53 protein-coding genes (1 of these 53 only partly in view) are annotated in these 57671 nt (G+C 40.2%); 22 read left to right on the top strand and 31 right to left on the bottom strand.

The genetic code is table 11. The annotated features are described in order from the left end of the window. Positions 1–6 precede the first annotated feature (6 nt). Positions 7–1155 carry an acyl-CoA desaturase gene (locus tag R2Q78_RS15670; protein WP_316793494.1) on the top strand — a complete coding sequence of 383 codons (1149 nt, stop codon included), beginning with the start codon at positions 7–9 and terminating at the stop codon, positions 1153–1155. A 2-nt stretch (positions 1156–1157) separates the two neighbouring features. On the opposite strand, the gene R2Q78_RS15665 is transcribed toward R2Q78_RS15670, so the two are convergent. The 8 genes from R2Q78_RS15665 to R2Q78_RS15630 all read right to left on the bottom strand — a co-directional run bounded on the left by R2Q78_RS15665 (position 1158) and on the right by R2Q78_RS15630 (position 13908). Continuing rightward, a complete protein-coding gene (locus R2Q78_RS15665) occupies positions 1158–1847 on the bottom strand; it encodes a GDSL-type esterase/lipase family protein (RefSeq protein ID WP_316793493.1) in 690 nt (229 codons plus the stop codon). A gap of 13 nt (positions 1848–1860) precedes the next feature. Then, entirely contained in the window at positions 1861–3222 is a 1362-nt protein-coding gene (gene glpT, locus R2Q78_RS15660; RefSeq protein ID WP_316793492.1) for a glycerol-3-phosphate transporter, read from the bottom strand. 58 nt (positions 3223–3280) lie between these two features. Beyond that, positions 3281–4183, bottom strand: a complete 903-nt coding sequence (locus R2Q78_RS15655) for a glycerophosphodiester phosphodiesterase family protein (RefSeq protein ID WP_316793491.1) — start codon at positions 4181–4183, stop codon at positions 3281–3283. A gap of 79 nt (positions 4184–4262) precedes the next feature. Continuing rightward, positions 4263–5672 carry a calcineurin-like phosphoesterase family protein gene (locus tag R2Q78_RS15650; RefSeq protein WP_316793490.1) on the bottom strand — a complete coding sequence of 470 codons (1410 nt, stop codon included), beginning with the start codon at positions 5670–5672 and terminating at the stop codon, positions 4263–4265. A 76-nt stretch (positions 5673–5748) separates the two neighbouring features. Further along, positions 5749–7332: a DUF5689 domain-containing protein gene (locus tag R2Q78_RS15645; RefSeq protein ID WP_316793489.1), complete on the bottom strand. Its 1584-nt coding sequence runs from the start codon at positions 7330–7332 to the stop codon at positions 5749–5751. 19 nt (positions 7333–7351) lie between these two features. Further along, positions 7352–8923 (bottom strand): SusD/RagB family nutrient-binding outer membrane lipoprotein, encoded by a 1572-nt coding sequence (locus tag R2Q78_RS15640; protein WP_316793488.1) that lies wholly within the window; start codon positions 8921–8923, stop codon positions 7352–7354. Positions 8924–8934: 11 nt separating this feature from the next. Further along, positions 8935–12177: a SusC/RagA family TonB-linked outer membrane protein gene (locus R2Q78_RS15635; RefSeq protein ID WP_316793487.1), complete on the bottom strand. Its 3243-nt coding sequence runs from the start codon at positions 12175–12177 to the stop codon at positions 8935–8937. Between the two features lie 129 nt (positions 12178–12306). Then, positions 12307–13908, bottom strand: coding sequence for a glycerol-3-phosphate dehydrogenase/oxidase (locus tag R2Q78_RS15630; protein WP_316793568.1), 1602 nt, complete (start codon positions 13906–13908; stop codon positions 12307–12309). A gap of 199 nt (positions 13909–14107) precedes the next feature. Between R2Q78_RS15630 and R2Q78_RS15625 the strand changes: the two genes are divergently transcribed. The 4 genes from R2Q78_RS15625 to creD all read left to right on the top strand — a co-directional run bounded on the left by R2Q78_RS15625 (position 14108) and on the right by creD (position 17276). Next, positions 14108–14872: a DeoR/GlpR family DNA-binding transcription regulator gene (locus tag R2Q78_RS15625; protein WP_316793486.1), complete on the top strand. Its 765-nt coding sequence runs from the start codon at positions 14108–14110 to the stop codon at positions 14870–14872. 64 nt (positions 14873–14936) lie between these two features. Then, positions 14937–15557, top strand: coding sequence for a hypothetical protein (locus R2Q78_RS15620; protein WP_316793485.1), 621 nt, complete (start codon positions 14937–14939; stop codon positions 15555–15557). After that, positions 15554–15856, top strand: a complete 303-nt coding sequence (locus R2Q78_RS15615) for a transcriptional regulator (protein WP_316793484.1) — start codon at positions 15554–15556, stop codon at positions 15854–15856. Before R2Q78_RS15620 ends, R2Q78_RS15615 begins: the two co-directional genes overlap by 4 nt. 52 nt (positions 15857–15908) lie before the next feature. Then, positions 15909–17276, top strand: coding sequence for a cell envelope integrity protein CreD (gene creD / locus R2Q78_RS15610; protein ID WP_316793483.1), 1368 nt, complete (start codon positions 15909–15911; stop codon positions 17274–17276). A gap of 64 nt (positions 17277–17340) precedes the next feature. Here the strand turns inward: creD and R2Q78_RS15605 are convergent, their stop codons facing one another. Together R2Q78_RS15605 and R2Q78_RS15600 are read right to left on the bottom strand one after the other, a co-directional pair. Further along, positions 17341–18789, bottom strand: a complete 1449-nt coding sequence (locus R2Q78_RS15605) for a M28 family peptidase (RefSeq protein ID WP_316793482.1) — start codon at positions 18787–18789, stop codon at positions 17341–17343. Positions 18790–18852: 63 nt separating this feature from the next. Further along, on the bottom strand, positions 18853–19824 hold the full coding sequence (locus R2Q78_RS15600; RefSeq protein ID WP_316793481.1) for a polyprenyl synthetase family protein: 972 nt from the start codon (positions 19822–19824) through the stop codon (positions 18853–18855). A 72-nt stretch (positions 19825–19896) separates the two neighbouring features. Between R2Q78_RS15600 and R2Q78_RS15595 the strand changes: the two genes are divergently transcribed. Beyond that, complete coding sequence (locus R2Q78_RS15595) at positions 19897–20892, top strand: alpha/beta hydrolase (RefSeq protein WP_316793480.1); 996 nt, start codon at positions 19897–19899, stop codon at positions 20890–20892. Here R2Q78_RS15595 and R2Q78_RS15590 read toward each other — a convergent pair. The 5 genes from R2Q78_RS15590 to R2Q78_RS15570 all read right to left on the bottom strand — a co-directional run bounded on the left by R2Q78_RS15590 (position 20889) and on the right by R2Q78_RS15570 (position 26265). Then, positions 20889–22304, bottom strand: coding sequence for an MBL fold metallo-hydrolase (locus R2Q78_RS15590; protein WP_316793479.1), 1416 nt, complete (start codon positions 22302–22304; stop codon positions 20889–20891). The two genes, R2Q78_RS15595 and R2Q78_RS15590, sit on opposite strands and share 4 nt — an antisense overlap. A 74-nt stretch (positions 22305–22378) precedes the next feature. Further along, on the bottom strand, positions 22379–23395 hold the full coding sequence (locus R2Q78_RS15585; RefSeq protein ID WP_316793478.1) for a type I asparaginase: 1017 nt from the start codon (positions 23393–23395) through the stop codon (positions 22379–22381). 2 nt (positions 23396–23397) lie between these two features. Further along, a complete protein-coding gene (locus R2Q78_RS15580; protein ID WP_316793477.1) occupies positions 23398–24165 on the bottom strand; it encodes a TatD family hydrolase in 768 nt (255 codons plus the stop codon). A gap of 79 nt (positions 24166–24244) precedes the next feature. Continuing rightward, positions 24245–25249, bottom strand: coding sequence for an FKBP-type peptidyl-prolyl cis-trans isomerase (locus R2Q78_RS15575; protein WP_316793476.1), 1005 nt, complete (start codon positions 25247–25249; stop codon positions 24245–24247). Between the two features lie 5 nt (positions 25250–25254). Continuing rightward, positions 25255–26265 (bottom strand): DHH family phosphoesterase, encoded by a 1011-nt coding sequence (locus R2Q78_RS15570; protein ID WP_316793475.1) that lies wholly within the window; start codon positions 26263–26265, stop codon positions 25255–25257. 144 nt (positions 26266–26409) lie between these two features. On the opposite strand from R2Q78_RS15570, the gene R2Q78_RS15565 reads away from it, so the two are divergent. The 3 genes from R2Q78_RS15565 (at position 26410) to R2Q78_RS15555 (ending at position 27908) form a co-directional block, all read left to right on the top strand. Next, positions 26410–26829, top strand: a complete 420-nt coding sequence (locus tag R2Q78_RS15565; RefSeq protein WP_316793474.1) for a nucleoside-diphosphate kinase — start codon at positions 26410–26412, stop codon at positions 26827–26829. A gap of 93 nt (positions 26830–26922) precedes the next feature. Then, positions 26923–27669 (top strand): FKBP-type peptidyl-prolyl cis-trans isomerase, encoded by a 747-nt coding sequence (locus tag R2Q78_RS15560; RefSeq protein ID WP_316793473.1) that lies wholly within the window; start codon positions 26923–26925, stop codon positions 27667–27669. A 71-nt stretch (positions 27670–27740) separates the two neighbouring features. Then, complete coding sequence (locus tag R2Q78_RS15555) at positions 27741–27908, top strand: hypothetical protein (RefSeq protein WP_316793472.1); 168 nt, start codon at positions 27741–27743, stop codon at positions 27906–27908. A gap of 8 nt (positions 27909–27916) precedes the next feature. Here the strand turns inward: R2Q78_RS15555 and R2Q78_RS15550 are convergent, their stop codons facing one another. Both R2Q78_RS15550 and recF read right to left on the bottom strand, forming a co-directional pair. After that, positions 27917–28207: a DUF721 domain-containing protein gene (locus R2Q78_RS15550; RefSeq protein ID WP_316793471.1), complete on the bottom strand. Its 291-nt coding sequence runs from the start codon at positions 28205–28207 to the stop codon at positions 27917–27919. Further along, positions 28200–29303 carry a DNA replication/repair protein RecF gene (gene recF / locus R2Q78_RS15545; protein ID WP_316793470.1) on the bottom strand — a complete coding sequence of 368 codons (1104 nt, stop codon included), beginning with the start codon at positions 29301–29303 and terminating at the stop codon, positions 28200–28202. Before recF ends, R2Q78_RS15550 begins: the two co-directional genes overlap by 8 nt. Before the next feature lie 187 nt (positions 29304–29490). Between recF and R2Q78_RS15540 the strand changes: the two genes are divergently transcribed. From R2Q78_RS15540 to R2Q78_RS15525, 4 genes are all read left to right on the top strand, one after another. Beyond that, on the top strand, positions 29491–30159 hold the full coding sequence (locus R2Q78_RS15540) for a tetratricopeptide repeat protein (protein WP_316793469.1): 669 nt from the start codon (positions 29491–29493) through the stop codon (positions 30157–30159). Positions 30160–30224: 65 nt separating this feature from the next. Beyond that, positions 30225–30716 (top strand): 6,7-dimethyl-8-ribityllumazine synthase, encoded by a 492-nt coding sequence (ribH, locus tag R2Q78_RS15535; protein WP_316793468.1) that lies wholly within the window; start codon positions 30225–30227, stop codon positions 30714–30716. Between the two features lie 223 nt (positions 30717–30939). Further along, on the top strand, positions 30940–31272 hold the full coding sequence (ytxJ, locus tag R2Q78_RS15530; RefSeq protein WP_316793467.1) for a bacillithiol system redox-active protein YtxJ: 333 nt from the start codon (positions 30940–30942) through the stop codon (positions 31270–31272). An 81-nt stretch (positions 31273–31353) separates the two neighbouring features. After that, positions 31354–32262 carry an alpha/beta hydrolase gene (locus tag R2Q78_RS15525; protein WP_316793466.1) on the top strand — a complete coding sequence of 303 codons (909 nt, stop codon included), beginning with the start codon at positions 31354–31356 and terminating at the stop codon, positions 32260–32262. Here the strand turns inward: R2Q78_RS15525 and R2Q78_RS15520 are convergent. Next, complete coding sequence (locus R2Q78_RS15520; protein WP_316793465.1) at positions 32252–32656, bottom strand: OsmC family protein; 405 nt, start codon at positions 32654–32656, stop codon at positions 32252–32254. The two genes, R2Q78_RS15525 and R2Q78_RS15520, sit on opposite strands and share 11 nt — an antisense overlap. 124 nt (positions 32657–32780) lie before the next feature. Here R2Q78_RS15520 and lipA point away from each other — a divergent pair, with 124 nt between their 5' ends. The 3 genes from lipA (at position 32781) to R2Q78_RS15505 (ending at position 35286) form a co-directional block, all read left to right on the top strand. Next, complete coding sequence (gene lipA, locus R2Q78_RS15515) at positions 32781–33659, top strand: lipoyl synthase (RefSeq protein ID WP_316793464.1); 879 nt, start codon at positions 32781–32783, stop codon at positions 33657–33659. 192 nt (positions 33660–33851) lie between these two features. Then, positions 33852–34403, top strand: coding sequence for an RNA polymerase sigma factor (locus R2Q78_RS15510; RefSeq protein ID WP_316793463.1), 552 nt, complete (start codon positions 33852–33854; stop codon positions 34401–34403). Between the two features lies 1 nt (position 34404). After that, complete coding sequence (locus R2Q78_RS15505) at positions 34405–35286, top strand: anti-sigma factor (protein WP_316793462.1); 882 nt, start codon at positions 34405–34407, stop codon at positions 35284–35286. Here R2Q78_RS15505 and R2Q78_RS15500 read toward each other — a convergent pair. The 4 genes from R2Q78_RS15500 to R2Q78_RS15485 all read right to left on the bottom strand — a co-directional run bounded on the left by R2Q78_RS15500 (position 35249) and on the right by R2Q78_RS15485 (position 41209). Continuing rightward, positions 35249–36193 carry an NAD(P)H-hydrate dehydratase gene (locus R2Q78_RS15500; protein ID WP_316793461.1) on the bottom strand — a complete coding sequence of 315 codons (945 nt, stop codon included), beginning with the start codon at positions 36191–36193 and terminating at the stop codon, positions 35249–35251. The genes R2Q78_RS15505 and R2Q78_RS15500 overlap by 38 nt on opposite strands. Positions 36194–36210: 17 nt before the next feature. Next, entirely contained in the window at positions 36211–39054 is a 2844-nt protein-coding gene (uvrA, locus tag R2Q78_RS15495; RefSeq protein WP_316793460.1) for an excinuclease ABC subunit UvrA, read from the bottom strand. A 216-nt stretch (positions 39055–39270) separates the two neighbouring features. Continuing rightward, positions 39271–40323 (bottom strand): ferredoxin--NADP reductase, encoded by a 1053-nt coding sequence (locus tag R2Q78_RS15490; RefSeq protein WP_316793459.1) that lies wholly within the window; start codon positions 40321–40323, stop codon positions 39271–39273. Between the two features lie 94 nt (positions 40324–40417). Next, the gene (locus R2Q78_RS15485) at positions 40418–41209 is read right to left on the bottom strand and encodes a lytic transglycosylase domain-containing protein (RefSeq protein WP_316793458.1); all 792 of its coding nucleotides are present in this window, start codon (positions 41207–41209) and stop codon (positions 40418–40420) included. A gap of 296 nt (positions 41210–41505) precedes the next feature. On the opposite strand from R2Q78_RS15485, the gene R2Q78_RS15480 reads away from it, so the two are divergent. Beyond that, positions 41506–42975 carry a pseudouridine synthase gene (locus tag R2Q78_RS15480; RefSeq protein WP_316793457.1) on the top strand — a complete coding sequence of 490 codons (1470 nt, stop codon included), beginning with the start codon at positions 41506–41508 and terminating at the stop codon, positions 42973–42975. A 6-nt stretch (positions 42976–42981) separates the two neighbouring features. Beyond that, positions 42982–44091 (top strand): lactonase family protein, encoded by a 1110-nt coding sequence (locus tag R2Q78_RS15475; protein ID WP_316793456.1) that lies wholly within the window; start codon positions 42982–42984, stop codon positions 44089–44091. A 176-nt stretch (positions 44092–44267) separates the two neighbouring features. Here the strand turns inward: R2Q78_RS15475 and bshA are convergent, their stop codons facing one another. From bshA to tilS, 3 genes are all read right to left on the bottom strand, one after another. Next, positions 44268–45413, bottom strand: a complete 1146-nt coding sequence (bshA, locus tag R2Q78_RS15470; RefSeq protein WP_316793455.1) for an N-acetyl-alpha-D-glucosaminyl L-malate synthase BshA — start codon at positions 45411–45413, stop codon at positions 44268–44270. A gap of 80 nt (positions 45414–45493) precedes the next feature. Continuing rightward, positions 45494–45976 (bottom strand): hypothetical protein, encoded by a 483-nt coding sequence (locus R2Q78_RS15465; protein ID WP_316793454.1) that lies wholly within the window; start codon positions 45974–45976, stop codon positions 45494–45496. A gap of 88 nt (positions 45977–46064) precedes the next feature. Further along, a complete protein-coding gene (gene tilS, locus R2Q78_RS15460) occupies positions 46065–47390 on the bottom strand; it encodes a tRNA lysidine(34) synthetase TilS (RefSeq protein ID WP_316793453.1) in 1326 nt (441 codons plus the stop codon). A 29-nt stretch (positions 47391–47419) separates the two neighbouring features. Between tilS and R2Q78_RS15455 the strand changes: the two genes are divergently transcribed. Further along, entirely contained in the window at positions 47420–49747 is a 2328-nt protein-coding gene (locus tag R2Q78_RS15455) for an OstA-like protein (protein WP_316793452.1), read from the top strand. On the opposite strand, the gene rdgB is transcribed toward R2Q78_RS15455, so the two are convergent. Both rdgB and R2Q78_RS15445 read right to left on the bottom strand, forming a co-directional pair. After that, entirely contained in the window at positions 49725–50297 is a 573-nt protein-coding gene (rdgB, locus tag R2Q78_RS15450; RefSeq protein ID WP_316793567.1) for an RdgB/HAM1 family non-canonical purine NTP pyrophosphatase, read from the bottom strand. The two genes, R2Q78_RS15455 and rdgB, sit on opposite strands and share 23 nt — an antisense overlap. Next, positions 50297–50896, bottom strand: a complete 600-nt coding sequence (locus R2Q78_RS15445; RefSeq protein ID WP_316793451.1) for a hypothetical protein — start codon at positions 50894–50896, stop codon at positions 50297–50299. Before R2Q78_RS15445 ends, rdgB begins: the two co-directional genes overlap by 1 nt. A 111-nt stretch (positions 50897–51007) precedes the next feature. On the opposite strand from R2Q78_RS15445, the gene R2Q78_RS15440 reads away from it, so the two are divergent. The 3 genes from R2Q78_RS15440 to R2Q78_RS15430 all read left to right on the top strand — a co-directional run bounded on the left by R2Q78_RS15440 (position 51008) and on the right by R2Q78_RS15430 (position 53996). Further along, positions 51008–51598: a hypothetical protein gene (locus tag R2Q78_RS15440; RefSeq protein ID WP_316793450.1), complete on the top strand. Its 591-nt coding sequence runs from the start codon at positions 51008–51010 to the stop codon at positions 51596–51598. Positions 51599–51663: 65 nt separating this feature from the next. Then, positions 51664–53028, top strand: coding sequence for a peptidylprolyl isomerase (locus tag R2Q78_RS15435; RefSeq protein WP_316793449.1), 1365 nt, complete (start codon positions 51664–51666; stop codon positions 53026–53028). A gap of 5 nt (positions 53029–53033) precedes the next feature. Continuing rightward, entirely contained in the window at positions 53034–53996 is a 963-nt protein-coding gene (locus tag R2Q78_RS15430) for a MoxR family ATPase (protein WP_316793448.1), read from the top strand. Here R2Q78_RS15430 and R2Q78_RS15425 read toward each other — a convergent pair. The 4 genes from R2Q78_RS15425 to R2Q78_RS15410 all read right to left on the bottom strand — a co-directional run. Continuing rightward, entirely contained in the window at positions 53988–54875 is an 888-nt protein-coding gene (locus tag R2Q78_RS15425; RefSeq protein ID WP_316793447.1) for a glycerophosphodiester phosphodiesterase family protein, read from the bottom strand. The genes R2Q78_RS15430 and R2Q78_RS15425 overlap by 9 nt on opposite strands. A gap of 112 nt (positions 54876–54987) precedes the next feature. Next, the gene (locus R2Q78_RS15420; protein WP_316793446.1) at positions 54988–55845 is read right to left on the bottom strand and encodes a DUF4440 domain-containing protein; all 858 of its coding nucleotides are present in this window, start codon (positions 55843–55845) and stop codon (positions 54988–54990) included. Between the two features lie 76 nt (positions 55846–55921). Then, a complete protein-coding gene (gene cysS, locus R2Q78_RS15415) occupies positions 55922–57382 on the bottom strand; it encodes a cysteine--tRNA ligase (protein ID WP_316793445.1) in 1461 nt (486 codons plus the stop codon). An 18-nt stretch (positions 57383–57400) separates the two neighbouring features. Next, positions 57401–57671, bottom strand: the 3' portion of a protein-coding gene (locus R2Q78_RS15410) for an endonuclease/exonuclease/phosphatase family protein (RefSeq protein WP_316793444.1). It continues 842 nt past the right edge of the window; only the last 271 of its 1113 coding nucleotides appear in the window; its start codon lies beyond the right edge, outside the window — the gene reads right to left on this strand; it ends in the stop codon at positions 57401–57403.

The raw sequence follows: 57671 nt of genomic DNA, 5'->3' as shown, positions 1-57671 counted from the left end.
CAACAAATGGCAAAAAAAGTCACATTCATTAATGCCAGTAAATCTACTTTTTATGCCACTGTAAGGAAGCGTGTCGACGCCTATTTCATTGAAAACAATATTTCTGTAAACGCCAATGCCTCCATGTGGTTCAAAGCTGTGTTTTTCCTAACTGGACTAACCAGCTGCTATCTATTGATACTACTTGGAAACTTCAATGCTTATATCACACTAACATTAACAGTATTATTAGGCATGTTTGGTGCTTTTGTAGGATTTAACATTTGTCACGATGCCATTCATAAATCATTCTCGAGCAACGCACATGTAAACAAGGTTTTGAGTTTTGTATTTAATCTGATAGGAGCAAGTCCTTATGTATGGAATATCTGTCATAACATCGTTCACCATACGTATACTAACATTGCCGGGCATGATGAAGATATTGATGTAGCTCCTGGCCTGATTAGATTTTCTGAATCTGAGACCGTCAACAAGCTTCAGCGCTACCAGCACTTCTATGCTTTTGTACTTTATAGTTTTGCCATGTTATCATGGGTTTTTAGAAAAGACTTTAAGAAGTTCTTTCAAAAGAAAATAGGCGAACATGTATTGGTTCACCCCAGAATAGAATATTTTAAGCTGTTTATCTATAAGGGCATTTACTATTTCCTCTTCATAGTACTTCCCCTGGTTGTAATGAATATTACCTGGTGGCAGTTTTTAGTTGGCTTCCTGACCATGCAGTTTGCTCAGGGTCTGGTACTTGGCCTTGTATTTCAACTTGCCCATGTGGTAGAAGGGACGTCATTCCCTTCTCCGGATCAAAAAGGGAATATAGAAGAGGCCTGGGCTGAGCACCAGATGAGAACTACAGCAAATTTTTCAGTAAACAGCAAAATAACTGCATTTTTCTGCGGAGGATTAAACAGACAAATAGAACATCACCTATTTCCTAAAATATGTCATATTCATTATCCTCAAATAGGGAAAATTGTAAAAGAAACCGCACTGGAATTTAACTTGCCGTATATAGAAAGCACAACGTTTAGTGCTGCGCTCGTCTCCCATTATAAGACACTTCGCCGCCTGGGCAAAGAAGCATACAAAGAAAATAAATATGTAAATAAATCTTCCTGCATGCTTACACGAAAGGTTTCTGCGGTATACAGTTAACCCTATTTAAGGTACCCCCCATCATTCAGTATCTTAGACCATACCTGATAACCTTGCGGCTTAAGGTGTAATCCATCCATGGTCAGCTCCGCTTTTAAGTGATTATTTTCATCCAAAAAATGAGGATACAGATCTATAACCGTTACTTTTTTGTCGGCCAATTTCCTGATCTGATCATTTAACCAAAGAATATGTTCGTCTTTACCATAGTGATTTTTAAACTTCTCAAATGAACTGTTGACTGGCAACAAAGTATAAAAATAGATCCTGGTTTTCTTCGTCCCTTTTTTCAGCCGGTCGATCATCAGTTTGTAATTCCGAAGGATCAGACTATCAGGAATATTTCTTGAAACGTCATTGATGCCTATCAGCACAAAAACCTTTGCAGGTTTTCTGGAAATGACCTCGTCCAGACGCTCCAATACGCCAAAAGTAATATCACCGGAAATACCTCTGTTCTTTGCATTTGACAAGTTTAGTAATTTAGACCAATCTGTACCGGCGGTAATGCTATTACCCAGAAACACAAATTCTTTTCTTGACTTTTCTTCAGCTTCGAATTTAGTCACCAGCTCTTTGTATTTCGCAGGTCTGTACGTACTGTCCCATTTTGCAGTTTGGGCATTTGCATAACCAAGAGCTGATAGCTGCAGAACTAATATGAATAAAACCTGATTAAAAAGCACCTTCATAATTTCAATTATTCTAATGAGACAATGGTGTTAAATTACCTAAATTTTTCTTTTCTCTATTCCATGTAAAGGCAGTAAAGAAAATAGCCAGAAGGCATGAAATTGCAATTGCCATGAAGCAAGCATCCCATCCACTTTTATCTACTAAGCTACCTAATGCTGCATTGGCCAGCAAATCTCCAATAAAGTAACCGAACAAGCCCGTTAAGCCCGCTGCAGTTCCCGCAGCTTTTTTAGGAACAAGATCAATAGCTTGCACCCCTATCAGCATCACAGGTCCGTAAATAAAGAAACCGATTGCCCAAAGAGAAACATTTTGTATGAGATGGCTCTCTCCTGAATTTTTCCAATAAACCAACACCGCAAGCAAAGTCATCGCCATATAAATGATTGTTACCGGAGCTCTTCTGCCTTTAAATAACTTATCGCTGATCACGCCGCAAAGGATAGTTCCAGGTATAGCTGCAAGCTCGTAACCGCCAGATGACCATGCTGCTTCTGATTGTGTATAACCTTTCGCTTCTTGCAAAAAGGTAGGGGCCCAGTTTATGATCCCATTTCTAACCAGGTAGACAAAGGCATTTGCAACTGCGATGTACCATAGGAGCCTGTTGTTTAAAACATATTTTAAAAAGATTTCTTTAGCTGAGAACTCTTGTTCCTGGGTTTTTGCATCATAACTCTTCGGATAGTCATTGTTGTATTCTTCAATCGGTGGTAAACCGACAGACTGAGGCGTATCTCTTACCAAAAACAAGGCTACCAATGCAAATAAAATAGCTACCATACCTGGGAAATATAATTTGGCGTGCCAATTTGCAAAAAGCTCAAAGCCCAGTACGGTTAGCGGCCCTACAAGAAAGCCACCGAGGTTATGTGCCAGATTCCAGATCGACATGGCAGTTCCTCTCTCCCTAACAGAATACCAGTGCGCTACCACTCTACCGCAAGGGGGCCAGCCCATTCCCTGAAACCACCCATTTATGAACAGCAAAATAAACATGATGGTAATAGATGAGGTTGCAAAGGGAATTAGTCCCATAAAAATCATGGTAAATGCAGAAAGCACTAACCCTATTGAAAGGAAATACCTTGCGTTGCTCCTGTCTGATATATTACCCATCAAAAACTTGCTAAAGCCGTAGGCTATTGAAAGTGCAGAAGCAGCGAGACCAAGCTCACCTTTGCTAAATCCGAGCTTTTGAAGTTCAGGTATCGCAAATGAAAAGTTTTTACGTACAAAATAGTAAGCTGCATATCCTAAAAATATACCCAGAAATACTTTGATGCGCTGTGTTTTATATTGTTTATCTACTTGCTCTTTCGGCAATAATGGCTGATGTGCCGCTGGGGGCGGAAAAAGATTGAAACCCATATGTTTATTTCGGTTAGTTTTAGCGTTCAGGTATTAAAATAGGTTTTATGAATAGTCTTTAAAATAGATTTGGATAGTCCGAGATAATTCCATCTACTTTTAAAGATTTTAAACGATTAATGTCTTCTTTTGTATTAACAGTCCAGGGAACTATCTTAACGCCGTCTGCATGTGCTTTATCTATTAAATTGGCATCTACCAGCTTCCATTCGGGACTGTATATAAAAGGCTTATATCCTAAATCGGCAATATTTTCCTCATAGCTTTTCTTGTTGGAAATCAGGAATGAGGTTTTTACTTTAGGATATTTCTGATTGATGATTTGAATTGTTCTCTTATCAAAAGACTGTATCACTACGTAGGGAGTTATTTTCTTTTGCTCAATTACATCCATCAAAAGCTTCACAAATACTTCCGGTGAAGGATTGGCAATGCCATCCCCCTTTGCGTCACATTTGGTTTCTATATTATAGAAAAACTGCTTTTTGTTTTTTGATTTAATCTCCTGCTGAACACTGTCAATTAGATCGCCCAACAAAGGAATATAGGTCTTCACCTTTTTTTGTTGAAGAAAGCTAGAATTCACTTTCGAGCCGATATCAAAAGTTTTAAGCAAATCATAGTTCATTTGAAAGACAGCATATTTTTTAGCGTCGCTGGCAGGGATTTCTTTACCATCGGGAGTGAGCATAAACCCGGAACTCAAATAATCATCGTGGGTAACCACAACCCGATTATCTTTAGTGATGTGCGTATCCATTTCCAACGTGGTTATGTTTGGGTGTTTCATGGCGTCGAGCATTGCAATGATGGTGTTCTCAGGCATCAAACCTCTTCCACCGCGATGTGCTTCAGCACTGAAAGCTGGAAAACTTAATTGTATGTTTTTTTGCTGATAGGTTGACTTGCATCCCGAGATAGAAATTAAACCAAATAACCCTAAAAATATATAATTTTTCATCTTTATATTATTGTTTTTTCAATATTGCGTATAGTTTTAAACAGTTATCAAACGAAGCCCAAATCAATCATTTTTTGAATTATGACTCTGCTGTAAATTTCTGTCCAAAGCGATCTGTCGCAATAACCTTTACTTTTTTAACAGTAGGACCAAAATGTGCCATAAACAAATGGTCTGTTCTATGAGGTTCAGCAAAACTGCGGGTTATCGGAAGTTTTTCACCTTGATAAAGTTCCACGGAAAGCGGGTCATAACCGTCTATTTTTTCTGGTGCGCCCATAGGTTTTCCGTCCAATTCATATTCAACCTTCCATTCTGGATCCCAGTTCCAGACATTTGCAATCAGACGCTTTTGATTGGTTAGCGTTTCGACAAACACGCTAAGCTGGTAATCCTTTTTCTGCCCAGTAGCTTTATAATACCATTTTAAGTCATTGCCGTTAACTTCGTACACACCATATCCCCTAGGAGTACCATCACTGCAGATGGGGCCAGTCCACCAAGCCCCGCATACGGCGCCATGGTTATGTTCATATACTCCGTTTTGTATTTTATTAACGTTGTAATGCGTATGTCCGGACATGATATGAACATGTTGGTAGCCATCCAACAAGGCGTAAAATGCCTCTCTGTTTTTCACCCCATTGTGCACGGGTATGTGAAGACAAATGATTATCAACTGGTCTTTACCTACATGCTGCAGGTCTTTAGCCATCCAGGAAAGCTGCTCCTCACTGATGTATCCATCATAAGTACGTTCTATGCCCAGATAACGAACATCATCCAGCACTATATAATGTGCCTTACCACGATTAAAAGAATAATAAGTAGGCCCGTACATTTGTTTAAAGGTCTTGTCAGATGTTTCATCTCCCCCCATGCGGTAATCCATATCATGATTACCTAATGCCTGGAAAAACGGGATGCCCATCTGTGATACTGCCTTATTGTAATCCGGGAATAAAGCATGGTTGTCCCAAACCAAATCACCTACGCCGATGCCGTGAACAAGGGTTTCAGCTCCCATAGATTTCACCAATTGCTGAACATCAGGAACTGAGGTGTCCATCATCTGCTTTACATCCTTCTTAGTCTTTACCTGCGGATCTGCCCAAATGATGAAATTATGCTTATTGTCGTCTTTTTTGAGCTTCTTTAGTTTGAAGTTGATTTCATTACGTGCGCCCAGGCTTTCGTACTGTCGGTTTACACTTTCCGTATCGGTCTTAAAGTCGTAACCAGATGGTGTACTTAAAAACAGGAATTCAGATTTATCATTTAAATTGATGGTATAACGGCCGTTTGCATCGGTCTTTACTACCTCAAAACCATCGGATAACACCGCATTAGCAATGGGATTTTTTCCATCGGTTACAGTTCCGGTAATGGTACCGCCGTTTGTTAGTTGACCAAAAGCATTTGATTTCAGGCTGACTACCATTCCTGTGGCTAGCAATCCCAATCTCTCTAAGAAAATTCTGCGGTTCATGTGTCTATGAAAAATTAGATGAAAATAACCACAGCCAACCAAATTGCTGGCTGGCTGTGGTTGTCTGATTTAAAAATTAATCTTCTAAGGTTGTAATACCCGCTCCGGTTTCTATGTCCGACAATTGCGAATTGAGTGACATTGGTATATTTTTTAACGACCTGCCAACTTTCCATCGTCCTGTTAAAGAATTATATACACCTCCTAAACGTATAAAACCTCCGCCTGCATCCGCCGTTTGCTCAACTTGGAAACCAAGCCTGATAGTGTTGCTACCACCAGCATAAAATGGCTGTGCTTTCCTTGTAGAGGCATTAATGGTGCTGTAAAAATCTGTGTTAGTTATACGATATCCAACTTCTGGCGGACCGGCTGAATAAACCATGCCAGAATTAAAATTGGTGCCACCGTACATCATTACATCCAATGGGACGGAAGTCGCGGTTACCGTAGTTCCTTCAAAAACAGCTATTCCCGCCGGATTACCACTGTTTGCCAGTAAGTTAGTGGCTTTTGTACCAAAACCAGCACCATCAACAGCTGCATAATTGACTGAAGTAATCCATTTAGCGTTGGAGATATCGGTAGATTTTGCAGGATTAGTAGTACTAGGAACACCCCAAATGAGTTTAGTATTTCCTCCCACATAAAAGAAAGTTCCTTTTTTTACAGTACCGGAAGTAAGATTGAATTTGTATGTACGTGTTCCCCCTGTTGCCCATCCGTTTACAGGAAAGGCGGCAGCACCTGCGTTATTATTCGTTACTACTGAAAATGGCGTAGCAGCAAAGTCAATATCTCTGGTAGCTAAAAATTGCATGTATTCATGAGCCCCATTGGTAGCATGAGCGTCCGTACCGCCTGGATTGGTTAAGTATCCTGTGATAATCATAGGAGATGGCTTAATTAAGGGCAATTCAAAAGAATCATCTATATTTCTAATCCAAAGCTGAGGTTTGGCTTGATTATCATAATGAACAACGCCCGTAAAGTTTGCGCTTGGTGGCAGCTGCACATTAGCAAAATTGGCTGCAGATTCTGTATGTAGCGTAACCGTACCATAACTATCATTTATGGTCTTATTGCCAGTAAACGTATCACCCTGCACTGGTTCGGGTTCCAAAACAGTATTGCTCATGGTTATTAATGTATTTTCATAAGCGTAAGGAGATGCTATTAATTGTGCAGAACTAACAATTGGCACTTTTATAGCGCGCCCTGATGCCACTTTATTTATAGCAGCAGCGGGTACACCCGTTATCTGAAGTATGCCACTTATCCTTTTTAACACCCCACCTTCCACTTTGATATGCACCGAATCACCCGTTGTAAATTTAGTTGCATCCGCTCCAATATTGAAAACCATACCACGTATAGAATCTATGCCATTACCTACTATCCTTGAATTTTGAAGAACCAGTAGCCCGGCAGGTGTATTGCCTGATGTAAAATCGGATATAACAATGCCTTTTATTGAAGTGGCACCTTTCATGACCTCTGTAGTAAGCGTCAAATCCGTTCCTTTGTATGACTTCTTTAGGTCAAAATTGGAAATGAACGGGCTTATAGTACCCGAGATGTAGTCGCTATCTTTTTTACAGCCCAGCAGTGTACTTACAGTAACAGCGGCTAAGCATATATATTTTAATGTCTTTTTCATAATCATCACATATTAATAATTAAGGCTTTTGCCACCAAACCTGAGTACTTATTACATCCGAACCCTGAGCGGCCACAGCATTTTTATAATTAGTTGGGTTTGTTGACTGAGTGATTGTTGGATAAAATAATCTCGCTGGCATTATCCCTCCGTTAAGTAAACCAGGTCCTTTTGGTAAAAAAGGATAGGAAGTACGACGGTATTCAAACCATTGCTGAAAATCGACAAGGAACAAAGCATAATACTTTTGCTGATGTATCAGCAACATTTTGCTAATTGCATTGGCGCTTGCACTTTGTAAAGGGAGCGCATTATTCCACTCTATATCAGCAGCATCAGCGTAGGCTGCTACTGCCGGATCCGCTGCTCCACCTGTCATAACCGTAGGAAGCCAATAGTTAATCGCATCAGCTATACCCTTGTAATAGTAAGTTCCTGCATTTCCACTGATCCAGCCTTTAGCTGCCGCTTCAGCCAAAATGAAATCCACCTCTGCAGCATTCATGATGATACCTGTATATCTATCCGTTTGCAGATTGATAGCTGCATTCTCACTTGAAGAATAAAAACGGGATTCTTTAGCCGGTTCGTTGCCGGGGTTATAACCGCTAGGAACTCCCGCATAACCACTCGTTCCAGGTCTTATTCCAAATCTATTGATTCCCCCCTGACCGTATGAAGGAAGAATACGAGGATCTGCCCACCCGACCAGGTTATTGATGAAGAACTGGCCTATCGCCGGAACGTAAAAATCATTAGCACGTACACTAGCCATATATGGCGATGTGTATAGCGCTGTACTGACATTTGAGCCTGTCCACAACAACTTAGCCGTATGCTGGTTGTTTTCCATCACAGGATAATTACCCGGATTGGTATCAATCATTTCTTTTATTTTGGCGATAACCGTAGGCGACACCTCTGATTTTCCCGAAACACGAAGCAATAGCCTTAAGTATAATGAATTGCCCAACCGACGCCATTTAGCTACATCTCCGTTATATACAGGATCGCTTGTGGCGATAATCGCAGTACCGTCTTTAAGTAAATTGTTGGCCTGCTCCAGCTTATCGAACATTCCTAAGTAAATATCCTTTTGTTTATCAAAAACTGGCTGCAAATTACCCTCTTTGCCATTATTAGCTTCTGAGTATGGTACATCACCATAAGTATCCGTAAGCAATGAATATATCCATGACTGGAGGATAAGCGATATGCCCTGATAAGACTTATTTAATTTTTCAGGCTGACTGGCTATCTTCTGTATATCTGCAATGTTGGTTAGGTTCACATACCAGCTATTCCAGGTATTATCAGCCGCATTACGTCTGATGTCGTATCTGAAAACCTTTCCTTCAGCATCGCCAAGATCAACGGTTACCTGCATCAGTTCATTATTAAAGTTACGGTTACGCAGCATATTGGTTGACATTAGATTTACTAACGTAGGTGCCATCAACTGGTGCGCCTCAACTGTACTTTTGCCCAGAGGATCCGTATTTACTTCGTTAAAATCTTTTGTACAAGAGAAAGTTGATAAGCTTAATCCTGCCAGAAGTATATATATTATCGTGTTTTTATTCCTTTTCATCTCTATAATAATTAAATGCCCATCACTAAACGTACGCCATAAGTTCGGGTAGAAGGCAACTGCCCAGTCTCAAAACCCTGCTGAATATCAGATCCTGCCAAAGTGCCAAACTCAGGATCAAATGACGGCCATGGTGACCATATAAATAAATTACGCCCATAAACACCTAACGTTAATTTACTGATACCCATACGTTGTAACAAGCTCTTATTAAACGCATATGTAATATTAGCTTCTCTGAATTTTAGATAGTCGGTTCTGAAAATACTCCCTTCTGCCTGATTGTAGTATATGGAGTTATAATAACCCTCAACATCAGTAGCTATTACATCATTTGGACGATAGGTACCGTTACCATTATCTATCACACCGTTACCAATAATACCGTTGTACCTGCCTGGTAAGGTTACCGTTGATTTACCGAGTGACGCCATTCTGGCAAAAGTAAATGAATGACCTACCGCACCAAGCTGGGCATCAAACAAAACATTAGTGCTAAATTGCTTAAATGTCAAACCTGTACCAAAACTGAATCTGAATTTAGGCATGGTGTTCCCTAAGTACTGAACATCTGCATTAGGCTTGGCAAAGCCTGTACCACTGTCGAAGATGATCTGCCCATCAGGGGAACGTAAAAACCCAGTTCCATACAAATCGCCCATACTTCCACCTACCATAGCTACAATTTGTCCTGAGTTACCAAATCCACCGGTACGTAACGTTACAGAACTATCTGCAAGTTCCTTTATTTTATTACGATTGGCAGTAAATGTACCGTTCAATGTCCAGGTAAAGTTCTTTGATTTTACAGGAGTAGCATTCAGGGCTAATTCAATGCCCTTATTATCCACACGACCTACGTTAAAAATACCTCTGTCGTAGCCGGTCGATTTGTCGAGAACACGGCTAAGTATTTGGTTTTTAGTATTACCTGCATACACAGCCAGATCCAGATTTAAACGGTTTTTAAACATCTTTAGATCCAAGCCCAACTCAATAGTTGTAGTCATTAAAGGATTCAGGTTTGGATTTGGCAAAACAGTAGGATTAGTCATTGGATTATCTGGATATACGCCATTTGCAGCAATCAAATAATTATATGCCGTAAGGTAAGGGTCCTTACCACCGCTACCTACCTGTGCGATAGATGCTCTGAGTTTAGCAAAACTAATTGCACTTGGGAGTTTCCAAAAATCTGAGGCCACAAATGCCAGACTCGCTGATGGGTAGAAAAACCCAACACTATTGGTCCTATTTGGATTAGCCAGCGTACTGTTCCAATCCTGACGGGCAGTTAAATCCAGGAATAGATAATCTTTATAAGATAAAGATCCTATAGCGTAAAAACTGTTTAGCCTATACCGTGATGTATCTGGCACATAAACCAACTGACCAATGGCATTATCCAAGCTATAAACCGCAGGAACTTTAAGCCCGTCGGCACGTTTCTCCAGTCTGTTATATTCATTACGCATCTGACTACCACCAGCACTTAGCGTCATTCTAAAATCTTTATTAAACTTCTTATCATATTTCAGCATGAAGTCGGCGCTGATTTCATAAGATTTGATATCTGCCACACGATAAGTGCCCTGTGCAAAAGTTCCACCAGAAGAAGTATCCCAAGGACGTTTGGTTTCACGGACATCTTTATTTTGATCTGCAGATGCACGTACCATTAAACTTAATTCGTTGGTAAATTTATAGTCGGCCTGTATGTTACCTAACCAGCCATTACGTCTTTGCGCATTCAGATATTGCTCAGATATGGCGTACGGGCCCTCAGGAAAAGAGGTAGTCAGGTTAGAAAATTGACGATTTTCCATGCCTGGAGCCCAATAATCTCTGTACCAGTCGGTATTGATATTTGGTTGTGCAAATATAAACCAATACATCAAAGATTGATTGCCGTACCCGGTTGTCGGCAAGTTATCGCTATGCCTGTTACTATATTGTGCCTTTAAATTTATACTTAGCTTTTTGGTCAGATTGGTATTGGCATTTAATGAAACATTTGTTCTGTCTAAGCCTGTATTTGGCACAATCCACTCATTTTCACTATGATTTGCCGACAAACGTAATCCAACATTTTTATAGGTACCATCTAAAGCCACAGAATTAGTGGACTCGAACCCAGTGATAAAAAATGAATCTACCGGATCACCGTACCCTACCCATGGCGTTTTGTTGACGCCCCTTGCTTTGGTAGCAGGATCATACTGATAAAACATATAACCTTCTGAGAATGCCGGGCCATAAGCAGTACTAACAGCTCCTGTTCCGAACTGATAACTAGTAGTACCGTCTGCACCTAATCCATATTCATTCTGTCTTGCCGGACCGCGATTAACTTCTTCCCAGGCACTGTTTGATGTAAAAGTGATGCCCAAAGTTTTTCTATTTTTATTGGCCGACTTTGTGGTTATGACTATTGCCCCGTTAGCACCCCTTTGCCCGTAAAGAGCCGAAGCAGCCGGGCCTTTCAACACAGTAACACTCTCTATATCATCAGAATTTAAATCATTTAAACCACTCCCAAAATCTACCGGCATAATATCACCTGATGTCCCATAGACGCCGCCTCCGGTAGCAGCACTTCGTTTGGAACTACTGCTCGCCACTACTCCATCTATCACGATCAGGGCCTCATTATCACCCGTAAGGTTATTCTCTCCCCTTAAAATAATTTTATTCGAAGCGGCCGGCCCGCTATTACGTACCAAATTTAAACCCGCAACTTTTCCAGAAAGCGCATCTGTCCAGTTTGATGCAACGGCATTGGTAATCTGACTGCTGTCTACTTTGGTTACAGCATAACCCAAAGATTTTTCTTCTCTTTTAATACCTAAAGCAGTTACCACAACCTCGCTGAGTTGGTTTTCAGAAGCCACCAAACGAATTGCGAGATCCTGATTGCTGTTAATTACACGTTTTACAACATCATAACCAATCATATTAAAAGAGATTTCCGTACCCTTAACCACCTTAATATTAAAGGCACCGCTCTCATTCGTTACACCAATAACTTTACGTTGGTTATCCAGGATTGTCGCGCCAGGAAGTGCAAGACCATCTTTATCATCCTTCACCGTTCCCTTTAATGTTATGGTTTCCTGAAAGTACAATATGTGATTATCTGGATATGGCATTGCCATTAGTAATCCAGGTAAATGCACAAGTAACATGGCAAGCATACCTATAAGGTATTTCCACGATTTCTTGGGCTGCAGATAATGAGTAAAAGTTCTGTTCATACTAGTTATAATATTTGGTTCTTTTGTTTTGCTTTGCAACATTTCGTTTCATTTCGATTCATCTTAATTTGCTGCAAATATCTATTTTGCAATTTTAACTCTATGTTAAGTATGCATTAATTTAGGCCGCTATGCGGTAGCCTTCATATTACTTGTTCTTTCTTTCGGTGCGTGCAATAAATATTGTTCTACCAAATTTGAAAATTCATGGATTTGCAATGCAGACCATTGTTCATCTTTACCCAATTCAACCTCCATAATATAGGCAACCGTGGGAGCAAGAGACAAAGCCCCTCTTGCATCCAGAAACAACAACCGCATTCTACGCGATAAGACATCCTCAATTGTGCGCGCCATTTCATTCCTCACCATCCAAATCACCTCAGCTTTCTGATATTTAAAATCAGGATGTAATTTTTCAGCCAGGGCAGGATTTTCTTTAATTAACTTACTTATTTCTACGGCATCAGCTCCATATAGCCCCAAATCTCCATAGTCCATCTGAGGAGTATAACCATGAATCTTAACATTCTGTGTTGAGCATGCTTTATTTTGGAGCTTACCTAGTTCTATAGCTTTATTCACCACATCCATAGCCATTCTTCTATAAGTGGTCCACTTTCCACCGGTAATAGTGATCATACCGGAATCGCTGACAATCAACTTATGGCTCCTTGAGATCTCTTTTGTACTATTGGTATTTTTACCAGGAGCAGCTAAAGGTCTAAGTCCTGCAAAAGCAGCAAGAATGTCTGTTTTAGATGGCGTTCTCGTCAGGTATTTACCTGCTGTATTTAGTATAAAATCAATTTCTTCATCCAGAGGCCTGGGTTCCAAACTATGCTCATTTAAAGGTGTATCAGTAGTACCAACCAACACTTTTCCATGCCAGGGAACAGCAAATAACACTCTTCCATCAGAAGTTTTGGGGATCATTAATGCGCTATCCCCTTTTAAAAATGAACGATCAAGAACAACATGCGCACCCTGACTTGGTCTAACCATAGGATTGCCCGCTGGTTTATCCATTTTTAGGATGTCGTCGACAAATACACCAGTTGCATTAATCACAATTTTTGCGGTTAAAGCGTACCGTTTATCGGTTTCCTTATCGACAACCTCAACACCGCTAACCAAATTGCCATTTTTGATTAAACCGACAACCTTCATATAGTTTAATATTACTCCACCATATTCAGCAGATGTCTGCGCCAGGTTTAAAGCAAGACGCGCATCATCAAATTGACCGTCACTATAACTAATACCACCGATCAATCCATCTGGCTTAAGCCCCGGAATAGCTTCAAGAACCTTTGTCACAGACAAAAATGACGACTTCTTAAAGCCGCTGCGTCCCGCCAGCAAATCATAAAACTTCAAACCGATCAGGTATTTGAATTTAGAAAACATGGAATAACATGGAATAATAAACTCCTGATCTTTAACTAAATGAGAAGCATTTTTCAACAACAATCCCCGTTCATGTAAAGCCTCGTATACCAAAGCAATATCTCCTTGCGCCAAATACCTAACCCCTCCATGCACCAATTTAGTACTTCTGCTGGAAGTGCCTTTTGCAAAGTCGGACTGCTCTAACAAAAGCGTTTTATATCCTCTGGTCGCCGCATCCACAGCAGTACCCAAACCAGTGGCACCGCCACCAATAATAATTACATCCCAATCACTCTGCTCCTCTATACGTGCTATAAATGCCGATCTGCTAAAAACCATTTCGTTTATTTTTCTATTTCCATATTTAAGTTTCAAAAACTTTCATTTTTAAAACAAAAAACAACTAAACGAAACTAAACAAAAATATTTTATAATAAAAACAAAATATCAATTTATTTTTGACCGTTATTTTTGTTACACAATTAACTTTGCAATTGAAAAAATTACCTATATTAATGTCATCAAATATTTAAACTGAATGATCAACATAGCGGAAAGACACCAATATATTCTTAATAAAATCCAAATAAATGGCTCGTTGGATGTTCAAAGTTTATGTAAGGAATTAAATGTATCTTCAGTAACTATTCGAAAGGACTTGAAACTCCTCGAAGATAAAAATTTGTTATTTAGAACTCACGGTGGTGCCACACTTAACAATCCTTATACTGTAGATAAGCCGGTAAATGAAAAAGAGCATTTACAATCAGCGGAAAAAATGCGTATCGGGGCGCTTGGAGCTGAACTTGTGGAAGACAATGATTCAATAATCATTGCATCAGGTACTACGGTTCTTGCCCTAGCCAGGTGTATCAAACCCAAAGGCACGCTTACTGTAATTACCTCAGCTCTCAACGTAGCCCTGGAACTTGTACACAACTCGAATATAGAAGTTATACAGTTAGGTGGCTTGCTAAGAAAAACGTCTTCTTCTGTCGCGGGGCCATACTCAGACAATGTACTCAGCAATGTGTTCTGCAGTAAACTATTTCTGGGGGTTGATGGAATAGACCTGGAATTTGGTTTGACGACTACCAATGCCTCTGAAGCTTATTTAAATCGCCAGATGATTGACTCTTCACAGAAAATCATCGTTCTTGCTGATTCAACAAAATTCGGAAAGCGTGGTTTTGGAAGAATATGCGGTATAGAAGAGGTAGACCACATCATTACGGATAGTGGCATTTCCAATCATACCATAAATGCGCTCAAAGATTTAGGGATTAAAGTATCCATCATTTAAAATTTTTCTGATTTAATTGCATTTGTAAAGATTAATAAGTTACTTTGAATAACAAAGTACTTTTATGGAAGACAAAGAGATTTATACCGAGCTCAATTCTATCAGAAATCTGATGGAGCGCTCTGCCAAATTTATATCCTTAAGTGGGTTATCAGGAATTATGGCAGGAATTTATGCACTTATCGGTGCCGGCTTAGGGTATTACATTGTTTATGGATCCCATGGCGGCCTGCGATATCGTAATTACTATATTTCAGAACAGGAAATACTTTGGAAACTGCTTTTCATTGCAATGGGGGTACTGGCTTTATCCTTAATCACCGGAATTTGGCTTACGATAAAGAAAGCCAGTAAAAAAAATCAAAATGTATGGAATCCAGCAAGTAAGAATCTGCTGTATAATATGGCCGTACCGCTTTTCACAGGTGGCATTTTCATTCTAATTATATTATTCAGAGGGTATTATGGCATCATTGCTCCTGCCTGTTTGATATTCTATGGGTTATCACTGGTTTCAGCCAGTCACTATACCTATAATGATGTCAAATGGCTCGGGATACTCGAGATCGTATTAGGTCTTTTAGCAACCTTGTTACCTGGTTACGGCATTGTATTCTGGACCATTGGCTTTGGAATACTTCATATCATCTATGGTTCTATTATGCATTTTAAATACGACAGGTGAAATCAGTATTAGAACATTTCGATAAAGCTTTTGAAAACCGCATTCGCCTACAAATCATGAGCGTTTTGGTTGCCAATGACAGCTACGACTTTAATTCCTTAAAAGATTTACTCTCGGTAACTGATGGCAACCTCGCATCTCATTTGAAAGCTCTGGAAAAAGAAGAATACATTACTATTTATAAATCTTTTCTCGGGCGTAAGCCTAATACTACTTATTCTGCCTCTGAATTAGGAATAATGGCATTCAAAAAACACCTTCAGGCACTTGAAAATTTAATCAAAGAACAAAAACAATAATTTTTTTAACCAGTTACTTTGAAAATCAAAGTACTTTTAAAACAACAACAAAATGGACTCACTGCAAATACCGCAACAGAAATCATTCTTAAGTCAGCTACAAGATTCTGTAGCCGCAAAACTCTTTCTAATTGGAGCACTCACGCTTTTGCTCCTAATCCCTTCCTCCTGGATTCAGTCGCTCATTTCTGAACGGGAACAAAGACAAGAGGAGGCAATTAGCGAAATCTCTGAAAAATGGGGAGGCTCCCAATTAATCGAAAGCCCTATTATGCAACTTCCCTATAGAACTTCAGTAAGGGTTACGGATGCAGCAGGCAAAGTAAACTTCAAAGAAATAACATCCACCATTTACATTCTTCCGGAAAATCTAAACATTCAAACCCAGATTAATCCACAAGAACGAAAGAGAGGAATATTTACTGCGGTGGTATATAATACGCACATCAAAATAAAAGGAAACTTTAGTCAACTTGAATTAAAGAAATCGGGAATAAATCCTGATATGATTGATTGGAGTAAAGTAAAAATAACGGCTGGAATAAGTGACTTTAAGGGATTAAAAAGCAGTCCTGTGATCAAGCTCGGAGATTCTCTTTATACCGCAGAGCCAGACTATTCAAAAGAAAATCTATTCAGCAATAGCCTCGCCATACAAACCAATCTTACATCTACAAAAAATACATCTTTAGATTTCAATGTTGATATGGAATTAGGAGGCAGCGGAGAATTGAATTTTTTACACCTAGGGAAAAACACTATAGTAAATGTTTCAGGAAAATGGGACAATCCAAGCTTTACAGGCAGCTATCTTCCTGAAAAACGCGATACCGAATCGAAAGATTTTACCGGCGCCTGGAAGATGTCAAATTTCAGCCGTCCTTTTCCACAGCAATGGGAAGCAAGCAACAACGCCCTAACGGCTCAGAACAAAGAGAAAGCCACGTTTGGAATTAAGTTTTTATTGCCTGTAGATCATTATCAAAAAACCACACGCTCGGCTAAGTATGCGATACTGATTATACTTCTTAGTTTTATTTCCCTGTTTTTTATTGAATTGCTAAACAAGGTTAGGGTAAACCTTCTGCAATACGTACTCATAGGCGCAGCAATGATCATCTATTATAGCCTACTTTTATCTTTTACAGAACGGGTTGGGTTTGCTGTAGCTTATCTGATAGCATCAGTTTCCACAGTTGCCCTGGTAAGCACGTTTATAGGGGCTTTTCTCAACAACAAAAAAGCCGCTGCCGTATTTGCTGTAATCCTCAGCATTTTCTACATTTTCATCTATGTGATTATCCAGCTTCAAGATCTTGCATTACTATTTGGAAGTATCGGTCTGTTCATTACAGTTGCCTGTCTGATGTATTTTTCTGTGAAGATCAATCGGAACAAGCCTGAACTAATAACAACTTAGAATACAAGCTCTCATCAACAATAACCTGTGCGGATATTCCGCGCAGGTTTTAACATTTTAGACGTTACCATCGCCATTCGCCGGCAATCTTTAAAGGAACTTCGAGATTATTCTCTTTTAAAAATTCTCTGAGTATATGCTCTTCCTGTCTGGAAACGGGTACTTCCGAAACATTTGCCAATCCATAGATCAGCATCGTACTGTAACGGACAGTATTTTTAAGTTGCTGCTCATCTACAAGTTTGAATACATCTCCGTCGGAATGATAGTAAGGTGCTGAGTTATTAGGTAAACTTCCTCCTGTCCCCCCGCCTATCGGAATTCCCTGTAGCATAAAAGGCTGATGATCGCTATGCAGCCATGCGCCAGTATAAAAAAGGTTCTTAAACCCAGTATCAATTTTATTAATCTCAGCACCCCATGCGCCAAAAAGAGTTTTCATTTCTTTCCTGCTCGATGAAAAACCTTTTGGATCGTTAGTCATGTCATAATTGAGCATAAACCTGATCTGATCCAATCTATTTAGATGCCTGGCAACGTCTACGTAAGCCTTCGACCCCAACAAACCTTGCTCCTCACCCATGAACAATACAAATTCCACTGTGCGTTTAGACGGTAAATTCAGGACCATAAAGGTTCTCGCCATATCTATGAGTCCAAAAGCACCAATTCCATTGTCTATTGCGCCTGTTGCCAAATCCCAGCTGTCTAAATGCGCACCTACAACAATTTTTTCTTCAGGAGCCTCATTTCCTTTTAAAGTCGCGACGACATTCCGCGCCCTAATCTTTCCAGAGAAGTTTGTCATTTTTAAATTCGCAAATTGCTTTGCTGTTTTTAACTTCTCTTTAAGCCTCATGCCATTTTCCAGCCCAATACATACAGCAGGAATAGAAATTAGCTTTCCAGTTACAGATGCAGTTCCTGTGAGCAATACCCCACCTTTTACACCATTGATAATAATGATACCAGAAGCTCCATACTTTGCGGCAATAGCTGCTTTTTCTGATCGGTGCAGAGATTGTGTACCCGCTGGAGAACCTGGAAGAATCCCAAGATATACCAGTGCAATATTTCCTTTGACTTTCGCTGAATCAAGCCTGTAATCCTCTTCAAGACCATTACCCAGGTCTATGATTTCAGCCAATACATCAGCTTTTACGGGTGAATGGGCCAGCGTAACAGAAGTTATTTTATTTAGATGCTCACGGGCATCTCCCACTCTAGTCTCATTAGTCAATCGGTTCCAGCTTTCGACTTCAAAAGGCTGATATTTCACATCATATCCATAGGATGTCAAAAGCTTAAAAGCATGCTCCTCTGCCTTTCTCCCATTTTCAGATCCAGTCAGCCGGTGTCCTATCAACTCAATGGCTTCTTTTAAATTCCCGTAGGCCCTGGAATTGGTTTGAACTTCAGTATTTATTTTCTTAAATACCGGACCAAAATCATCTTGCGCCCTAACATGCAGAATTGCAATACAATTAATAATTAAAAAGAGGAATCTTTTCATATTGGATTTCCGGAAATTGATTTGTTAAAAAGATAGTGCAATCGATATGCACAAATAAATATATTACTTTTTACGCTCGGTCGTATACCTCACAAGTTGCTCCAAACCGGTTCTCGCATCTCCCGGTTCAAAACTATGTAGGATATCAAATGCTTCCTGTTGGTATTGAAGCATCTTCTGATTGGCATAATGAACGCCGTCCTTCGCATTTACGAAGTCTATGATCTCCTGAATTTTCTCAGGAATATCCTGATGGTTTTTTACGAGATTAATGATTTTTTTTTTCTCCGCCTTATCGCATCTGTTCAGGGCATAGATCAGAGGAAGCGTTACTTTCTTCTCCTTAATATCAATACCTAATGGCTTACCTACATCGTCTGTACCGAAGTCAAATGTATCGTCCTTAATCTGAAATGCAATTCCTACCTTCTCACCAAACAGTCTCATCTTTTCAACCGTCTCTTCATCAGCGCCCGCAGAAGCTGCACCACATGCACAACATGAAGCGATCAGAGAAGCTGTCTTCTGACGAATTACATCAAAATACAACTCTTCGCTAATGTCCATCTTCCTCACCTTCTCAATCTGCAGCAATTCTCCTTCACTCATTTGCTTTACAGCCTCAGAAACGATTTGCAGTAAGCGAAACTCACCATTATTTACTGACAGCAATAATCCTTTTGCCAATAAATAATCTCCTACAAGAACTGCTATTTTATTTTTCCATAAAGCATTTATAGAGAAAAAACCCCTGCGCTCATAAGCATTGTCAACCACGTCATCATGAACCAGCGTAGCAGTATGCAACAATTCAACTAATGCAGCTCCCCTATGGGTCGACTCAATAATCCCACCGCAAAGTTTTGCAGCGAAGAAAACAAACATGGGCCTGATCTGCTTACCCTTCCTTTTTACGATATAATGCGTAATCCGGTCTAATAAAGGGGCATCACTATGCATTGAGGATTTGAATTTTTCTTCAAATACAGCAATGTCTGCAGCTATCGGTTGTTTTATCTGATTTATTCCCGGCATTCAGGTAAAAAAATGTGTGTGCAAACATAAATTAAATTCCTTTAAAAGCATACTTTTAGTAAAAAGTTTAAGATGAAAACAGCATTAATTATCCTATCAGTCTTAATTGCGATAGCCATTATTGTTTATTTTCTCGGACCTACACCTGTTCATCCGCAGTATGCCGATGCCACACCGGCGGTCCCTGAGCTCAATCAGCTTGAGCGTTTTATAAAAGAAATAGAAAGCAAACATAAAATTAAACCTCAGAATGAGGCAGAAATAGTCTGGGCCGATTCGCTTAAACAGCAAACGGAATACGCTTTAGTTTACCTGCACGGATATTCAGCATCAAAGGAAGAAGGAAACCCTGTGCATACACACCTTGCAAAAAGATTAAAGGCCAATTTATACCTTTCCCGCTTAGCCGATCATGGGGTAGACACCACATCAGCAATGGAATACTCAACGGCAGACAGACTATGGGAAAGTGCAAAGCAAGCTGTAGAAATAGGGAGAAAACTGGGTAAAAAAGTAATTCTCATCGGCACATCAACAGGCGGCACACTGGCACTTAAGCTTGCTGCAACATATCCTGACAAAATAAACAGCCTTATACTCATTTCACCGAATATTGCTATAAATGACAAACTCGCGTTTTTGCTCAATCAACCCTGGGGATTGGAAATATCCAGAATGGTTATGGGAGGTAATGAAAGAATAGTTGACGACAAATCTGAAGAATATAAAAAATACTGGTATACCAAATACAGACTCGAATCTGTAGTCCAGCTCCAGGAACTTGTGGCCACCACCATGAATAAAGAAACCTTCAGTCAGGTTAAACAACCTACACTTCTGCTTTATTATTATAAAAATGAACTGGAGCAGGACCCGGTAGTAAGGGTCGATGCAATGATAAAAATGTTTGATGAACTGGGTACACCTCCAAAATTAAAATCAAAAGTAGCAATCCCAAATGGAGCCAATCATGTTTTAGGTTCTTACATTACCTCAAAAGACATTCCCGCGGTCGAAAAAGCCATAGACTCCTTCGTTTCCACTACTCTGAAGGCTAAGTTGTACTAAACCTTCATTGCTTTTGAAGGGCATGCAAAATCCGTACGTTTTAATCCCGTAGTTTTAATCGCTCCATATCCACCTGCAATATCTATCACATTGTCTACGCCTCTTGCCTTAAGTATGGAAGCTGCAATCATCGAACGATAACCACCTGCACAATGAATATAATAGGTTTCCTTAGGGTTCACCTCAGCGGTCCAGTCGTTAATATAATCCAAAGGTCTGGTTGCAGTCATTTCCAGATGCTCAGCTTCATATTCTCCGGGCTTTCTCACATCCAGAACATGAATATCAGGCTGTTCATTTACAATCCCTTCAAATTCAGCAGCAGATATAGACTTAACAGTATCTACGTCCTTACCAGCAGTTTTCCAGGCTTCGATGCCCCCTTCTAAATAACCAATTGTGTTGTCATAACCTACGCGTGCCAGTCTGGTTATCGCCTCCTCTTCCTTACCTTCTTCCACGATAAGCAGCAAGGGCTGTTTCAAATCGGTAATTAACGACCCTACCCAGGGCGCAAACTGCCCATTCAGTCCGATGTTTACCGAAGAGGGTATAAATCCCTTAGCAAACACCTGAGGATCTCTTGTATCGAGGATCAAAGCTCCGGTCTGATTTGCCATCAATTCGAAGTTTTCGGCAGATAAAGGATTAGATCCTTTTTCATAAACATCATCAAAGCTTTCATAGCCATGTTTATTCATTGCTGCATTTTTCGCAAAATATTGAGGCGGCGGTAGTATCCCGTCCGTTACTTCCATTACAAACTGCTCCTTCGTTTCTGCTTTAAGTGCATAATTCACTTCCTTTTGATGACCCAGGGTATCAAAGGTTTCCTTACTCATGTTTTTTCCGCAAGCTGAACCTGCACCATGAGCGGGATAAACCAGCACATCATCCGGAAGGGTTAATATTTTGGTTTGCAAAGAATCATATAATGTAGCAGCCATGTCCTCCATCGTCAATGAACCCTGCTGTGCCAAATCCGGCCTGCCCACATCTCCAATAAATAAAGTGTCGCCAGTGAAAATACAATAGGGCTTCCCATCTTTATCGGCAAGTAAATAGGTAGTAGATTCCGGGGTATGACCAGGAGTATGTAAAACCGTGATGGTTAAGTCGCCAACTTTAAATTGTTCCCCATCTTTAGAAATATGAGATTTGAAAGTTGTATTCGCAGTTGGTCCATACACGATTTCGGCGCCTGATTTCTCTGCCAGATCCACATGACCGGACACAAAATCAGCATGAAAATGAGTTTCAAAAATATACTTTATATGGGCATTATCTTTCAATGCTTTTTTAAGATAAGGCTCCACTTCTCTCAGCGGATCGATAATCGCAGCCTCCCCATTACTTTCAATATAATAGGCAGCTTCTGCCAAACATCCTGTATAAATTTGTTCAATATTCATCACCCTATTCGTTATTTAGACACAAAATTAATATTATAATCTCTCAGCAGAAAATCCATACTCCAACTTTTACTTTAAACAGTCAATTCCCCTCTCAAAGGTTTTTCAATCAATCTTGCAATTTCAGTTTTCTCCAGACCCTGTCCCATCAGGTACATCAGCTTCGTAGTAGTTGCTTCAAAAGTCATATCATAACCACTCAAAACACCCATTTGCTGTAATTTTTTACTCGTTTGATACATTCCTAACTCTACTGATCCGCGCTGACATTGTGTGATATCAACAATAATTTTCCCGTTTTTAATGGCTTCCTCCAAACAATCCGTAAACCATTCAGCTGTTGTTGTATTGCCTGAGCCAAATGTCTCCATAACTATTGCATCAACAGAAGAAAGTGTAATGGCCTTCACTGCCTGAGGTGAAATACCCGGGTAAAGTTTCAATACACCAATATTGGGATTAAGTTCAAGATGGACCTTGAAGTCTTCCAAAGGCTGGGGCAGAATGTAATTATTAAAAAATGACAAAGTTACTCCAGCTTCAGCAAGAATTGGATAATTCGGGGAACGAAAAGCCTCAAATTTCTCTGAATTATATTTAATAGAACGATTACCTCTAAACAGCTGATAATCAAAATATATACAAACTTCTGGTATCATCGCCTTACCTTTCTTTTTCGTGGCGGCAATTTCCAGTGCGGTAATCAAGTTTTCCTTAGCATCTGTTCTGATCTCGCCAATTGGCAACTGGGACCCGGTAAGTACTACAGGTTTACTCAGATTTTCCAGCATGAAACTCAATGCCGAAGCAGTGAACGCCATGGTATCAGATCCATGCAGAATCACAAAACCATCAAAATCATCATACTTATCTCTGATTAGCTTAGCAATATCAGCCCAAATTTCCGGAGTCATATTGGAAGAATCCAGAATCGGATCGAAAGAATACACATCCAAATTATAGTTTAAACGTCCCAATTCAGGAACATTCTGCTGAATCTGCTTAAAGTCAAATGGAATAAGTGCCCCCGTTTTAGGATCGTTCACCATTCCTATTGTACCGCCAGTATATATAATCAGTATGTTAGTCATTATCAGATGTTAAAGATGATTTTAGAATTAGCGGTTGTAATGTTAGCTACCTCCTCTACACTGATGTTATAGATTTCAGCTACTTTCTCCGCAATATGCACCAAATAACTGCTCTCATTTGGCTTACCCCTGAACGGAACCGGGGCTAAATAAGGTGAGTCAGTCTCCAATACAATTTTAGAAATCGGGATGTTTTTCAGTACTTCATCAAGGCCGGCTTTTTTATAAGTCACAACCCCTCCTATGCCCAGATAAAACCCCAGCTCAATGGCCTTATTCGCCTGATCCAGGTTTCCTGTAAAACAATGAAGGATTCCTCTCAGATCCGGGCCTTTTTCAGCTTCCAGAACTTTAAAAATCTCATCGAACGCTTCCCTGCAATGAATTACTATAGGAAGATCTAGATCCTTTGCCCATTTAATCTGCTCTTTAAAGGCTATCTTTTGAATCTCCAGCGTGGTTTTATCCCAATGCAGATCAATGCCGATTTCACCAATAGCATAAATATTACGATCGACTATACTCTGGCAAATTTCATCTAGTACCAGTTCATAATCTTCCTTTACATCACAAGGATGTAGTCCGGCCATCGCAAAACAATTGTTAGGGTATTTAGTGACCAAGCCTTCAATACTGGCTATAGAAGCTACGTCTACATTCGGGAGAAACAATCTCTCTACCTGGTTATCAAAACAGCGCTGCATCAGCTGAGCGAGTTTTTCCTCATCTGTTTCATAATACAGATGCGTATGGGTATCCGTTAAAAGCATGGGCGAAGTTAATAAAAAAAACCCTGTAAGGCACATACCTTACAGGGTTCTATTCTTGCTATCCGCTTCGCGGAAAACTTTATTTTTTTGCTGCTGGCGCAGGAGCTACCGGAGTTGTCGCTGGAGCTGCTGGTGCTGCTTTAGGTTTTTTAATGTCTACGATTTCTACTTCAAAGCATAAAGGAGAAAAAGGAGTGATACCAGCCTGAGGCTGACCACCCTCACCATAACCTAATGAAGAAGGAATGATCAAAGTGATTTTTCCACCTTTACCAATCAATTGATAACCTTCGTCAAATCCTGGAATTGCATTACCGATAGTAAATGGACGAGGTGCATATTGAGCCATAGGGTTGTGGATTTTAGCATCTTTTGCTACTTTCTCGATAGAAGTATCAAATATTTTCTCAGAACCATCAGCTTTTTTAGTCAACAATTTTCCTGTATAGTTCAACATAATCGTGTCACCCAAAACAGGTTTTGGACCAGTTCCAGGGTTAGTGATTACATATTGTAAACCTGTAGCAGTAGTTTGAGTTTTTAATTTTTTGTCTTCGATGAAGTTTTTAATCTTACCTGCTTCAGCACCTTTTTTCTTAGCTACATCAGCCTGGTAGTCTTTTTGGAAAACCTCCTGAGCTTTCTTTTGGAAAGTAGAATCTGCTTCACCTGCAGTTTTCTTCAATACTTTTTCTACTTTAACAGTAAATACGATATAAGTATCTTTTGCGTTTTGCGGTGGTTTTGGCTGACCAGAATGTTTAGCCATAGTATCCAGGTTCAACTTGAACGTAGCACTATCACCTTCACCGAACAAATAAAGAACATCATTCATATCACCTGCATAAACTTTTTTGCCTACAGGAAATATTTGAGGCTGCTCCATATCATAAGTATTGAACATCACTGAATCTCTCTCATTTTTCTGGATGAAATTCAATTTAACGATGTCACCTTCCTTAATTTTTTCTTTACCACCATCATTGTGGATTTGATACATCAGACCTCCAGGTCCTTTTTTGTAGTTGTTACAAGCAGCTAATCCAAGTGTAGCCGCGAAAAGAATTATTATACCTTTCTTCATGTGGTTTATTGTAATAATTGAGTTTTATATTCTGTTAATATCGTTTTAAATTCTTGTATTGTATCTTCTAAGTTTTTATCAGAAAATCCACCGGCAGCGTTCCTGTGACCACCTCCGTTAAAATATTTCTTACAAATCTCATTAGCAGGGAAATCCCCTGTGGAGCGCAAAGATAATTTAACTTTATCAGTTCTTTCAATAATAAATGCAGCGAGCCTAATCCCATTTACAGAAAGCGCATAATTCACTATACCTTCTGTATCTCCCGTAACTATATTAAATTCCCGCAATTCCTCTTTTGTCACCGAAATTATAGCCGTATTGAATTCTCTTAGTATCTCTAATTTGTTACTGATGCAATGGCCGAGAAAGCGCAAACGGTTTTCCGTCGCATTGTCATACACCAATTGGTGGATCCTCCAATGCTCAGCCCCCAGATCAATCAGATCTGCAGCAATTCTGTACACAGCTGAATCTGCCGACTGAAAACGGAAAGAACCAGAGTCCGTCATAATACCTGTATATAAGCAAGTTGCAATATCCTTATTCATGCGTTTCCCATCTTGCAGCTCATTTACAATAAACTCATAGACAAGTTGTGCTGCGGCACAGGCATTGATGCTCCAGTGACGATAATCATCAAAGTCCTCCGGCTCCAGATGATGATCAATCATGATCTTATAAGCCGCCGAAGCCCTTACCAATTCTCCCAATTCGTTTATTCTGCTTAGGGTATTGAAATCCAGGCAGAAAATCATTGCCGCCTCTTCAACCAATCTAGCCGCTTCTTCTGTTTGTTCAGTATAAATGATCACATCAGAATTGTTCGGGAGCCAATGTAAAAAATAAGGATAATCAGTAGGAGTAATCACTTTGACATGATGTCCCATCTGAATCAGATAAGCATATAACCCTAATGATGAGCCCATTGCATCACCGTCGGGTTTATGATGTGTAGTAATTACTATTTTTTGCGGCGTAGCCAGCAGTTCCTTTATTTCCGAAATAGACAACATAATATTCCTGGCAAAGCTAACGATTTAATGATAAATTGAAGCCTATTAAATTTCAGCCTAAAATGGCCAGATAATTAATCTAAGTTTCAAACTTTAATATTAACAGTATAAAACGTAATTTTGCAAAAAATTCGAAATAAAAAAATGGCTACAAACAGAACTTTTACCATGATTAAGCCTGATGCGGTTGCAAATGGCCACATTGGTGCAATTATTAATGACATTACTGCAGCAGGTTTTAAAATCATTGCATTAAAATATACTAAACTAACTCCTGAAACAGCGGGTAAGTTTTATGAAGTACATGCGGCACGTCCATTCTACAAAGACCTTGTTGACTTTATGTCTTCAGGCCCTATTGTAGCTGCGATACTAGAGAAAGACAATGCGATCGAAGATTTCAGAACATTGATCGGAGCTACTAACCCTGCTGAAGCTGCAGAAGGTACAATCCGTAACAAATATGCTAAATCAATCGACGCAAATGCAGTTCACGGTTCTGATTCAGATGAGAATGCTGCAATCGAAGGAGATTTCTTCTTTACAGCAGACGAGCGTTTCTAAGCTGACACCAAAAAATCATGAAAAAGAGGCTGTCTGACATCCTCTTTTTTTATGTTATTTAGTTTGTACCTTTCATCACAAATTTATTCACAAATGAAGAAGATCATCATTACACTTTTACTACCATTATCAGTATTTACAGCTACTGCCCAAACCAAGAAAGCTGTTCCTGCAAAAAAAACCACCACTGTAAAAAAAGCAACTACAGGCGCTAAGACTACTGCAACAACATTTAAATCCACACTAGATTCTGCCAGTTATTCCTTTGGAATAGGAATGGGAACTAGTATGAAAGGTGAGGGGTTGACTACCTTAAACTATGAATTGTTAATTAAAGGTTTTCAGGACGCATTAAATGGCAGAAAGACATTATTGACAGAAGAACAATCCCGTCAGGCCAGCAATAATCTATTCAAATCAATCAGTCAAAAAAAATATGCCCCTGTTCTTGCTGAAGGTAAAACCTTCCTGGAAAACAACAAAAAACAAACAGGCGTACAAGTTACCCCGAGCGGACTTCAATACCAGGTCCTGACAAGAGGTACAGGTGTTAAACCTGCCGCTACAGATACTGTACTTGTACATTATAAAGGTACGTTGTTGAATGGAAAAGAATTTGACAGCTCATATTCAAGAAATGAGCCCCTGGCATTGCCATTAAGCGGGGTAATCAAAGGATGGACAGAAGGAGTTCAATTGATGCAGACTGGTTCAAAGTATAAATTCTTTATACCATATGACCTTGCTTATGGCGAACGTGGTGCAGGACAGGATATACCTCCATACAGCACGCTGATATTTGAAATAGAATTGCTTAAGGTTACGTCACCGAAACAATAATCAAATAGCATTGCGGGTAAAATCAAAAACCATTTTCATAGTTTTTTGTTAAAGAATAAAACACAAAGCTTATGACATTTAAAAGATATTTCCCGCTCGCTATTCTTGCCTTTCTAACTACCACGCTATCCAGCTGTGAATTGGTTCAGGGCATTTTTAAGGCTGGTATGTGGACCGGCGTTATTGTCGTTGTATTAGTACTTGCACTAATCATCTGGCTAATCAGTAAAGTTTTCTAAGACATTGTCTACAGAAACACGATATCAATAATCACTTCAGCGCCGGCACGTTCATTAATTTTTTGAATGATGCCGGTTCTTACCATCATCAGGTCATTTTTGACTACAGACGATTCCAGCCTGACAAATAGTTTCTTCTGAGAGATATAAATCTGCGTGGTTCGGTTGGCTACAGCCTTTCCCATCAGCTCAGGCCAATAAGCAATTACAGAGGTTTCATCAAACTTACCTTTTAGTCTGTAGGTATTGAGCAGTTTTCCGATTCCTTCTTTTAAGGTAATGTCATTAGGTTTACGCATGATTTACTGATCCATTATTTACTTCAAACAAAGTCACCGGCACATTGATCTTATTGAATAATGCCAGCACCCTTTCTCTTCCCGTATCGGTTATAAAAATCTGTCCAAAGTCCTGGTGAGAAACCATCTCCATTAGCTTACGCATCCGGTTATCATCCAGTTTATCAAAAATATCGTCGAGCAACAGCAAAGGCTTAAATCCTTTATGTTTCTGAAGATAAGCATATTGTGCGAGTTTTAACGCAATTAAAAAAGATTTCTGCTGGCCCTGTGAACCAAACTTCTTTAAAGGCATATCAGTAATGGCAAAGACCAGTTCATCCTTATGAATTCCCGTCGTAGTCCTTTCCAATACCTTATCCTTCTCTATAGATTTTGCTAGGAGTTCCTCAAAGTTCGTTTCCGCAAGCTGGCTTTGGTACTGGAGGCTTACACGTTCGCTATCATCCGTTAAAAACTGGTAATAATTATCAAATAGCGGTATAAAATCAAGCATAAATTGCTGGCGCTTGGCAAATATTTTTAATCCTGATGCGACCAACTGCTCATTATAGATCTCCAATAAAGTAGGATCGTAGCTTCTTGTTACCGCAATCTGTTTTAACAACGCATTTCGGTTCAGGAGATGACGGTTATACAAGATCAGTTCATCCAGGTAATGTCCGTCAGTTTGCGAGATCACATTGTCCATAAATCTTCTGCGTTCCTCACTCCCATCCGTGATGATGTTCGTATCATATGGAGAAATCATTACCAAAGGGAATAAGCCGATATGATCCGCAAGCTTATCGTATTCCTTTTTATTTCGCTTAAACTGCTTTTTCTGATTGCGCTTTACCCCACAGGTAATTTTTTCGTTCTTTTCCTTCCTGTCAAAATCTCCCTGAATCAAGAAAAGGTCTTCAGCAGTTTTAATTTGCTGACTGTCGATTGGGCTAAAATACCCTTTACATAAACATAAATAATGAATGGCATCCAGTAAATTAGTTTTACCAGCGCCGTTATTACCTACAAAAGCATTTACCGTCTTAGAAAAACTAACACTGGCATCCGCATAGTTTTTAAAGTTAAGAAGGGTAATATTTTTCAACCACATATTGTCCTTTCAAAGTTACCGTTTCCCTTTGTTATATCATAACATCTGTTAAGGGAGATGCCATATAGAAAGCCATTCGGCCCCCTCATTCCTGACTCAAAAGCCTAAAGTTTAAATTAATAGCGCAAAGCAGTTGATACTTTGATGTAAAAATGTATTTTTGCAATCCTTAATTTTTTTAAATAAAATGTCCACAACAGAAAAAGAAATAAATCCACAAGTGAAAAAGGGTCCTTTTTTACAGGAAAACTCAAAGAGCCTTTTGTTCATTGCGGGAGCAATTGTAGTATTAATAGGAGTTTACCTTTGGTACCAGAACGTATATTTAAAAAACAGAGCAGAAGAAGCTTCAGCTAAAATGTATAAAGCAGAAGGATTTCTAGGTGTAGATTCACTGGCCAACAAAGCAATAAATGGTCAGGGCGGATATCCTGGTTTAGATCAGATTGCAAAAGAGTATGAAAATACAAAATCTGCAAACCTGGCCAACCTTTATTTAGGTGGTATTTATTTACGTAAAGGTGAATATCAAAAAGCAGTTGAGTCTTTAGGAAAGTATTCTGACACTGGTAGTCCTGTCGCAGATCCATTAGCATTAGGCCTTTTGGGGGATGCTTACAGCGAACTAAAAGACTACAAACAAGCAATTACTTACTATAAAAAAGCAGCTGATAAAGCCAGCAACAAATTTACATCTCCAATGTTCCTTAAAAAACTTGGATTGGTATACGAGCAACAGAAAGAGTACAAAAACGCGGAAGAGGCTTATACAAAAATAAAAACACAGTATCCTGAAAGCCAGGAAGCTGCTATGATCGATGAATATATCGCACGTGCGTCAGTACAAGTAAAGTAAGCTTATAATAATATTTTTAAGAGGCCAGCTAATCAGCTGGCCTTTTTTTTTCCTAATTTTGCACCATGGCAACACAATTAAAAAACCTTTCAGACTTTTCTCATACCACAATACCGAACGGCAGTCCTTACAAAATAGCAATCGCTGTAGCAGAGTGGAATGCAGAAATTACGGGAGCACTATACAATGGGGCGTTAAAAACACTAACTGATAACTGTGTCGCTGAAGAAAACATCACATCCATTGCAGTACCCGGTACATTTGAGCTTACATCCGCGGCAGATATGCTTTTGCAAAAACACAAGGATCTCGATGCTGTGATTTGCCTTGGTTGTGTTATCCAGGGAGAAACCAGACATTTCGACTTCATCTGCGACGCTGTAGCCAACGGAATTACCCAGGTGAGTATCAAACATAGTAAACCTGTAATCTTCGGTGTATTGACCACAAATGACCAGCAACAGGCTATCGACAGAGCCGGAGGCAAACATGGCAACAAAGGTGACGAAGCTGCTATTACGGCGCTTAAAATGGCTGAACTTGCCACTACGATCTAATTAACCTGATTCAGTATTTGATACTTAATCCAAAAATTGTAGATTAGTAAAGAATTTATAACAATCCAGACCGATGAAGAAAGTAGCGATATTATTGCTTGGTGTATTTCTTGCCATAACAGTTTTAGAGGCTTGCTCCAGCCGTTTATGCCCTGCTTACAGTTCTTATCCTGAAGGCAGAAGAAGAAGATAAACCATCATAACCTTTTAAGAACGATATCAGATGCAGTGGAAAAACATAACTGATTTAAATCAGATCAGTGAAATCAAAGACAAACAAGGTTATAGTTTAATATTTAAGCACAGCACACGCTGTTCAGTAAGTGCAATGGCCAAGCGCCGCTTCGAAATGGACTGGGAGGCAATACCCGCAGATACTTCGCTTTACTTTTTGGATTTAATCAGCTACCGCGACATTTCAGCACAAATCGCTGAGACATTTGAGGTTCACCATGAATCCCCTCAGATTCTTTTAATCAAAGACGGAGATTGCGTACTTGATGCTTCACATAGCGATATCTCAGCCGAAGAAGTCGCAGAGGTGATAGCGGGTTAAACCTCCATTACAATTAATTCTTTCCAAGAATTAAAAGAACCTTCTTTTTAATATCCGAATGGAAATTGGTTATCTTAGGATATGAATATTAGAATTTCTGCTCTTCTGATTATCTGCTGTAGCTTCCTGCTACTGGACGTAACAGCACAGGTAACACCTGCCGATATCCATAAATCTACCATGGTTTATGGCACTAAAGATTCCCTTGAACTGAAACTGGATTTATTTACCAATGCCAAACCGGGCACAAAACAGCCTTGCGTAATCTTCATGTTTGGCGGAGGCTTCATTCAGGGGGAACGGGACAACAAGTTATACAGCGCCTACTTCCAAAAGCTTGCACAAAACAACTTTAAGGTCGTATCTATCGATTACAGATTAGGACTAAAAGGTCAGAAATGGCCTACTGTATTTAATACCCAGGTATTAAAAAAGGCAATTGCTATGGCTGTAGCAGATTTGTATGATGCTACTGCTTACCTGATTGCCAATGCAGAAAAACTGGATATTGACACCTCAATGATCATCATTTCAGGTTCCAGTGCAGGTGCGGTTGCGACTTTACAGGCCGACTGGGAAAAAAGAAATAGCATGGCTTCCGCTCATGTCCTTCCCGCTCAATTTCAGTATAAAGGAGTAATTGCATTTGCAGGTGCAATACTAAGTTATATTGGCAAGCCCGCTTATCAAATCCCGCCGGCACCAACCATGATGTTCCATGGCACTGCAGACAAAATCGTAGTTTACAATAAAGTTAAACTCTTCAACCGCGGGATGTTTGGCTCCGCCTACCTGGCGGAGCTGTTTAAAAAGAAAAATTATCCTTATTATTTCCAGAGTGCCAAAGGAAGCGGACACGAAATAGCGGGTACACCAATGTCAAAAAACCTGGACGACATCATGTGGTTTATCCATACATACATAGAACAAAACAAGCATTACCAAATGGATGTCAGCTTTAAGGACCTTAATAATCTTCCTAATAATTAAAGGAAACTGTTTTCTTGATATCCGGATGAATGCTATAAGCTACGGGACAAGTATTTGCTGATCTTTCTATGATTTTTTTATCTTTTTCTGAATAGTCATTTGCCGGGAATTGAAAATTAACTACAATTTCTGACACTCTTCTTGGGTTTTCGGCCATGATCTTGGTGATCTCGCAGGTAGTACCATCAATATTAAAACCATGCTCATTTGCTGCGATGCCAATAATGGTCAGCATACAGTTGCCCAAAGATGTTGCCAGCAAATCAGTCGGAGAAAAAGCCTCGCCCTTGCCTTTGTTATCTATAGGGGCATCTGTTATGATTTCATTTCCTGAACGTTCATGTACCGAAGTTGTTCTCAAACCTCCGTTGTAAGTTATTTTTGAAGTAGCCATATGTAAAAATTATCCTGTAAAATTAAACATTTTAAACATCAACAGCTTGCTTTTATGATCTTACTATGATTGTAAACTCATCATGGTTTTATTACAATTGAATCCTATTGCTTAACTTTGCATCATGATCGCACTTCCGGTTGTTTCAGAGAACCCAGTACAACGTAAACCAGATTGGCTTAGAGTTAAGCTTCCTGTAGGTAAAGAATATGCACAGGTACGCAGCCTGGTAGATACGCATAAGCTCCATACCATCTGCGAAAGCGGCAATTGCCCTAATATGGGCGAGTGCTGGGGAGCTGGTACGGCTACTTTTATGATCCTGGGAAATATCTGCACGCGTTCTTGTTCTTTCTGTGCTGTAGCAACGGGAAGGCCACTTGCGGTAGATACCGATGAACCGAATCGTGTAGCCAACTCAGTAAAACTGATGCAGGTGAAACATTGTGTGATCACATCCGTTGACCGTGATGACCTTAAAGACGGAGGCTCTATCATCTGGGCTGAAACTTTACAGGCGATCCGCAGGGAAAGTCCGCAAACTACACTGGAGACCCTGATCCCTGACTTTAAAGGTCAGTGGGACAACCTTTATCGCGTATTGGAGGAAAGACCTGAGGTAGTGTCGCATAATATGGAAACGGTAAAACGCCTGACCAGACAAGTGCGCATACAGGCCAAATACGACAGAAGTCTTGAGGCACTAAAACGCATTTCTGAATTTGGATTGAGAACTAAAACAGGTATTATGCTTGGTTTAGGCGAAACAGAAGAAGATGTTTTAGAAGCAATGGATGAACTGGTTGCAAATGGCGTTCACATCTTAACCTTAGGCCAGTATCTGCAGCCTACCCGTAACCACCACCCTGTTATAGATTGGATCCATCCTGATCAATTTGCAAAATATAAAGAAGCAGGAATGGCTAAAGGATTGAAGTATGTAGAGAGCGGACCACTTGTAAGGTCGTCTTATCATGCTGAAAAACACCTTTTCGATTTTTAATATTGGAATAACCTGGTTATTGTACGCCGTCATCCCGAGGATATGAGGGATCTCTTGAACTGTGTTTGACTAAGATCTCTCTCTACGTTCGAGATGACGAATGGTTTAGCAGGACCCTCAAAATAATTGAGTTAAACAATAAAAACAATTCTCTCTTTTTTCTTGTTGTTGTTTCTGTATATTAGCAAATCATTGGCACCAACTAAAAAAATATCACTCTCGGAAGAAGAGCTAGTAAGTAAACTGAAATCTCAGGATACTATAGCGATACAAGCTCTGTACGACATGTACTCGGGAGCGCTGTTAGGTGTAATCTCTAGAATAATTCAGCAGACTGAAGTAGCAGAAGATCTTTTACAGGAAACTTTCATCAAAATATGGAATTCTGCAGACAGTTATGACAGCAGCAAGGGTCGCCTCTTTACCTGGATGATGAATATTGCACGCAATTTATCAATAGATAAACTGCGTTCGAAAGATTTTAAAAACTCCAGTAAAAACCAAGACATTGAAAATAACGTAGATTTCATTGATACGCAAAAAGAGATTACCTTTAATGCGGATCTTTTGGGATTAAAGGATATGGTTACTGCCTTAAAACCAGAATATAATAATGTATTAGACATGGTGTATTTCAAGGGATATACACACGTAGAAGCGGCGGAAGAGTTAAATTTGCCATTGGGTACTGTAAAAACACGTATCAGAATGGCGATTATGGAATTAAGAAAGCATTTTAATTAAAGTGGAAGAAGCAAAAGCATATATTGAATCCGGCATACTTGAACTTTACGTTCTCGGTCAGCTAAATGACCAGGAGCAACGTGAGGTTGAAGCGATGGCAGCCAAATATCCTGAGGTAAAACAGGAGATTGAGGCCATTGAAATTGCGATGGAACAATATGCGCTAGCGCAGGCCATTGAACCTTCGAAAGGCCTGGATCTCAAAATATTTGAGAAAATTGACAATCAGCAATCGATCCTAAATATACCTGTGAATCAGGAAGCAGAAGTTCCGGTTCAGAAACAACAAGTAAGGACCGAAGCTCATATTGTGCCTCTGAATGCTGGTCATGAATCAAAAATCAGGACTTTACGCGTTGCCCTGGCTGCTTGTATCGCGCTTTTAATTGTTTCAGTAATCGCACTTTTCTCTGCCCACAATGAGCTTGGTGATGCCAGAAATCAGATTGCCAGTTTAAGTGCAGACAAACAACAGTTTACAAGTACTGTAAACTTCATGAAACAAAACAACTCAGATCTTCAAAAGATCATAGATATGGGCAATGACCCGGACTGGAAAACAGTAAAACTAGCCGGCACTCCTATGGATCCTGAGGCGAAGATGACTGTTTACTGGCACGTAAGTGGCAGACATGTGATGATGGACAATTCTAAAATGGATCTCCCTGTAAATGACAAAGACCATCAATATCAATTGTGGGCCTTAGTGAATGGCAAACCTGTTGATTTGGGTGTATTTGATGTGAAACCTGATACCTCTTCGATTCTGGTAAACATGAAGGAGATTTCTTCTGCACAGACATTTGCGGTCACACTTGAAAAACGTGGCGGAAGTCCAAGCCCTACTATGAATCAGATGATTGTAGCTGGTAACGTGATCTAGGAATTTGTTCCGCGAGCTGAGAAGCTGTAATGTTAAAACTATCCTTCGCCAACTCGTCTCCAGCCATTCCATGTATATAACAGCCTAATATCGCCGCCTCTGTAGAACTATACCCCTGCGCCACATATGCTGTAATCAGGCCTGTCAGTACATCGCCCATACCGCCTTGCGCCATAGCAGGATTACCTGTCGGATTGATAAAAACCTCTCCTCTTTGACTAACAATAAAAGTATATTGGTTTTTCAATACGATCACAATACCCAATTCTATGGCCTTAGTGATTGCTGTTTGCAACCTGGTCCACCAATTTTCATGAGCACCAAATAATCTGTCAAATTCCTTTACATGTGGCGTAAGAATAGCATGCTTTTCGATCTTGTTCAATAGATCTGGCCGGCTGGCCAATATATTTAACGCATCTGCATCAGCTACAAACTCGCGCTTCAGGCTAAACAATTGCTCTATAATCTGCTCTGCTTTAGCACTCTTCCCTATTCCAGGCCCAACGGCAATAGCGGTATATTTATCCAGAGCTGCCTCTTTAAGCAGGGATTTTCGCTTGGCATACATCACCTCTGGTAGAGATGCATTCAAAGCAAAAAGTCCGCTTTCAGGGATAGATACGGTAGTCAACCCTGCGCCTCCATATAATGCTCCTTTAGCAGCCAACAGCGCTGCGCCCATGGTTTGTTTAGTCCCGGCTATAATTAAAGCATGACCATAAGTACCCTTGTGGGAAAACTCTTTTCTCGGTTTAATGATATGCTTAACGTCTCCCTCCGTTATTAAACGGTAGCGTGTCGCATTCTCTTCCTTCGAAGGTTGTTTGCCAAGTCCTGTCGCCACGAGCTGCACTTTACTTTCAGCATCTGTATCAGGTAGAAAAGCACTTAAAAAGACCGCCATAATTTATGTTTTAGATGCTATACACCCATTTCTTTTTTCAGGAATTTTCCGGTAAGGCTGATGGGATTCTGGATCAGTCCTTCTGGTGTGCCTTCAAAAATGATCCGGCCACCGCCAGCTCCGCCTTCTTCTCCCAGGTCAATCACCCAGTCCGCTACCTTCACTACATCCAGGTTATGCTCTATCACCAATACTGTATTTCCCTTGTCTACCAGTTCATTCAACACACCCAGCAGTACACTGATGTCCTCAAAATGTAAACCTGTTGTCGGCTCGTCCAGTATATAAAATGTTCTTCCTGTATCCTTTTTAGAAAGCTCTGTAGCTAGTTTAACACGCTGTGCCTCTCCACCAGACAACGTGGTAGACGACTGGCCAAGTGTGATGTAACCTAAGCCTACGTCTTTAAGCGTCTTGATCTTGCGGTAAATGGCAGGCATATTCTCAAAGAAATTGCAGGCATCTTCAATACTCATGTCCAGCACATCACTGATAGATTTCCCTTTATAACGAACTTCCAGTGTCTCACGGTTATACCGTTTACCTCCGCATTCTTCGCATGGCACCTGCACATCGGGCAAAAAGTTCATTTCAATGACCTTCATACCTCCACCCTGACAAGTTTCACAGCGCCCGCCCTTCACGTTAAAAGAGAAGCGACCTGGCTTATAGCCCCTGATCTTGGCTTCGGGTAATTGCACGTATAAATTCCGGATGTCAGAAAATACTCCGGTATAAGTAGATGGATTAGACCTAGGTGTACGTCCGATCGGTGCCTGATCTATTTCAATCACCTTATCGATTTCTTTTAATCCATTGATCTTTTCGTGAGGTAAGGGGTGTTTTTTTGCCCTGAAGAAATGATGGTTTAGTACAGGGTATAATGTTTCGGTAATTAAGCTCGACTTACCACTGCCTGATACTCCTGTTACTGCGATGAACTTACCCAAAGGAAAATCAACAGACACATCTTTAAGGTTATGTCCGCTGGCTTTAATGATGGAAAGTTTATGGCCGTTTCCTTTTCTGCGGTTTTTAGGAATTTCAATTCCCTTCTTACCATTCAGGTAAGCAGCAGTTAAGGTATTTGATTTTAAAATTTGTGCGGGAGTACCTTCAGCAACGATTTGTCCGCCATGCACTCCAGCTGCAGGACCAACATCGATTACATGATCTGCTTCCAGGATCATGTCTTTATCATGCTCCACTACCAGCACTGTATTTCCAAGGTCGCGCAGGTTTTTCAATGCATTGATCAGGCGTTCATTATCCCGCTGATGCAAACCTATACTAGGTTCATCCAGGATATACATGACGTTCATCAACTGCGAACCTATTTGAGTGGCCAGCCTGATCCGCTGTGCCTCACCCCCGGATAATGTACGTGCCGTACGGTCCAGGGAAAGATAATTCAGACCTACATCACTCAGGAAGCCGAGTCTTGCTCTGATCTCTTTAAGAATTTCCTTCGCTATGGTATTTTGCCTTTCGCTCATCCTGCTTTCTACATCAATATACCAGTTCTTAAGGCTGTTGATGTCCATTTCTGCCAGTTCAAAGATGTTCTTTCCATCAATCTTAAAATTCAGGCTTTCTTTCTTCAACCTTGCACCGTTACAAACAGGACAGGTTTTTAGCTTGCGGAAGTTTTCCATGTCATCCACAGCACCTTCGCCCTTACGCTCCTGTTGTTCTTCCAACAGCTTGATGATCCCGTCAAAAGTGATCTGGTAATTCTGTACGTTCCATTTGTTATACTCCACGGCAACGCTCAGTAACTCATGAGTACCATTTAACAGGATATTGATGGTTTCTTCACTCAGTTTCTCCAAAGGAGTCGAAAGTGAGAAGTTATATTTTTTAGCCAGTGCTTTTAATACCTGGAACATCCAGATCTCGCGGTATTCTCCAAGAGGAGCCAATCCACCATTGATGATGCTCAATTTAGGATTGGGCATTACAGATTCCTTGTCGACCACAAAAATATAACCCAGCCCGTCGCAGTTTTCACAGGCGCCATATGGCGAGTTGAAAGAAAAACTGTTTGGCTGTGGTTCATCATACGAAATACCCGTTGTAGGACACATCAGGAAACGGCTGAAATGCGATACATTGTTTTCTTTATCACTGATCTTGATGATGCCTTTTCCCAGTCGCATCGCGGTTTGCAATGAGTCCTGCAAGCGCTTTGTATCTTTTCTGTCGATGATCAGCCTGTCCACCACGATCTCAATATCATGGATCTTATACCGGTCTACCTGCATCTTAGGCGTAATATCCTGGATGTCACCATCAATGCGGACTTTCACGTAACCTTGCTTGCGAATCTGCTCAAACAGCTCCCGGTAATGTCCTTTACGACCTTTTACTACCGGTGCAAGAATATTGACAGCGATATCATTGTATTTATTGAAGATGTTGTTTAGGACCTGATCTTCACTCATCCGTTCCATCTTTTCTCCTGTATTGTAGGAGAAAGCATCCGCAGCGCGTGCGTAAAGCAAACGCATGAAATCATAGATCTCCGTAATGGTCCCAACAGTAGAGCGCGGATTCTTACTGGTGGTTTTCTGCTCAATGGCAATCACCGGACTCAATCCTGATACTTTGTCTACATCAGGTCTTTCCATCCCGCCCATAAACTGCCGGGAATAAGCACTGAATGTTTCCATATAACGGCGCTGTCCCTCGGCATAAATGGTATCAAAGGCAAGAGAAGACTTGCCGCTACCACTTAAACCGGTAATGACTACCAGTTTATTTCTGGGAAAGGAAACATCTATATTTTTAAGGTTATGTACCCGGGCTCCATATACTTCTACATCTTTTTGCTCGCCGAGATCAACGGTGTTTTTGCTCATATATTTAAAAACAGTAAAGCTTATTAAAAGTTGATAGTTATTTTACTTATCACCTTGTCTAAAGCGTTCGTCATGCCGGCGAAGGCCGGTATCCCGCAAGAGAAAGGAGAACCTTGCTTATGCGGGATCCTGAAATAAATTTGCTTCGCAGCTTCTTCGAGGTCAGGATGACGAGGCGCTTACATTTTACAAAGATAATCCAATTATTAGTATTAATTACCAAACTATCGTCGTATCGTTTTCTGTTGGATGACCAGTACACACCAATACCCGCCCTGCAGCAATTTCATCATCCATTAACACTTCATTATAATCCATGCGCACGCTCCCTTTCGTACAGGTAGCGGTACAGGTGCTGCAGATTCCGGCATGACAACTATAAGGCAGGTCTATTTTATTTGCCAGCGCCACATCCAGGATAGTTCTGTTGTAAGGCACGTTAATATGATGTTCTTTTCCTCTGTAGTTCAGCACAACGGAATAAGTATTGGTGTCTTTCACTTCCTTTTCGGTCATGTCGTCCTCGTCCACTTCGTCTTCCGGAAGCACAAAGGTTTCTTTTTTAACCTGAGAGATATCAAAACCCATTTCCAGTAGTTTAATTCGGCAGGTCACCATGTAATCTATTGGTCCGCAAGTATAAAATAATGCATCCGAACCATCAAAACTCATGTCTTCTTTCACAATTTTCTCAATCAGGAATACATTTAACCTCGCCATCAGCAGGTTTTTTGACTGACTGGATACGTAGATGATTTTGAATCTTTCGGGATATTGTTCCTGCAAGTCATTCAATTCATTGTAAAAAAGAGTTTCATCCACTGTGCGACTGCTGTAAATGAGTACAAGCTTTGAATGCTGTTCCTTGAGCAAAGCAGTTTTTATAATAGAAAAAAGAGGTGTGATCCCCACTCCTGCTCCAAATAGAAAAACAGTTCTTTTGACTTGTTCTTCTGGTTGGTACACAAACTGCCCGTTGGGTACCATTGCATACAGCACATCTCCAACTGCAGTCTTATGATGCAGGAGCCTGGATATTTCACCATTCTCCACTCTTTTTATCGCAATAGCTAAAGGTTCGTCCACATCTGGCGAACTACAGAGTGAATAAGACCTACGAAGTTCTCTGCCATTGATATTAAATACCAGGGTAAGAAATTGTCCGGCAAGGTATATTGGTTTTTCGCCGTTCAATACTTCAAAGGTTAGCACGAGTGTTTCACCCGCATTGTATTTCATGTCTTCTATCCGCAGTTTCATTAATGCCATGGCCGGTAAATTAGCAAAATTCCTAGAAATCAAAAAGCCGTTCTGATAAATCAAAACGGCTTTCCCCATTTGTGTGTGCAGTCTTTTCTCTTAATTATTCAGCCGCGTTAGCAGCTTTTTCAGCGTTATAGGCCAATAGTGCTCTGGGAGCCCTGTAGCCATAACGAATAGGATCTTCCACGATCTCTTTCATGGAAATCAATTTATAAACGTAACCGGCAGTTTCACTGTTCAGTTTCATTTTGAAGTAATTGTCCTGATTTTGTCTGTTGATCTGTCTTTTCATGTGGTTATCACCAACATTGTAGGCAGCTGCAACCAATGTCCAGCTATCAAAAATGCTATAAAGCTCTTTGATGTATTTAGCTGCTGCAATGGTCGACTTCCGTAAGTTTTTACGCTCATCAACTCTTGAGTTTACTTTTAATCCGTAAGTGCGCGCTGTTCCGGGCATAAATTGCCAGAAACCAGAAGCTCCTTTGGACGAAGTTCCACTCTGCAAACCTGATTCTACTAATGGAACATATTTAAAATCCTCTGGAATTCCGTAAGCGGCAAGGATTGGTTCTATCACAGGAAACCATTCTGCTGCTTTTGTATGCAGGCGATTGGTCTGTATTTTACTGTAATTAAATGCAGCGAGTATCTTTTTCATCTTACGCTCCACTTTGGCATCGCCCAGTGGTAAGGTCTCTTCTGCGAAATTCAGCTTTGCCATTAGAGATACTGGCTTAGCTTTTTTTGTAGTTTTTGTTGTATCTGTAGTTGTTAATTTTTCTTCTTTTGAAAGACTTTTTGCTGCTTGGGGCATGTTGTAAGCAAACACTTTTGCCATAACCAGTAATGCAATTATTACCGTACATGTTATTATGTGTTTCTTTATCATTTTCCTCCTTTTTTTGGTTAACAATATAAAACGGTTGCAAACATACAACATATTAACCTAATTATCAAGCTATTACAAATAAACCTTCCAAAATCAAGGTTTAAATAGTCTTAAAGCAAGATTCCAATACTGCTAAAAATCCTTTAGAATCTGTTCTTTTACAATGTTCGTGTTATCGCTTTACGGTCATCGCTTGTAGAATCCGGGGACCTCTCGGAGCGCGCAGCAAAAATTGTTAAACTCCTCAATTTTAACTAACTTTGCTGCCCGCATAATTTTGCGGTTAATAGCGTATCATGACAAAAGACAATAACAGGAACAGTCGGGATGACAAGTCCAAACCGGGAAACCGAAGCACAACTGGCAGAAGACCAAGTGGAACAGATAGTTCATATAAGGGCAAAAGCAAGTTTGACGATAAAGAAGGAAAAGATAAAAAATTTGGTGGTCCAAAGGATTTTAAACCGAGGGCACCGAGAGATGGAGATAGTAAAGAATTCAAGCCAAGAGGAAAAAGAGAGGGAGATTCGAGAGATTTTAAACCAAGAGGCGACAACGACAATAAAGATTTTAAGTCGAGGGGTCCAAGAAGTAACGACGGAGACTACAAACCAAGAAGTACCGGATCAGGCGATTATAAACCGAGAACTCCAAGAGCGGACGGTGATTTTAAACCAAGAGCAGGCGGCGACTTTAAGCCAAGATCTGGTAGTGATTTCAAGCCAAGGGCAGGTGGCGATTTTAAACCAAGAACATCCAGAGATGGGGACAGCAGAGATTTCAAACCAAGGGCGTATAAAGAAGGAAGCTCAAGAGAAACCCCTCCAGGAGAAAAACGCAGTTACATAAAGAAAGACAATTTCAATACTAAAGGTGATCAACCTTTTAGGAAATTCGAAGATAAAAAAGGCGGTGTATCCAGAAGTACGGACAGCAGGCCATTCAGAAAAAGAGACGGAGATTCAAGACCAGATTTTCAGGACAGAGGCGAGCGCATTGACAATGGCCCTAACCTGCGCAGCAGAAAAAATGCGGTAGCGAAAGATGACGGACTGATCCGCCTGAACCGTTACATTGCCAATTCAGGAATTTGTTCACGCCGTAAAGCGGATGAACTGATCGCTGCAGGAGTAGTTTCTGTAAATGGCGAGGTAGTTTCTGAACTGGGACAAAAAGTTGATCCTTCGAAAGATGAGATCCGCTACAATGGTGAATTGTTGAAACGTGAGAAAAGAGTTTACGTTTTGTTGAACAAACCAAAAGATTACATCACTACAACTGACGATCCTCAAGAACGCAGAACGGTAATGCAGCTCGTAGAAAAAGCAAGCAGGGAACGTATTTATCCGGTTGGAAGGTTAGACAGGAATACTACGGGTCTATTGTTAATGACCAACGATGGCGACCTAGCTGATAAGCTTTCACACCCTAAAAATGGCATCACTAAAATATACCATGTAGAACTGAGCAGAAGTTTGAGCCAGGGCGACCTGAACAAAATTCAGTTTGGACTGGAGCTGGAAGACGGCATCATTAAACCGGATTCTGTATCTTACGTAACAGGAGGTTCTAAACGCGAAGTCGGCATCCAGATACACAGTGGTAAAAACAGGATTGTTCGCAGGATATTTGAACACCTTGGATATGACGTGGTAAAACTTGACCGTGTAGTATACGGAAACCTGACTAAGAAGGACCTTCCACGTGGAAGATGGCGTTTCCTTGAAGAACATGAATTAATTCAGATCAAGCATCTTATTAAATAATTAAACATGAAAAGAACCTTTCTTTTACCCTTAATATTGTTGGCTATGCAAAGCTGTGCCCAGAAAACGGACTTGAACTTAGTTGTTGGGACTTATACGAAACCGGGTGGAAGTGAAGGTATCTATGTTTATAATTTCAATACTGCTACAGGAGATTTCAAGCAAAAAGGACTAGCTAAGGGTGTAGAAAATCCTAGCTACCTCGCTGTTAGCGCAGATAATAAATTTGTTTACAGTGTAAATGAAAGCGGCAAAGCAAGCAGCGTAAGCGCATTTGCTTTTGGTGGTATAAAAGGAGATCTAAAGTTCCTGAACAAGCAGCCAAGCGGCGAGGATCCTTGTTATATCATTTCGGATGGCAAGCATGTGATTTCTGCTAACTATTCCGGAGGTAATATCTCTGTATTTGGCATAAAGCCGGACGGATCTTTATCTGCCTTAAAGCAGACAATACAACATAGCGGAAAGAGTATAAACAAAGACAGGCAAAACAGTCCGCATGTACACATGGTTCAGTTTACGCCTGATCATAAATTTGTAGTGGTAAATGATCTGGGTACAGATAAAGTTTACCTCTACAAATACAATGCAAGTGCAGCTGCTGATGTGCTGACACCTCAGGACAGTGTTGCTGTTGAGGCTGGTTCAGGCCCCAGGCACATCGTTTTTAGCAATGATGGCAGGTATGCTTACCTGATCAATGAAATGTTTGCCTCAATCACTGTCTTCAGCTACAATGACGGCTCTTTAGAGCAGATGCAGGAAACTAAGATTACTGCTGATGGATTTAATGGGGAGAACGGTGCTGCAGACATTCATATTTCGCCTGACGGCAAGTTTTTATATGCCAGCAACAGGGGGAGCGAAAACAAGATCACCATATTTGCAATAGAAAAAGGTGGATTGCTGAGCAGAAGAGGCATGGTAAGTACAGGAGGCAAAGGCCCAAGGAATTTCATCATTGACCCTACAGGAAAATATTTACTGGTAGGCCATCAGTACGATAACAATATTGTGATTTTTGAACGCGATGCTTCTAGTGGAGCGTTGAAAGATACCGGAAAACGGATCAATGTAGGATCTCCGGTATGTCTGGCATTTGCGCAGGTTAAGTAAGGCTTTAACAATAACATCATATCAGGTAATACACGTCATCTCGAACATCGTAAGAGATCTCTTGGTGGTACAGATTTAAGAGATCTCTCTCTGCGTTCGAGATGACGAACGCCTAAAGGACGACGACGAGCGATTTTATGACGAACGATCAGTGTATTCTGGTTACTACGAACGCGCTAAGAATGATTCAATTTCAGCTGCGCCTCAATGACCTGATTATAATAACTAACATATTCCGGCAGAATCTTTTTCAGGTCAAAATCTTTAGCCCTTGTCAAAGCATTTTCCTTAAACTGCTGTAATACGACATCATCTTTCAGGATAGATATTGCCTTGGCTGCCATATCGTCTACATCACCAACATTACTCATATAGCCGCAAAAACCATCGATGTTCAGTTCAGGCAAACCACCAGCATTGGAAGTAATCGCCGGAACTTTACAGGCCATAGCCTCTAGCGCCGCCAATCCGAAGCTCTCAGATTCTGAAGGCATCAGGAAAAGATCTGACACAGAAAGAATTTCCTCTACCGCATCCTGCTTACCTAAAAACCTTACGTGCTCACAAATCCCAAGACTTCTGCAGAGCTGCTCGTCGTAAGCCCTTTCAGGCCCATCTCCTACCATCAGCAGCTTTGAAGGTATTACCTCCTGGATCTTTTGAAACATTCTGATCACATCAGCAGTACGTTTTACTTTTCTGAAGTTGGAAGTATGGATAAGTATGCGCTCATTGTTTGGGGCGATTGCCTTTTTAAAATGATCTTTTGGTTTTAAACTGAACCTGGTAAAATCTATAAAATTGGGAATTACCTTTATTTCATTGGTAATCTCGAAGTGATTTTCAGTATCATCCTTCAGACTTTGAGACACCGTTGTTACCCCATCTGATTTATTGATAGAGAAAGTAACCACCGGTTTGTAGGTTGGATCTTTACCCACCAAAGTAATATCTGTACCATGCAGTGTGGTTACAAAAGGAATATTGATTCCGTAAGTTTCCAGAATCTGCTTAGCCATAAATGCGGCAGAAGCATGAGGAATTGCATAATGCACATGCAGAATGTCCAACTGTTCAAAACGGACCACGTCTACTAATTTGCTCGCCAAAGCGGATTCGTATGGAGCATAATCAAACAAGGGATAGTCCCTTACTGACACTTCATGGTAGAACAAATTGGCGGAGAAAAAATCAAGACGTGCAGGTTGGCTGTATGTGATGAAGTGTACCTGATGCCCCTCATCAGCTAATGCTTTACCTAGTTCAGTAGCTACAACACCACTTCCACCAAAGGTTGGGTAACAAACAATACCTATTTTCATCGAGAATAATTGCTTTTAAATTCGAATACAAATTACTACACTTAAACCGAGCTTTGTGTTAAACTATTGCAATTATTTGGCTAACTCTTCATTTCGGCCTGTATCACCAGATACATCTCATTGGGCCTTTGTGTACCGATGTAATATTCAAAGCCATCCATATCTGTAAGCACCACAACATCCTTTCCTGAAGAGTAAAAACGAATGCTTCCTTTTCGGTGCAAATTATATACAGGGTTATTGAAAAAATAATTGCTGTAGGTATCTTTTCTTACATTTTTGATAGTATTCAGATCGATCTCTACACGTTTGGCCGACCATAGACCATCTATGACAATACGTTTGTTATCGATGATTGTTTTATACTGGATTAAAAAGAGCAAAGCAATGGAAACCGCAATGATGCCAAAACCTACAACAAGAAATAAGTCCTGTGTATTGTCACGGTCGCGCTCGTAGACATAAGCGGCAAAACAGAATGCTGCCATTACCAGCCTGATACATATGCGGATATAATCCCGGCCAATGTATTGTTTTTCAAAAAAAGCGTAGCGGTTTCCCATTTGTGTAAATTTCCAATAAAGTTACTCGTTTTTTCAATAGTACCTATTTCTTTTTATCGGTTATGAAGCTGGGATGACCCGATGGTGATCAGCGTAATTCGAAGATGGCCACTTTTTTAGTCTGTCCGGTAACTTTATAACGGTTGTCCTGCCTTAAACCCGCTATCCAGATGATATCGCCATTGCCATTGATGAGTATCGGAACCTGATCTTTTTCAATAAGCGGCACCTTTTCATCGATAAAAAAGTTGCTCAGTTTCTTCATTGTTTTCATTCCGATAGGCACAAACTTATCTCCCTCCTGCCTGATCCTGACCACCAACGGATAGATCAGCAGGTCGCTATCTATAAATGCCTTCATCTTATCCTTTTCGAAATATGGAGTACCGGAATAAGACATCAGTATTTTTTGCTGGCCAACTTCTACAAGCTCTTCATTTCCGTGGATGAAAACATTTTGTGGTGTTGTTGTATCTGGTTCGCTCAGGGTCAGCACCTCACGATCCAGAGTGATGCGATGCGTAGGGCTATAAAAGGAAGTCCCGCTCTGCCTGTCAAGTGATTGAAGGATTTCCAGCGTAACGGATTCTGAAAACCCATACGGCCTCAGCAATTCAAAAAGCAACAACCTTTGCGGTTTTAAAGATCTGACCTTATCTATAGAAATATGAATCTCCTGATGGTGTTTGATGAGTAGCTCAGCACGCAAACCTGCTACGACTTGCTGGATGACCATCTCCGTATCGGCAAACCTCTGAATGTTCTGCTCAAATGTCTGTTCCAGATTGGGATTGATTTCTTTGAGCTGGGGAATTACCTTGATCCTGATCTTGTTCCTGGCATAATTGGTAGTTAGGTTGCTGCTATCCTCCACAAAATCTATGTTTTCTGAATTGATCAGCCGATCGATATCCTGTCGGGAAAGAAACAGCAAAGGCCGGACAAGTTGATCGCGTTTTGGCAGGATGCCATGTAGTCCGGCAATGCCTGTTCCCCTGGTCAGATTGAGCAGTACCGTTTCCATCGCATCGTCCTGATGCTGTGCCAGCGCAATTACACTATAACCATTTTCGCGTCTGATCTCTTCAAACCATTCATAGCGCAACGTACGCGCAGCCATTTGAGTAGATACCCTTTGTTGTGCTGCATAATCTTTGGTCTTAAAATGCGTTACATGGAACGGAACTCCGAGGGTTGCTGCAAGCAGGTGAACGAAACTTTCGTCGCGCTGGGATTCGTCGGCCCTCAGACCAAAATTACAATGTGCAATACCAAACTGATATCCGCAATGTTTAAACAAATGCGCCATCAATACAGAATCCTTACCCCCGCTCACAGCAAGCAGAATTTTTTCATGCTCAGCGAAGAGCATGTGTTGCTGAATGAAGTGTTTAAAGTTTTTAAGGGGTAACATCTTTCAAAAATAACAACTAACTTTGTAAAGTGCAGAAAATACACCTTTTGTTTATCTTATTTATATTCCCGATCTCTTTGTTTGCTCAGCAGAGAACGAAAATTATTTTGCAGAGCAATGAGGCGGGTAGAATGGACGCCAAGACAAACGCGACGCATCTTAAAAAGCCTGTATTTCTACATAACGGCGCTACACTAACTTGTGATAGTGCAATACTCTATTCAGAACGTAATGTTTTTGAAGCTTTCAGTAATGTACACATCAATCAGGGCGATACCATTAACATTTTCTCAGATCACCTGATCTATGACGGTAATACAAAAATAGCCCTGCTAACGAGAAACGTCAGGATGCTGGATAACCTAAACGTGCTGACAACGGATAACTTTACTTACAATACAGGGACTCAAAATGGAACTTATGTCGACGGAGGAAAAATTGTAAGTAAAGATGTAACTGTAACGAGTAAAAACGGTCATTATTTGGGCACATATAAAGACACTTACTTTCGCTATGACGTAGTTACAGTAACTCCGGAAGTTCGCATCACCTCTGATACCATGCGTTACAATACGCTTACTAAGATTACCTATTTCTATGGCCCGACAAACATCAAGGGTAAGGGAGATAACCTGTATACGGAGAATGGAGCTTACAATACCCAAAACGAACAAGCTTTCTTCGGCAAAAAGAATTTATATACCAATGGTTCCAAATCGTTAAAAGGGGATAGCCTTTACTATAATGGCGTACAGGGGGTTGGTAGAGCAGTGAAGAATATTGTGTTCAAGGATACATCGGATAAGACCATCATGTATGGACAGCTCGGTTACTATTATAAAGCAGATGAACGTGCTTTGGTAACTAAAAATGCATACGTAGGGCTCGGTACTGCTGATTCGGTTAAGGTAGGTAAGAAAATGCAGCCCGACAGCATTTGGCTGGGTGCTGATACCCTGGAAACTCAAATGGCTTTACAAAAAAAGCTGATACTAATTGAATCGCCTGTTCTTAAAAAGGATAATGAGCTTGGAGAGGAAGAAAAAACGGAGGAAAAAGGTGGTGCACCGAAAACCGCCAGACAGCCTACGGCTAAACCCACAAACAAAGCCTTGCCTCCTACGAAAACTGAACCGATCAAGAAACTCAGCAAAAAAGAACAGAAGGCACTAGATAAAGCCATCAAGGAAGGAAAAATTAAACTCTCCGATGTAAAGACGGATAGCTTAATCGGCGACAGTACCAAATTGAAAGTACCGGACAGCATTTTGACAGATTCGCTTAAAATAAAAAAGGCGGCGGACAGCTTGAAAAAAACGGCAGACAGCCTGCTTAAGAAGCCTGTAGTGGTGGAAAAAAAAACTGATAGCGTGGCGAAAAAGCCTGGTGTGACGACAGACAAGGCGAAAGTAGTACCGAAAGGATCGACTGTGGCTAAAGGCACTACCTTGAAGGGGGCTGCCGCGAAGGCAGGAATTGCAAAAACAACACTGTCTAAAGACACTGCCGCGTTCAATCCGCTCGACACGGTAAGGACCAGGATCATTAAAGCTTACCACAATGTCAGGGTTTATAAATCAAATATGCAGGCCGTTGCCGATTCTCTTTTTTATACGAATGCAGATTCTACCCTTCGCTGGTATGGCAAGCCCATCCTCTGGTCGCAAAATTCCCAGCAAACGGGAGACACCATTTATTTACGTCTGAAAAACAAGAAACTAAACACCTTACAGGCTGTACAAAATAGCTTTATGGTAAATGTCAACACTGATTCCGCGAAATTCAATCAGGTAAAAGGGAAGCTCATTACTGCATTCTTTACCAATGGTGAAATCAGCAACGTGTTTGTAGATGGAAATGCGGAAAGCGTTTATTATGCTACTGACAAAGACAGTGCATACACCGATATGAACCAGACGGTGAGCAGCAGGATCAAAATTCTTTTCAAGGATAAAAAGATCACCAAGCTACTGGCAATCAGGGATCCTGAGGCGCTTAGAATACCTATAAAGGAATTAAAAGAAGATGTTTTGCTCACAGGATTTATATGGAAGCCTGAATTGAAGCCGCTTTCAAAGAAAGAGATCATCACCGGAAAGCCAAAACCAAAGGCACCTGCTAAAAAACCTGTTGTAGCTTCCAAAGCCACTACCACAGCAAAAAAGGGAGCTGTCATTAAAAAGCCTGATGTGAAGACAAATCTTCTAAAAGGCGTTGTCAAACAAGCCGATTCTTTGTTGAACAAGGTGAATCCTGCAATTAAAAAGGATGTCATTAAAGCCGCGGATTCGATTCAGCATATCAAACCCGACAGTTTGATCAAAAAACTAGAATCTAACCCTTTAAAAAAGCTATAAGCTTTTGCATTGCGAGCGCACGGTGGCTGATTTCATTTTTCTTTGTCATGCTCATTTCAGCAAAGGTATGGTCATAACCAAGGGGTTCAAATATAGGGTCATAACCAAAGCCCTGACTTCCTGCTGGAGTCTCCCTGATATTGCCATAAATCAAACCCTCAAATAGGAATTCTTCGTTATTCCGGATCAATGATATTACCGTTCTGAAATTGGCTTTACGATTGGCAATTCCCTCCATTTTTTGCAATACCAGTTTTAGATTTGCTGCGTCATCCTTAATACCGGAGTAACGGGCAGAAAAAATTCCCGGTTCATTATTCAGCGCCTCAATCTCGAGTCCGCTGTCGTCTGCAAAACAGTCCAATTGATAATGATCTACGACATACCTGCTTTTCAAAGTTGCATTTTCTGCAAAGGTAGTCCCGGTTTCAGGAATATCAGTGGTACAGCCAATATCGCTTAAGTTTAAGACTTTATATTGTCCATGTAAAAGTGAGCCAACTTCTTCAGTTTTGTGTCGGTTATTGGTAGCAAATACTAGTTCTGGCATCATAATCCAAGTTGTTTAAGACTTCCCCAAAGCGTTTTCTTAGCATGCTGATCCTCATGCAGTCTTTTCAGTTCAGCAGAGAATATCATCATGACCCCATCTTCTCTGATGACTGTATTTTCAGGATGGGCAGGAAGTTCCAATTGCAATGGAGATACTCCAAAAGCGAATATTATGGTACTTGAAAAATGATCCATCAAGTGGCGATAGGTCGCTTTCTGGTAATTGTGGTAGTTCAATAAAGCGAAATCATTTGCACTGAGGTTTACCGATTTTACAATCTTCCTCAATAGCTCCCTTCCGTTTTCATCACTAACCTCATGATTCGCGTCATTCACCAGGATTAAAATATTACGCTGATTTTTTCCCAGGTATTTAAATTCGATCCTTTCAACTATCGCCTGTATGCGCTCTGCTGCCGGTTCGGCTATCATCACGGGCACCGGAGTTACCACCTCTGCGTTGGCAGACACTACCTCCTCATTTTCAACAACATGAACTTTCGGACTCAATGAACTTTGAGGCTCATTTACGAGGTAAACATCATCTGTAAAAAACAATCTCAAGCCGTCTCCGCTGGTGGTAAGTTGGTTAACCATTAATGATAATTTTGTTGGAAATCTTTTTTCTGTTAAAATTAGTTAAATATCTCATTATAGTGCCTTTATTTATTACTTTTATGCCTTAAAAATTAATACGAAAGATCTTTTGTGAGAAAAGTTTGCTGCGTCATTATTCTATCCTTTTGCATTGCAGGGGCATTTGCTCAAAATGTAGCTGTCATCAACGGGAGACCAATAAGTAATAAAGAATTCATGTGGTTTTACAAAAAAAACCACTCCGGCAATGCAAATGCTACTTACCAAGACCTGGCGGCATACCTCGACCTGTATATCAACTTTAAATTGAAGGTGATGGATGCAAGGGAAACAGGATTGGATAAGGATACTGCCTACACAAAAGAGATTGAGAATTATGAGTCCGCTTTACGTACTCAAAAAAGGGTATCAAAATCAAATGCTGAGTATTCGTTTATCCTGAATGAATATAGAGAAGCTGTTCTGATGTTCAATATCTCAGAGAAAAAAATATGGGAACGGGCACAGAATGATGAGAACCAGCTGCGTAATTTTTATGAAAACCATAAAAATCAATACCAGCAAAGTTCTTTTGATGAGGCAAGAGGGCAAGTGATCGCTGATTATCAGCAAAAAATGGAAGATGAATGGATAATCGCATTAAGGAAGCGGTATGCGATAAAGGTCAACCATGATGAAGTGAGAAAACTGGCTAAATTATAAATGCTGGTCAATAGAATAGATAATATTAAATTTGCAAAAAAAGAATACAATTGAACAATCATAGAATGAGGAAATTTTTAGTAATGGCAAGCGGATTCTTCTGCTTGTTTTTAAGTGCACAAGCTCAGGGTCCCAAAAAGAATGTAGATAAAGTTGTAGCGGTATTGGGAAATAACATCATCCTGTTATCTGAACTGAACCAGCAATATGCACAATATCTGAATGGTGGAAATCCTGATGACCCTAAGGTAAAATGTTATATCCTGCAGCAAATGCTTACCCAAAAGCTACTTAAACAACAGGCAGAAATTGACTCTGTAATGGTTGATGAATCTCAGGTTGATGATGAGGTAGACAGAAGGATGCGTTCAATGATTTCAAAAGCAGGCGGACAGGAAAGGCTTGAAACATTTCTTAACCGTTCTGTATTGCAATATAAAGACGAGATCAGACCTGACCTTAAGGAACAGTTGATTTCCAATAAAATGCAGCAGAAGATAACTGAGAACGTAAATGTTACACCTTTGGAAGTAAAACGCTATTTTGAAAGCTATAAAAAAGACAGTCTTCCTGATATCCCTACGGAATTTGAGATTGGCGAGATCGTCCTTCACCCAAAACTGACTAAGGCTGAAAAGCAAAAGTTCTATGATAAGATCGATGCCCTGAGATTGAGGGTTAAAAGTGGTGAAGACTTTGCTTTCTTAGCTAAATCTTACTCAGAAGATGGCGGCTCTGCTCCTGATGGTGGAGATCTTGGCTTCTTCGATCGCCAGAGAATGGTAAAAGAATTTACTGCACAGGCTTTCAAATTAAAACCAGGTGAGCTTTCTCCGGTATTTGAATCAGAACACGGATTCCATATTTTACAGGTAATTGAACGCCGTGGAGAGCAGGTTAATGCCCGTCATATTTTGATTAAACCTCAAACTACCCCGGCAAGTTTGGAGCGCGTTAAGCTTCAGGCCGATACGATCTACAGAAACCTGATCGGCAAAAAAATTCCTTTCTCTGCAGCTGCATCTCTTTATTCAGACAATAAAGAATCTCAGTACAATGGTGGTATGTTGCTTTATTCTGATGATGTTAGTCAAAGAACGACCTTCATTCCTGCTGACAAACTTGATCCTAAAGTATTCCTTGTTGTAGATACGATGAAAGTTGGTGGCATTTCTTCACCAGTTGCTTTTTCTGATCCTGACGGGAAAGAAGGTTTTAAAATTCTTTACCTGAAATCGAAGATACCTCCTCACAAAGGAAATCTTGATCAGGATTATGCTAAATTTAAAGAGCGCGCACAACAAGATAAAATCAACCTTAAATTAAGTGAGTGGTTTGAAAAAAGAAGAGAGAGTACCTACATCAGAATTGATGTGGATTATGATGACTGCGATGAGTTAAAGATCTGGAGTAAAAATTCAAAAAAATAAACCTTATGCAGTTTGACAATGATATTAAAGCTGTAGACGCGCTACACCAGGCATACAATAACATCAAATCTGAAATAGGTAAGATTGTTATAGGACAGGAAGAAGTTATTAAATCGGTTCTGATCTCGATATTTAGTAATGGTCATTGCCTGTTGGTTGGAGTGCCCGGCCTGGCAAAAACATTATTGGTTCAAACTGTGGCAGATGTACTGGACCTGAATTTCAACAGGATCCAGTTTACACCAGATTTAATGCCCAGCGATATCATTGGTGCAGAAATTCTGGGCGAAGACAGAAATTTTAAGTTCATCAACGGCCCGATTTTCTCCAACATTGTTCTTGCTGATGAGATCAACAGAACACCTCCTAAGACTCAGGCTGCACTATTAGAAGCCATGCAGGAAAAGGCGGTTACAGCTGCAGGGCAAAGACATGTGTTGCCCAATCCTTTCTTTGTATTGGCAACGCAAAACCCAATTGAACAGGAAGGTACTTATCCCCTTCCGGAAGCTCAGCTGGACAGGTTTATGTTCAACATTCATTTGGGCTATCCGACATTCAATGATGAACTCACCATTGTAAAAAATACAACCAGCAATAGTGATGTTCAATTGAAGAAAATAATTGATGCAAAACAAATCCAATACTTTCAAAAGTTAGTCAGGAATATCCCTGTTGCAGATAATGTGGTAGAGTATGCGGTAAAGCTGGTCAGCAAAACACGTCCTCATACACCAATGGCGACTGAAGATGTCAATAAGTACATTAGCTGGGGTGCAGGCCCAAGGGCGTCACAATTCCTTGTTATAGGAGCTAAATGCCACGCAGCAATTTCAGGTAAATATTCACCGGACATTGAAGATGTTCAAGCTGTGGCTGAAGCAATACTTAGACACCGCATCGTTAGAAATTATCGTGCTGAAGCCGAAGGTCTATCCATTGAACAGATCATTAAAAACTTATTTTAGGCCCTCAGATACCTTATTATATAGGTTAGGATAATCTGTTATTACGCCATCAACGCCAAGTTCGATCAGGTATTTCATATCCTTTTCTGTATTCACAGTCCAGGGAATGATTTTAACACCTGCATCATGACAACGCTGAATCAATCCCTTCCCTACCAATACGGAATAAGGGCTGTAGACAGTAGGCATAAAACCCAGTTCACCAATATTCACTTCAAAATCGATCTTTTCGTCTATCAGTAAAGCCGTTTTTATTTTCGGGTAATGCTCGTGCAGGTATTGTAGTGTACGCATATCAAATGATTGTATCGTCACACGTTTAGCTATCTTTTTATTGTTCACTATTTCCATGATGAGTTCAACAAATTCCGCCGGTTCCGGCTGGAATTCATTATCGCCTTTAGGAATTGCTTTTGTCTCAATGCTAAAATTTGGTTTTGGCAGCTTGTTTTTCTTCACATAATCTTCAACGGCATCAATCGTTTCTTCAAGCAAGGGCTTACCGATCACCATCTTTTCCTGATAAGGAAATCTGCTATGAACTTTACTGCCGACATCAAATTTCTGAACTTCAGCGTAGTCCATCTTATAAATATTATATTTCTTCTGATCTTTCAAGGTGATAGCTTTACCATCAGGCATTAAGCTTATCTCATGATTAAAGTAAGGCTCCTGGGACAAGACGACTTTTTTATCTTTAGAAATTACAGCATTCATATTCAGGGTATTTACCCCCAGATCCAATGCACGCAACATACCGGGAATGGTGTTTTCAGGCATAATTCCTCTGGCACCACGATTGCCCTGTACATCAAATTTTTGAGCCGAAGCCTTGGCAAAGGCAAACAGAACAGCAATAAGTACCAAGTATTTTTTCATAGGAAATATTTATTGATCAGCATACCCATGACAGCTACGCCTATAGTATAAAAAAAAGGGTTTCTTAAATTACTCCTTTAAGAAACCCCTGTATTATAAGTAATTTAATATTTTAACGATCAGCCGGAGTAAATACTATCGAGATCAAATTCCAATTGTGATCAGCCTGGCGCTCATAAACGAATACATAGTTAAAGCTCTCTCTTAAGTCAGCTTTGTAATCAATCGCAGCAACACCATAAGAATAAGCAAAATCACCACCATCCGCTTTATCTATCTTAGTAGTTTTTAAAGCTACTTTGCTAATCATACTATTGAAGAAAGCCAAAGCTTTGTCTTTTCCTAATATAGGCTCATATCCAGGGAAAAGCACTCTCACATCTGGATTAACAAAGCCCGCAAAAGCTGAAATTCCATAGGATTTAAGTGTCGCATTTAGCGTTTTTTCCGTAGTAGCAATGATGTTTGCCCCTGCTTCTCTTTGCTTATCATTTAAGAATTTTGGTTTATAGAATTCCTTTGGCTCTATAAATTCACTTGTTGGTTTGTTTAGCGGTTTATTGTGCTCAGTGCCTAAATCAAGTACCAATTGCCATTTACCATCACTTACTTTCCACAAAGAGAAATATTCGCCATAACCTGTTTCAGTTCCTTTATATGTATATGGTCCTGTAGTAAATCCCCAATCTCCACTTTTGGATACCCTTGCATAAGCGGGAGTCCAGCTGAGGTCTTTAGTATCGCCCTGAGTTGCGTAGTAAGTTTTCGCATTCACAGGATTTGGTCTGAACACCAATCCATTATCTGCTGAATACGTTGTAAAAGCTACTTTAGCGCCATTTTTAGCAAGACTTTCTCCGAATTCTTTCTCTGCTTTTAAAAGAGATTTGGTGGTTCCATCAGATTTTTGAGCATATGCCCCAATGGTAATTGACGCAGCAACAATTGTATAAAGAAGTTTATTCATCATAGTATTTAAATAGTTAGAGCGAATATAAGATTTGCTAAGTTTTGTTGTTTAAAAAGTAATCAACAATTGCACAATACTAGATCTTATTCCAGGTTGTGCCTTCCTTACTATCTTTTAACTGGATTCCCATGCTTTGCAATCCCACCCTTATTTTATCAGAGGTCGCATAATCTTTATTTTCTTTAGCCGAAGTCCGGATATCGATCACCAGATCGAGAACCGAATTCAATTCAGTATTTGAAGTATCTTCATCTTTCAATCCAAAGATATCAAATACGAAATCATTCATTAGCTTTTTCAGATGATCCAATTCCAGGACAGATATTTTACCTTTGCCATCGTGTACGGTATTGATAATTCTTACAGCCTCAAATAGCTCAGCTATTACCACAGGGCTATTGAAATCATCGTTCATTGCTTTTAAACAATTGTTAATGATGGGCTGTATTTCAAAATCACCGCTTTCAGATGCGACCAATTTATCAAGCAGGTTAACTGCATTCATTAATCTTCTAAAGCCTTTTTCCGATGCATCAAGTGCTTCATTAGAGAAATCAAGTGTACTGCGGTAATGTGCCTGAAGCATAAAGAACTTAACTGTCATTGGACTAAACCCTTTTTCCAGTAATGGATGGTCACCAGTAAAAAGTTCCCCTGGCAAAAACCCATTTCCCGCAGTCTTAGACATTCTTGCTCCGTTTACCGTAAGCATATTTGTATGCATCCAGTATTTAGCCGGCTGTTTATGACTGCAAGCTTCGGATTGCGCGATTTCATTGGTATGATGAGTAGCCGCGAGATCCATTCCTCCGCCGTGAATATCAAATTCTTCCCCGAGATATTTAGCGCTCATTGCCGAACATTCGATATGCCAGCCGGGAAACCCAACACCCCATGGTGATGGCCAGCGCATTAGCGTTTCTGGCTTTGCTTTTATCCACAATGCAAAATCAAGCCTACCGTGTTTTTCATCCTGCCCATCCAGTTCCCGCGTATTGGCCAGCATGTCCTCCAGATTTCTGTTAGTCAGTATCGTATAATTGTATTCCTTACTGTATTTTTCTACGTCAAAATAAACAGTTCCATTTGTTTCATAAGCATACCCGTTTTTGATGATTTCCTTAATCATTTCAATTTGCTCAATAATATGACCGGTAGCTGTAGGTTCGATACTTGGAGCCAGGGTATTGAACATTCTCAACACGTCATGAAAGCCAAGCGTATACTTCTGAACTATTTCCATTGGCTCCAGCTGTTCAAGCTTCGCCCTTTTTGCAAATTTATCGTCTCCTTCATCACGATCTCCCTCCAGGTGGCCTGCATCAGTTATATTCCTTACATAGCGAACTTTATAACCGCTATATTTCAGGTATCTGAAAATCAAATCAAAGGATATGAAAGTACGACAATTACCCAAATGAACATCACTATAAACGGTAGGCCCGCAAACATACATCCCTACGTTAGGGGCATTTAGCGGTTCAAAAGGTTCTTTTTTTCGTGTTAGGGTATTGTATAGCTGTAAGCCTGTATTCATGTTGCAAAGGTAAAAAATTTAGGGATTTAACGTCAAATCACTGCGAACAGGAAAATGATCTGACAATTTAGCTTCTATAATATGATAATTATGAACTTTTATGTTTTTTGTAGTGGCAATATAGTCGATCTGGAAATTCGGAAACTTTCCATTATAGGTTCTCCCCAGCCCGGTGCCTTGCTCCTTAAAGGTATTATTCAGCGACTTAGTAAGTTGAGTTACTGCATAAGAAGCTGGAGTATCATTAAAATCACCTGCGATCAGATAAGGTGTCTCACAAGTCGACAGG

Source organism: Pedobacter frigoris (assembly GCF_032678645.1).
GTDB lineage: Bacteria > Bacteroidota > Bacteroidia > Sphingobacteriales > Sphingobacteriaceae > Pedobacter > Pedobacter frigoris_A.
This window is presented reverse-complemented; position numbering and strand designations above follow the sequence as displayed.

Coding starts and splice junctions, on each gene's coding strand:
- R2Q78_RS15670 (WP_316793494.1), top strand. CDS start 7: ATGGCAAAAAAAGTCACATTCATTAATGCCAGTAAATCTACTTTTTAT.
- R2Q78_RS15665 (WP_316793493.1), bottom strand. CDS start 1,847: ATGAAGGTGCTTTTTAATCAGGTTTTATTCATATTAGTTCTGCAGCTA.
- glpT (WP_316793492.1), bottom strand. CDS start 3,222: ATGGGTTTCAATCTTTTTCCGCCCCCAGCGGCACATCAGCCATTATTG.
- R2Q78_RS15655 (WP_316793491.1), bottom strand. CDS start 4,183: ATGAAAAATTATATATTTTTAGGGTTATTTGGTTTAATTTCTATCTCG.
- R2Q78_RS15650 (WP_316793490.1), bottom strand. CDS start 5,672: ATGAACCGCAGAATTTTCTTAGAGAGATTGGGATTGCTAGCCACAGGA.
- R2Q78_RS15645 (WP_316793489.1), bottom strand. CDS start 7,332: ATGAAAAAGACATTAAAATATATATGCTTAGCCGCTGTTACTGTAAGT.
- R2Q78_RS15640 (WP_316793488.1), bottom strand. CDS start 8,923: ATGAAAAGGAATAAAAACACGATAATATATATACTTCTGGCAGGATTA.
- R2Q78_RS15635 (WP_316793487.1), bottom strand. CDS start 12,177: ATGAACAGAACTTTTACTCATTATCTGCAGCCCAAGAAATCGTGGAAA.
- R2Q78_RS15630 (WP_316793568.1), bottom strand. CDS start 13,908: ATGGTTTTTAGCAGATCGGCATTTATAGCACGTATAGAGGAGCAGAGT.
- R2Q78_RS15625 (WP_316793486.1), top strand. CDS start 14,108: ATGATCAACATAGCGGAAAGACACCAATATATTCTTAATAAAATCCAA.
- R2Q78_RS15620 (WP_316793485.1), top strand. CDS start 14,937: ATGGAAGACAAAGAGATTTATACCGAGCTCAATTCTATCAGAAATCTG.
- creD (WP_316793483.1), top strand. CDS start 15,909: ATGGACTCACTGCAAATACCGCAACAGAAATCATTCTTAAGTCAGCTA.
- R2Q78_RS15605 (WP_316793482.1), bottom strand. CDS start 18,789: ATGAAAAGATTCCTCTTTTTAATTATTAATTGTATTGCAATTCTGCAT.
- R2Q78_RS15600 (WP_316793481.1), bottom strand. CDS start 19,824: ATGCCGGGAATAAATCAGATAAAACAACCGATAGCTGCAGACATTGCT.
- R2Q78_RS15595 (WP_316793480.1), top strand. CDS start 19,897: ATGAAAACAGCATTAATTATCCTATCAGTCTTAATTGCGATAGCCATT.
- R2Q78_RS15590 (WP_316793479.1), bottom strand. CDS start 22,304: ATGAATATTGAACAAATTTATACAGGATGTTTGGCAGAAGCTGCCTAT.
- R2Q78_RS15585 (WP_316793478.1), bottom strand. CDS start 23,395: ATGACTAACATACTGATTATATATACTGGCGGTACAATAGGAATGGTG.
- R2Q78_RS15580 (WP_316793477.1), bottom strand. CDS start 24,165: ATGCTTTTAACGGATACCCATACGCATCTGTATTATGAAACAGATGAG.
- R2Q78_RS15575 (WP_316793476.1), bottom strand. CDS start 25,249: ATGAAGAAAGGTATAATAATTCTTTTCGCGGCTACACTTGGATTAGCT.
- R2Q78_RS15570 (WP_316793475.1), bottom strand. CDS start 26,265: ATGTTGTCTATTTCGGAAATAAAGGAACTGCTGGCTACGCCGCAAAAA.
- R2Q78_RS15565 (WP_316793474.1), top strand. CDS start 26,410: ATGGCTACAAACAGAACTTTTACCATGATTAAGCCTGATGCGGTTGCA.
- R2Q78_RS15560 (WP_316793473.1), top strand. CDS start 26,923: ATGAAGAAGATCATCATTACACTTTTACTACCATTATCAGTATTTACA.
- R2Q78_RS15555 (WP_316793472.1), top strand. CDS start 27,741: ATGACATTTAAAAGATATTTCCCGCTCGCTATTCTTGCCTTTCTAACT.
- R2Q78_RS15550 (WP_316793471.1), bottom strand. CDS start 28,207: ATGCGTAAACCTAATGACATTACCTTAAAAGAAGGAATCGGAAAACTG.
- recF (WP_316793470.1), bottom strand. CDS start 29,303: ATGTGGTTGAAAAATATTACCCTTCTTAACTTTAAAAACTATGCGGAT.
- R2Q78_RS15540 (WP_316793469.1), top strand. CDS start 29,491: ATGTCCACAACAGAAAAAGAAATAAATCCACAAGTGAAAAAGGGTCCT.
- ribH (WP_316793468.1), top strand. CDS start 30,225: ATGGCAACACAATTAAAAAACCTTTCAGACTTTTCTCATACCACAATA.
- ytxJ (WP_316793467.1), top strand. CDS start 30,940: ATGCAGTGGAAAAACATAACTGATTTAAATCAGATCAGTGAAATCAAA.
- R2Q78_RS15525 (WP_316793466.1), top strand. CDS start 31,354: ATGAATATTAGAATTTCTGCTCTTCTGATTATCTGCTGTAGCTTCCTG.
- R2Q78_RS15520 (WP_316793465.1), bottom strand. CDS start 32,656: ATGGCTACTTCAAAAATAACTTACAACGGAGGTTTGAGAACAACTTCG.
- lipA (WP_316793464.1), top strand. CDS start 32,781: ATGATCGCACTTCCGGTTGTTTCAGAGAACCCAGTACAACGTAAACCA.
- R2Q78_RS15500 (WP_316793461.1), bottom strand. CDS start 36,193: ATGGCGGTCTTTTTAAGTGCTTTTCTACCTGATACAGATGCTGAAAGT.
- uvrA (WP_316793460.1), bottom strand. CDS start 39,054: ATGAGCAAAAACACCGTTGATCTCGGCGAGCAAAAAGATGTAGAAGTA.
- R2Q78_RS15490 (WP_316793459.1), bottom strand. CDS start 40,323: ATGGCATTAATGAAACTGCGGATAGAAGACATGAAATACAATGCGGGT.
- R2Q78_RS15485 (WP_316793458.1), bottom strand. CDS start 41,209: ATGATAAAGAAACACATAATAACATGTACGGTAATAATTGCATTACTG.
- R2Q78_RS15480 (WP_316793457.1), top strand. CDS start 41,506: ATGACAAAAGACAATAACAGGAACAGTCGGGATGACAAGTCCAAACCG.
- R2Q78_RS15475 (WP_316793456.1), top strand. CDS start 42,982: ATGAAAAGAACCTTTCTTTTACCCTTAATATTGTTGGCTATGCAAAGC.
- bshA (WP_316793455.1), bottom strand. CDS start 45,413: ATGAAAATAGGTATTGTTTGTTACCCAACCTTTGGTGGAAGTGGTGTT.
- R2Q78_RS15465 (WP_316793454.1), bottom strand. CDS start 45,976: ATGGGAAACCGCTACGCTTTTTTTGAAAAACAATACATTGGCCGGGAT.
- tilS (WP_316793453.1), bottom strand. CDS start 47,390: ATGTTACCCCTTAAAAACTTTAAACACTTCATTCAGCAACACATGCTC.
- rdgB (WP_316793567.1), bottom strand. CDS start 50,297: ATGCCAGAACTAGTATTTGCTACCAATAACCGACACAAAACTGAAGAA.
- R2Q78_RS15445 (WP_316793451.1), bottom strand. CDS start 50,896: ATGGTTAACCAACTTACCACCAGCGGAGACGGCTTGAGATTGTTTTTT.
- R2Q78_RS15435 (WP_316793449.1), top strand. CDS start 51,664: ATGAGGAAATTTTTAGTAATGGCAAGCGGATTCTTCTGCTTGTTTTTA.
- R2Q78_RS15430 (WP_316793448.1), top strand. CDS start 53,034: ATGCAGTTTGACAATGATATTAAAGCTGTAGACGCGCTACACCAGGCA.
- R2Q78_RS15425 (WP_316793447.1), bottom strand. CDS start 54,875: ATGAAAAAATACTTGGTACTTATTGCTGTTCTGTTTGCCTTTGCCAAG.
- R2Q78_RS15420 (WP_316793446.1), bottom strand. CDS start 55,845: ATGATGAATAAACTTCTTTATACAATTGTTGCTGCGTCAATTACCATT.
- cysS (WP_316793445.1), bottom strand. CDS start 57,382: ATGAATACAGGCTTACAGCTATACAATACCCTAACACGAAAAAAAGAA.